Source organism: Arachidicoccus ginsenosidivorans, from assembly GCF_007971385.1.
Taxonomy (GTDB): Bacteria; Bacteroidota; Bacteroidia; order Chitinophagales; family Chitinophagaceae; genus Arachidicoccus; species Arachidicoccus ginsenosidivorans.
In genome coordinates this window covers 288,357-346,027 of the sequence record NZ_CP042434.1, presented here as the reverse complement: position 1 = coordinate 346,027, position 57,671 = coordinate 288,357, and the positions used below count along the sequence as shown (strand labels likewise).

The window sequence follows — 57,671 nt, the reverse complement described above, 5'->3', positions numbered from 1 at the left end:
TCACCTATGGGGCTGCCGTTCAGGATAGAGATCATTTTGCGCCACCTGCTGCAGCGGCCAGTGCTTTGCAATTAATGGCCTTAGTGAAAAATATTGAGTTTTATAATGCAGGCAAGAGTGGGGCAACTACACTGGATTTTTTGCCTGGCACTGATTATTTTCATAATGTAACCGAGGCTGCTGACAAGTTTTATCAGCAGCAAAAAGAGTTAACTTCCAGCGAACAATTGACCAATGAATTGATATTTTCCATTATGTTAGGCACCAATGATAGTGCCATAGAAGGCACCCATGGTGCGCCAGTTCCACCAACAAAATATCAACATAACCTTGAAGTGCTTATTGATTCATTACTGGTTCGCTATCCCGGTGCCAAAATTGTGATTCAGCAGGCGCCCTGGTACAGTGATAATACTTACAATGGCGCCAAGTATTTAAAACAAGGTCGCCAGCGATTGCTTAGTTATAATCCCGCTATACATGACCTTGTCAGTCATTATAAATCAACCAACGCCAACCAGGTTTTTTTAGGGGATCAAACAGCCTTTGATTATTTTAAAAAACATCATAATAAGAGTATGGCGCCGGAAAAAGGACACCAAGGCGTATTCTATCTGCATCCTAATAATGCTGGCTCAGCTGTTTTGGGCAATAAATGGGCAAAAGCTATTTATAAGGCTGCTTTTAAAAATGCATTTTGATCTCTATAGTAGATCTCTGTGCGCTACAATTTTATACTCTTTAATAATAGCTTAAGCATACCCTAAAATGGATTAATTTTAATGGTTACACTGGGGATGGAGAACACTCTATTTCCCCTTTTTAACATTCAAAAAAAAGATATGTTAGCGGAAATTTAACGGAAATCCGTCATTCACAATAAGATAGACATAATATTTTACATACTGTTATTAAAATGCCAAAAAAAAATTGTCTATTCGACTAAGGAGCGTTATTTTTAACAAAACAAACAAACCGAATGATGATGCAAACAATGAGTAATTTTTCGGATTTAACAGCAGATAATCTTTTATTAAAGCAAGCCCAACAAGACCCAAAAGTCTTTGAGCAAATTTACCGAAAGTACTTTCCCCTGCTGTATAATATAGCTTATAAAAAGTTGGGTGTCAAGCCTTTATCTGAAGATCTTGTTCAGGAGATTTTTGTTGCACTTTACCAGAAACTAGATACGCTGGAGATCAGCTGCTCATTGAGTGCTTATCTGAATAAAGCCATTCGTTTTAAAATTATGAATGAATACAGGTCAAAAGCTGTTCGCATCCATTACAGCAAAACCGTTTTTTCCTTTGCTTTGTGCAAAACCGATTTTTCCACGTTGGAAGTCAAGGAATTATCGCACAAATTGGAAAAGGTATACGAACGATTGCCCAAAAAATGTCGCCAAGTATTTTTACTAAGCCGTAAAGAGGGGTTGAGTCAAAAGGCCATCTCCCAAAAACTAGATATCTCTCTAAGTACCGTAGAAAAGCATATTGGCAAAGCACTTAAAATCTTCAAAGATGAGCTCCAGGAATACCACTTTTTGATCCAGGGTCTGGCATAGATCCGACTCCTAAAACTGGTAGTTGCCTCATTAGAGGCCAGCCTTCCTGATCTTGCCCGCTGATTATCGTCAAAGTATCATTACGTAACAAGGCCTGCAATGTTTCCTGATTAAATCATTCAACTTTGCAGGCCTTGTTAGGTTATATTTTAGGTTTACTGTTATTATTCAGCCATCATTTCTCTAACTGTCTGTATAATCTGTTCCACATTTGGTTTACTAAAATAATCGCCATCACTGGCATAGGCCGGTTTGTGATTTTTGCCAGATAGTGTCCGTGGAGCCACATCTAATAGCTTATAGCCTTTTTGCACTTCCATAACGTGTTGGAACATATAAGCTGAAGCCCCTCCCGGAACATCCTCATCCACAAAAAGTATCCGGCTGGTTTTAGCCAGGGATTGGCTGATCAGGTGCTCGGTGTCAAAAGGAAGGAGCGTCTGAATATCCATTATCTCACAGTCTATCCCAAGCTTTTCAAGTCTCTCAGCTGCTTCCTGAATAATCCGAAGGACGGATCCATAAGAGACAATGGTGATATCGGTGCCCACGCGTAGCGTTTGTGGAATACCAAGCGGCACGGTAAAGCTATCCAGGTTAGCTGGCAACTTTTCTTTTAACCGGTAGCCGTTCAGACATTCAACCATCAGTGCCGGTGTATTGGTCTGTAATAAAGTATTATACATACCGGCAGCTTGAGTCATATTGCGTGGAACGCAAACATAAAAACCGCGCAAGGCATTTATAATCATACCCATGGGGGAGCCACTATGGAATATCCCTTCCAGGCGGTGTCCACGGGTACGTACAATGATGGGACAACTTTGCTTGCCTGCTGTTCGGTAATGCAAAGAAGCCACATCATCACTTAATGGTTCCAAGCCATATAACAGGTAATCCAGGTACTGGATCTCGGCGATAGGGCGGAGCCCTCTTAGCGCAAGCCCGATCCCTTCACCCATAATGGCCAGTTCTCTGATACCCGTATCAAATATTCTTTCTGCGCCATATTTATTCTGTAATCCGGAAAAGCCCTGGTTGACATCACCTATTTTCCCAAGGTCTTCCCCGAAGGCCATGACAGCAGGGTTATGGGCAAAGAGCTGATCAAAATATTTATTTAATACTTCAAATCCATTGATAACCGGTGCGTTAGCCGGTATTTCGGCTGGGATTACCGGTACATTTTTATGCGATTTTGGTCCCCTGTCATATTGAAATTTATCATAAAGGTGATGCCAATTGGTCGTGGTGGTTTTCTGGTAATCTACCAAAGCTTTTATTTGTGGAGCGCTGATATTATAATTAACAGCCTCCAAAGCTTCCGCCACAGCGCCTAGGATATCTTTACGCAATGGATCTTTTTGGCTCATTAATGCGGTTGCCAGATCGTTAAGGGTATCCTTAATTTTGGGTTTGGCTGCTGGGGGAGTTTGGGCCGCAGCCCTTATCAAATTGCCTGCTATTTGGGCTTCTGCTATCAGTGGTCGTACATAATCTTCCCAAGCTTGATCGCGGGCAAGTTTCACTTTCTTTTTAGCATCCTGTTGAATCTGGGCTAGTTCAGGTTCCGTTGCAAGTCCACTGGATAGCATCCATTCCTTCATCTTTTTTAAGCAATCCCAGTTTCTTTCCCATTGTAGTCTATCTGTTGATTTATACCTTTCATGACTGCCTGAGGTGGAATGACCTTGTGGTTGGGTGATCTCCTGGATATGAAAGAGGGCCGGTGTATGGGTTGTTCTGATTTTTTCGATGGCTGGCTCCAGTACTTCGCAAAGTGCAACATAATCCCAGCCTTTAATCTGATAGATATCGATGCCATTTGTGTCCGCTTCTTTTCTTAGTCCTTCCATTGCTCTGGAAATGGAACCTTTGGTGGTTTGTTTGGCGGTAGGAACCGAGATTCCGTAACCGTCATCCCATACAAAGGCAGCTAAGGGAACCTGCAAGACGCCGGCTGCATTCATAATCTCCCAAAAATGACCTTCGGAAGTAGCGGCGTCACCAATAGTGGCAAAGCAGACTTCGTTGCCATTATCGGACAGATTTTTAAATTGGGGCGCCTGTAAGCTGGGATTGTTCCTAAAAGCTTTGGAGGCAAAAGCCAGCCCCAATGCTCTTGGCATCTGACCTGCGGTAGGTGCCATATCAGCCGCCGTATTTTTCATGTTAACTAATGGCAGCCAATTGCCATCTTTATCCACATTGGGCGTGGTATAGTGACTGACCATATTGCGGCCGCCACTTAAAGGTTCATTATTAATATCTGCGTCTGCATACATCTGGGCAAAAAACTGTTGGATCGTTCCCATTTTAGTAGCAAAGGCCAGTGTCTGGTCTCTGTAATATCCGGAACGAAAATCGCCTGGCTTGAAAAATCGGGCCACGGCTACCTGTACAACCTCCTTACCGTCTCCAAAAACACCAAATTTTGCTTTGCCTGTTAATACTTCTCTGCGACCCAAAAGACTGGCTTCTCTGCTTTCTATCGCGATGCGGTAGTCGTTGAGCACCGAGTCTTTAAAATCTTCAAAGGACAGCATTTCGTTATTTTCCATATTCATCGTTAGATTTTCCATGCGCTAAAAATAATGTTTTTTTGAAAACTGGCCTTGGCAGCCTTGTCGCTTTGCTGTTAAAAACTCAAAATCTGCCCCTAATTATAAATGTCAGACCAGCCTCCCCTGTAATAATAAAAGAGCTGCAAAAATTGCCAACCCAAAACTGAGCAAGGTGCCAATTAATACATATTCTGTTAATTTTCGGTCCCGGGCAGCCCTCAGGTCGCCAAACCGAAAGATAGATTTGGCCGCCAGTAAGAAGCCTACGGCTTCAAAATGGCCGCATATGATAAATGTAAATACAAAAAGTCTTTCCAGCATCCCTATATAAGTGCCTGCATTTTTTAAAGAATCCGTTTCCAATTGTGTGTTGTAGGAAGGGGTCCATACGGTAATCAGGTTGCGGATTAAGATGGCCGAAGGACTGGTTAAAAAGACTGCGGCCGTTATAAGTAGGATGTGTTGCGGACTCCACCAGCTACTTAGTCCTGATAAAATTATTTTAAGGAGTATTTTGGGATTTCCATTGTAATAGCTAACCGTCTGCCATAACAGGGCAATGAGCAAAATAGACAGTAAATGGAGAAGTTGATCATACCAAAACCAACGTCTTTTACTTTTTGCGGCAGTTGCAACCTTTGCAGGTAACTGAAAGGTTCTTTCTTTTTCACTTTTCAGTTGATCAATGGCTCCATGCAAAATGGTTAAAACCAACGCAAAAGGCCAGAAGCTAAAATTTGCAATTAATAGCCAGGCCAGGACACCATGCAGAACTATATGCCACCAGAACGCGTTTGATTTGTAACCTGACCTTGATTTTTGTCTGACCCAACGACTGGGCTGTAAGACAAAATCACCCAACAGATGTGCCAATAGCAACAATACCAGTGTCATGATAATCGACATGGAATTTGCTGTGTCAGCAGAGGTGGAGACTGCCAGATTTAGCTGCTGCATAGCATCTTAATTTTTTCCTTGAATAATTCCAGGGTTTGCTGTAATAAGTCAAAACCGGATCTTTTAATTCTTTGGCTGACTGCAGATTGCGCTACATTTAGCCGCGTTGCCATTTCTGTCTGGGATAAGGTCGGATTGGATAATGCCAGATCTACGATTTCTGCGGAACCAGCCGACCAATTGTCGGCGCTCAATAGTACCCATTGCAAGAGTAAATTCCATTCCCGGTCCCAGGCCTCATTGTCTGTGGCGACTGCCAGGTGAATCCTTTTATTTTTAATATCATCCAACTTACGACCAGAAAGGATAAAGGCCGGACCGTTTGATTCCGTTAGAGCGGTTGTTTCCTTATTGGATTGTTCCTTACTTCCTTCCATAGCGCCAATCCCTATGGCAATACGCACCTCCGTTTCCGCAAGTGCTTTTAATTTTGCTTTAATCCTAAAGGCAGCCGTCAATGCATCCTCAGCTGTAATTAATCTCAGCTGAAATTCGTCGCCCCTATATACTTCCCAATCGACGCTTTCTTGTCCCCAATTAATCAACGCAGATTTTAAAGCGGGCAACCATTTTGATTTGTCCAGGTGAGTAGAACCCACAATATCCCCTGTTAAAACGGCTATCATTGAACAAATATAAGGTAAAATGCTTATAGTAAAAAATATAAGCCAAATAGCTTATAATATAAAATATTAGCTATTTGGCTTATAATAGATGTAATCAAATTATTTTGCGATCTCAAATGGAGGTTTTAGCCTGCCAGGCCTTTTTCTTCCAGCCATTTGCCACGGCCATAACCTTTATCAACATGTCTTTCGCTATGATAGGAGGAACGAACCAGCGGCCCACTTTCCACATAATCAAATCCCAGCTCATAGCCGATCTCTCTGTATTCCGCGAATTCATCCGGATGGACAAAGCGGGCAACCGGCAAATGTTTACTGGTCGGTTGCAGATACTGACCAATGGTGACAACATCAACTGCCACACCTGCCAGATCTTTTAAGGTTTCTACAATTTCTTCTTTGGTTTCACCGAGCCCTAGCATAATGCCTGACTTTGTACGGGCGCCGCCCTCTTTAAGAATGCGTAATGTTTCCAGGCTACGGCGATATTTAGCCTGGATGCGCACCTGCCTAGTCAGCCTTTCTACAGTCTCAATATTATGCGATATGACCTCAGGTGCGGCATCGATGACGCGTTGAATATTTTCCCGGTCAGCTTTAAAATCAGGAATTAAGGTTTCCAGTGTGGTAGTTGGATTTAAGGACTTTACCGCTTTAATGGTATTGTGCCAGATAATAGATCCGCCATCTTTTAATTCATCTCTGTCCACGCTGGTGATTACCGCATGCTTAACTTTCATTAAGCTGATGGCCTCCGCAACCCGTTGAGGTTCGTCCCAGTCAACGGCTTCTGGCCGGCCAGTGGCAACGGCACAGAAGCCGCAGCTACGGGTACAGATATTGCCTAGAATCATAAATGTAGCCGTTCCGGCTCCCCAGCATTCGCCCATATTGGGGCAATTGCCACTCTCGCAAATGGTATGTAACTTATGTTGATCTACCAGGCCGCGTACATGCTTGTACTCTTTTCCGATAGGCAGTTTTACGCGTAACCAGTCTGGTTTTTTTACTCTTGGTTTGTCGCTAATAACGGGTAATTCCTGCATTATGTTTACTTATATGATTATCGTGGATTAGTTTCCTTATCCTGATTGCAACGCCCAGCGAATACAAATGGATAACGCAAAAGTACATAATTCTAAGGGAAGAAGAAATTTGCATCCACCTTGTTAAAAATAGGCACTATCAACTCTAGGATAGGTAATAATTGTTTATAATTGTTTGATAATTAGTGATTAAGTTTTAGATCAGGCAAACATATACCCATAAGGCTTCCTTTCTGATCAGAAAGGAAGCCTTATGGGTATATCAAAGGATAGTAGTAAGGGATTCAAAGGCTGTTATAAAATGGTTCCATAAGATTTTAACATTTGATTTTAGGAGTGACTACTAATTAGTTTAAGGGAGCCTGCCAGATATTTCGGTTGTAATATATCAATTAGGGCCAGGTTTTTCAGCTTGGTGTGGGAAGGGTAGAATTTTTATGATAGGTTGGTGGCTGATATAGCGATAGGATGGCTCTATTGATTGCATGCAAAAAGTAATTACATTTGTTTGGCAACGGGCATTTTACTTACAGGTAATGCCACTGGAAGCCATTTAAGTATGGAACCGTTAAGGACTTAATAAAAAAATTAAATAGTTAAATAATTACTTATTTTATGACAACAGAAATTATATATCAGGGTGAGTTAAGATGTAAAGCCACTCACGAAAGAAGCAAAACAGTGATTGCTACGGATGCGCCTGTGGATAACAAAGGAAAAGGCGCTGCCTTTTCCCCTTCAGACTTGCTGGCAGTAGCGTTAGGTACTTGCATTATTACGACTATTGGCATCAAAACAGATGATTGGGCCAGTGAGAGCTCCTTTGAAGGTACGCGCATTGAAGTAACCAAGACGATGAGTCAGGACCCACGCAGAGTCGGACAACTGGATGTGGACATCTATCCCCCGGCCGGAATTCAACTAGATGATAAACAGCGCCAGATTGCTGAAAATATTGCCCATACCTGCCCGGTGGCAAAAAGTCTGCATTCGGATTTAAAGCAAAATATCACCTTTCATTGGTAATTATACCGTGTATTTAACCGGTGATTTCCGCAGGTAAAGTGTTAAGGTCATAACTATCCGGCTTAAACGGTGGCAACTGCCAGGTAAAATCAGTAATTTTGCCCCTTAATTATGAAGGCTAGAACGCTCAAGAAGGATAAAGTAAATATTATTACGCTGGGATGCAGTAAAAACCTGGTGGATAGTGAAGTGCTCAGTGGTCAGTTAAAGGCCAATGATATTGATGTGGCGCATGAAAATGAGGCCCTGGACCATAATGTCGTGGTTGTTAATACCTGTGGTTTTATTGATAAGGCCAAGGAAGAAAGCATTCAAACGATTTTGGAACAGGTGCAGCTAAAAAAACAAGGCGCGCTGGACAAGGTCTATGTGACCGGCTGTCTGAGCGAAAGATACCGTCAGGATCTGGAAAGCGAGATTCCGGAAGTGGACGCCTGGTTTGGAACCATGGAACTCCCGCTTATCCTGAAAAAGTTCGAGGCAGATTATAAGGCTGAACTCTTAGGGGAACGCTTTTTAAGTACACCACAGCATTATGCCTACCTGAAAATCAGTGAAGGCTGCAATAGAACCTGTGCTTTTTGTGCGATTCCGTTAATGCGGGGTAGTCATATCTCCAGACCAATAGAAGATCTGGTTCACGAAGCCGAAAGTCTCGTGAAAAAAGGGGTTAAAGAGATTATGGTGATTGCGCAGGAACTGACCTATTACGGACTGGATATCTATAAACGCAGAGCCCTGGCTGAATTACTGGATAAATTAGCGGATGTAAAAGGCCTGGAGTGGATCCGGTTACATTATGCCTATCCCAATAAATTTCCAATGGAGGTATTGGAGGTGATGAAGCGTCGCCCGAATATCTGTAATTACCTGGATATGCCTTTACAGCATGCTTCCGATCATATGCTCTCTGCCATGAAAAGGCAAAGCACCAGAAAAGAGATGCAGGAATTAATTGATAAGATCAGATTGACCAATCCAGGAATCTGTCTAAGAACAACCCTTATCGCCGGATTCCCTGGAGAGACCTTAGAGGATGTGGAAGAACTGAAGGAATTTTTAATAAAAAACCGATTCGACCGTGTTGGCATCTTTCAATATAGTCATGAAGAAAATACCAGTGCTTACCAATTGGAAGACAATATCCCCGCAGCAGAGAAACAAAGAAGGGCAGAGGAAATAATGGAGGTTCAACAGGAAATTTCCCTGGAAAAGAATATGGAGAAAATTGGTCAGACGCTAAGGGTTCTGATAGATAAAAAAGAAGCCGGCAGGTATCTGGGGCGCACCGAATTTGACAGTGTGGAAGTAGATAATGAGGTTGTCGTGCAGACCGACAGCGTGCTGAATCCTGGTGATTTTGTTATGGTGAAAATCACGAAAGCCTATGATTATGACCTGGAAGGGATCTGCGTAGAATAGCCTTAGCGGTTAGTGAGCTAATTTTCTTCCAGGGGAACAGTCGTTTATGTCGCGGCGCCTCAGCGCTTGTAAAGCTAAAGTCTTAAACATGGCAGTAGATAAAACAACAGCAAATATAAAAGAAGTGAACCTTGAGGACTGTAAGGATTGTACAAAGGGGCCTTTTATGGATTATGCCGATACGAATTATTTTTCCAAAATAGTTTTGGATTACCTGAATGGAGCCCCTGCGCTCCGTTCTTTTTATGCGCATTATCCGGATAAATCCGGTCTTGCCTCGGCTTTGCGTCTAAAAGAAGGCTTCCCTGTTCAAAACAGAAAGACGCTGGTGGAAAATCTAAGGCGTCATTATGGAGATGGACCGCATCCTGATAACAACGTGGACCGCCCGGTTTTGCAATCCTATCCAAAAGTGCAGGCAAATATAGAAGCGCTACTGTCTGAAAACACCTTTAGTATAACCACGGCTCATCAACCCAATATTTTTGGCGGTCCGCTTTATCTGATTTATAAAATCCTGCATGTAATCCAATTAGCAGAAGAACTAAACGTACAGTATAAGGAGCAGGGAAAATACTTTGTGCCTTTTTATTATATGGGAAGTGAGGATGCCGATCTGGAAGAAATTGGTCAGATGCAGGTAAATGGTAAGCGGTATATCTGGCAGACCGATCAAACAGGCCCGGTTGGTCGTATGAAGGTTGACAAGCCTTTACTCGGCTTGATAGATGAACTTTCAGGGCAGATTGGAGTAGAGGTGTATGGGCCTGAATTTATACAATTACTTAAGGATGCCTACCAACCTGGCCGGCTTATCCAGGAGGCGACTTTCGCTTTTATTCATCAGTTGTTTGGCCGCTACGGCCTGCTGATACTGATGCCAGATGACAGAAAGTTGAAAGAGCGCTTTGAACCCGTAGTCTTAAAGGAATTAGCCACAGGCTTTTCTCATAAAGCCGTTGAAAAAACATCAGCGGCCATAAAAAAAGCTGGATATAAGGTGCAGACCCATGGTCGCCCTATTAATTTGTTTTACCAGCAAGGGAACCATAGAGAAAGAATTATTAAAGAAAATGAACTATTTTATATAGAGGGGCAGGAAAGTCCCAAAACTTGGACTGAAATAGAACAGGAGGTCAAAGAAAAGGCAGATTTATTCAGTGGCAATGTGGTGTTAAGAGGGCCATTCCAGGAAACTATTTTGCCAGATATCGCTTTTGTAGGCGGTGGAGGAGAATTGGCTTACTGGCTGGAAATGAAAGGCGTATATGAGGCAATTGACCTGCCTTATCCTGTACTTTTATTGCGAAATTCCTTTATGCTGATTGGCCAAAAAGAAAAAGCGCTTATGGATAAACTGGGATTACAACCTATAACGCTTTTCAAGCCGTTACATGTTATCCAGGATACTTTGCTTCAAAAAATGGGGGCTGCCATTGATTTGGATAATGAATTGATGGCTTTGGAAGCCATTTACGAAAAAATGGGGCAAAAGGCTACAATCGTTGATACAACCTTATCCGTCCATACAAAGGCTATTGGAACGATCGCTAAAAACAAGGCTTCTCGCTTACTTACAAAAATGAAAACCGCGCAGCGCAAAAAATTAGCTATTGAAACCAGGCAGATTAAAAAATTAAAGGAAAAATTATTTCCAGCAGATAGCCTGCAGGAAAGAACGGAAAATATTGCAGGATTTTATGCACAATATGGTTCAGCGATACTGGATTTGATAAAAACAGCCAGTCAGACGACTAGGCAGCAATTTGGGATAGTATATTTACCGGAACCTGCCCAATGGGACCGGCAGGATATGGTAATTTAGCGGATTAAATTGGCCTGATTCCTGGCTTTGGCAGGATGATTTTGGAACAGCTAATAAGAAAGTATATTTTTTGTATATTTAAATTGGATAAGGTGCTAAAATATTCAATAATTGATTAAATTTTAAATTATGGAAAAAGATTGTCCAGTATTATTGACTTTGATCGTCCGGTTATTGCTGTTTATTTTCTGTATTTTGATTTTCGTCAGATTGTTAAATTGATCTTTACCCCTTTACAGTTATCTTTTGCCACAAAAAGTATATATGACTTTGTAAAAGATTTTATTATTTTGCCTTAGATCAGCTTTTCTTCCTTGAAATCGGCTAGTATAAGTTCCTTCAAGGCAAATAAAAGCTGTTGTAATGAAGCAATTGTTTCAGGGTCAATAAGTTGTCCGCTGCTGTCGAATTTTCCTGCTATGCCACGGATACGTATGGAGGTTTGGTCGGTAAATTTCCCTCCTAAGGTTTTAACAATCAATTCAAGACTTTCCTTAGCCTTATCCCCGGAAGCGGCAGCTATTATTAATGCCATGGGCTTATCTGAGAGCACCGTTGTTGCTACCAGCCATTCAAGTGCATTTTTAAGGATGCCCGGCAAGCTAAATACATATTCGGGGCTGCAGATAATGACCGCATCTGCATCAGCCACTTTTTCGCGCAACTGTTGGACGACAGTCGGTACGCGACTTCCTGGCACACCGGCATCTGACCTTTTTTCAAATCTGGGATGCTGATCCAAATCACGATTCGGATCATTTATGTACTGGGGTGTCGATAGTGCGTCCAGCGTGTCAGTTCCAGCACTTGATTTATCCAGGTCGGGATCAAAAAACGGAAGCCCTGAAATAGGAAATGTATTCCAATGTATCAAGGCTTCTGAGCTAAGTTTTGCCTGCTGGTCCTTCGTCTTATCTGTACTTGGAGTACGCTGTTTTTGGCTTTCACCAAAGCCAGGTTGCATCGCCAGTCCTTTTAGGAACTTAACCAGTTTATAATTAGAGGAATGATCTTTTGTACTGCCGATCAGTGCCAGTATTTGTAGGTGCCGCATAAATCACATTTAAATTGGCCAAATGACTAGTGTAAGGATTGCCTAAGTTAGGTAATGTGGCCATAAAAAGTGAAGATACGTTTACTCGCTGGCATATTCAAATGTAACAATGATCTCTACCATAAAATTCACAGATCGGGAAATCGGGCAACGCACTGCAGCCAGGTCCTGGCATAATTGAGCACTTTGCTGATCTGCCTTACTTTGAAGTTTGACTGTTGGATTTAAAACGACTCTTCTAAACCTGCCGGGTACCACGTTTAATAGTTCATTGTCTGTTTCCTTTTGTACTTCTTCCTGCATCACCCCAATAGGGCTGTCCTGATAGGATAAAACGGTGATGCCTTTTTCTGCACATAACTGCAAAAACCAAAGCATTTGACTGGAACTAAGTGCTGCTAGCAACATTTCTTCTGGATTGTATTTGGCCTTATCGCCTCTATGGGTTGGATCTGCGCTACCCTGAATGATAGATTTATCTTCCGCACTCAGTTCGAAGGCCCTTTCATAGCTTAAGTAAGAGGCCGTACCTTTCCCTGTATTTCCTGTCCATTGAAGGTTTAAGTGATAATTGCGCGTGTTTTCTGCCATAATTAATAATATTTTTAAAATGAATAGTTGAATTCATTTACCTGTCTTTTTAATAGGAAAACAGACTTTACTAGTTGGTTTTACTATAAATAAAAATGAAATAAATGAAATTGTATATGACGCGGCGTAAAAATACAATTTTTGTTTTATTCAGTCCTAATTCTTTGGGGTATTTGCAGACAGATCAGGATATCTTACTCCAGGCTGTTTTGCCCATGGTTTGCATCAGAAAGGTACGTAACATCATGTTTTGCGGCAGTTCCAGTTTTTCATCAGCTTCAACAAGCTGGGTGGCCAACTTTTTGGCTACCAGCAGAATTTCCTGGTCTGCCACCAAATCAGCGAGTTTTAGGTTGAGGGCGCCACTCTGGCGGGTCCCTTCAATATCGCCAGGTCCACGTAATTCCAGGTCTTTTTCTGCAATTTTAAATCCATCGTTGGTGGCACACATAATGGCCAGTCTTTGTTTGCCATCTTCGCTGAGTTTATTGCTGGTCAGTAAAATACAATAGCTTTTTTCACTGCCACGTCCCACACGTCCGCGCAATTGATGGAGCTGAGATAAACCAAATTTCTCCGCACTTTCTATAACCATAACAGAAGCGTTCGGAACATTCACACCTACCTCAATAACCGTTGTACTGACCATTATCTGCGTGTCACCGTTAACGAAACGTTGCATGTTCATCTCTTTTTGCTCTGGCGGCATACGACCATGGACCATACTGATTTTATAGAGATGTTCCGGGAAATAACTCTTCACCTGTTCATAGCCTTGCATCAGATCCTCATAGCTTAGTTTCTCACTTTCTTCAATAAGTGGATAAATGACATAGGCCTGTCTGCCTTTATCAATTTCTGAACGCATAAACCGCATGACTTTCATACGGTAGATATCGGTTCTGTGGAGCGTCGTTATCGGCTGCCTGCCTGGAGGCAGCTCATCCATGACACTATAATCCAAATCTCCATAGGCGGTCATCGCCAGTGTCCTTGGGATAGGGGTGGCCGTCATCACCAGGATATGAGGGGGGATGACCGATTTTTGCCAGAGTTTGGCTCTTTGGGCAACACCAAAGCGGTGTTGCTCGTCCACTATAGCCAATCCCAGGTTCTTAAAGACGACTTTATCTTCTATAATGGCATGGGTGCCAATAACTATCTGAATTGTGCCTTCAGCTAATCCAGAAAAGATTTGTCGTCGCTCTTTCGTTTTGGTACTGCCGGTTAGTAAACGCAAGGTGATCGGGAGGTCTTTTAAAAGCGCAGAAAGACCCGTATAATGCTGCGTCGCCAGAATTTCTGTGGGTGCCATAAGGCAACTCTGATAACCATTATCAGCTGCCAGCAACATACTTAGTAAGGCAACAATGGTTTTGCCACTGCCTACATCACCTTGCAGTAGTCGGTTCATTTGATGTCCACGGGCCGTATCCTGTCGGATTTCCTTTAAAACACGTTTTTGCGCCCCGGTAAGCGTAAATGGCAGATGTTTCTCATAAAAGGTGTTGAAAAAATCACCCACCTTATCAAATAATATGCCTTTGGAATGCCTGCCCCTTCTGATTCGGATCAGGTTTAAACGGACTTGGGCTATAAATAACTCTTCAAATTTGAGCCTTCTAAGCGCCTGTTTAAAAGTGGCTTCGTCTGGTGGATAATGAATATAACAATAGGCCTGGAAGCGTGGCATCAACTGAAGCGATTGGCAAATTGCCTCAGGGATGTTTTCTGGCAGCTCTTTCTCAGATAACATCTGAATGAGCGGCAAGGTTAATTTACCGATCTGACGACCACTTAACCCGCGGGCCTTTAATTTTTCGGTAGAAGGATAAATAGGTTCTAAAAATGCCTTTGCGGCTGGATCCTGGCTTTCGGCTAATTCCATTTCAGGGTGGGACATCTGGGCCTTACCGTTAAAAAAGCTGACTTTTCCATAAATTAGCCAGAGCGCACTTTTTTCCAATAGTTTTGCTACCCAGTTTGCTCCCTGAAACCAGACCAATTCAATAATACCGGTACTATCTCTAAACTCAGCAACGAGTCTTTTGGCCCTGCCCTGTCCCAGCATTTCATGAAACGTGATTTTCCCACTAAGCTGGACATACTCCGTGGCGGGTGTGATCTCCTTTATAGTGTTGATCTTTGTGCGGTCAATATGTCGGATAGGGAAATGATAGAGTAAGTCTTCAAAACGAAAGATATTCAATTCTTTGCGCAACAAATCCCCCTTTAGGGGACCCACCCCTTTTAGGTATTCAATAGGATTTTGCAACATTGATGAACCTCCTTGCATAAGCATTACTTAAGTAAATACTTTATAATTTAAAAGACAATTGCTATAACAAATTGTCCATGTGGTCACAAAATAAATAAATAAAAAGCAAAGGAGCTAGTTTCCTGTCGCAAAATGCCGTGAAGGAGATCAGGGGGATCAGGCTGAACTTGGAATGCAACACAACCAGCTATCTGTATAAGGTTAAAATTAAACAGAGACTTTGTAGTTTAGCTAACAATTGTTATTTTTGGTGCGGTTTGATGCTGCTACTGTTTGTTAACCATGCAGAGGGTTTTCAAAAGTAGGCATCAGGATGCTACCTAAAGTAAATTAAACTAATTAAATAAATTTAAGCGTTGTATGCAAGAAATAGATAGAACCGTATATATAGTAAGTGCTACCAGAACGCCCATGGGGAGTTTTGGCGGTGTTTTAAAAGATATACCTGCCACGACCCTGGGAAGTATCGTTATTAAATCTGCCATCGAAAAAGCGGGCCTTGCTACCCAGGATATTGAAGAGGTTTTTATGGGTCAAGTATTGCAGGCCGGTGCAGGGCAGGCACCTGCCAGACAGGCTGCCTTAAAGGCTGGTCTTGCCGACTCTGTGATTGCCTCCACTATCAATAAAGTCTGCGCCAGTGGCATGAAAGCAGTCATGTTGGCGGCTCAGTCCATTATTTGTGGAGACAGGGATATAGTGATTGCCGGGGGAATGGAAAACATGAGTAGTGTCCCCTTTTATTTGAAAAACCACCGTTGGGGATTTAAATATGGACCGGACGTAGTGGAGGACGGGCTGGCCGGCGATGGACTGACAGATGCCTACAGCGGCCAGGCGATGGGCATGGCTGCTGAAAGCTGTGCAGATCAGTGTCAGATTACCAGAGATATGCAAGATGAATTTGCCATTCAGAGTTACAAGCGCAGTCAGGCTGCCTGGGAAAGCGGGCTTTTTGCACCAGAAATTACCCCTGTAATCATCCCAAATAAAAAGGGAGATCCTTTAATTATTGATAAGGATGAGGAACCATTCAAAGTGATTTTTGATAAGATTTCAAAGCTAAGGCCTGCCTTTAAAAAGGATGGAACTGTTACTGCAGCCAATGCCTCCACCATGAATGACGGAGCGGCCGCGCTGGTGTTAATGTCCAAAACTGCTGCAGAAAAGAAAGGAATAAGGCCGATTGCGATTATCCGCAGCTATGCAGACAGCGCCCAAGCCCCAGAAATGTTTACAACCAGCCCGGCACTAGCAGTACCGATTGCTGTTAAGAAAGCGGGCCTTGCACTAAAAGATATTAGCTATTTTGAATTAAATGAAGCTTTTTCAGTGGTGGGCATTGTCAATACGCAAAAACTAGGGATAAGCCCTGAACAGGTAAACGTGCATGGGGGAGCCGTTGCATTAGGCCATCCACTAGGCTGTAGTGGTGCCCGTATATTAGTCACACTACTTGGTGTGCTAAAGGCAAATAACGCCAAATTCGGTGCTGCCGGCATCTGCAATGGTGGTGGCGGGGCCAGCGCCATGGTATTAGAAGTTGTGTAGTATAAAACACTGATTTAAAATATATTGCCGTGTTTTTAATATCGAAAACAGCCTAAACATTTTTTGGGCAGGCTCATTTGCATTTTTGTAAGCCTGCCCAAAATTAAGGCTATAGTCCCTTTGCAATATTTGGATCAGCATTTTGATCCTTGAACCAGCTAAATTGCTACTTGTTAAGTCCACTGATCTAACTGAGTTGTTTGTGTATCTCTCCTAAAGCAAATAAAGATAGCCTCAATCTTAACAACTTTTTAGTGATTGAGTAAGTTCTTTTGTAATTCATTGATAATCTGCTTGGAATGCTGTTTTTGGCCCGGATTTACAAAAGGGCAATCATAAAAAAAACGCTCTTTGTGTTTGATAATTTTACCTGCACAATGTTCAAGCCGATTTTGTGTACAAATAAGCCCATCGTGTGGGAGGGTAAATTTGTTGTAATAATGTCAATTGCGCTGTCTTACTGTCCATTTAGCCCTATATTTACGGGCAATATAATATTCTAATAGTCGACTTTTTTATATGGATAGTGTAAAAAGCATAGAAAATACCCGCAAAAATGCCTTCAGGTGCCAGATTGGTTTATTTGGGTCGAAGCGCAGATCCTTTATTGTAGGGCTTTATACGATTTTTAGTATAAGCCTGATCTTTTTTGGGACTTCAACTGTTATTGGACAGGACAATGCCAGCGTTGGAAAAGATTCCCTGATTAGCAATAATGGAACTGTTTTTACAGGGCATTATAATAAACCGGTTTTTGGGCATAGCAGTTTTACTTATAAAGGGAAAAAGCATCCATTGGATGCCAATCAATATCAGGCCTATAAACATGACGGAACCTGGTTTAAGAGCGTGCAATTAACCAGTGTAGCAGATCCTGTCTGGATGGAGTGGCTTGAAAGAGGACCTATTAACCTCTATCAATATGTCAGTTACGGTGCTGCCACCAGGGTTTCTCCCAGAAATCTACCTCAAAGTTATGTGGTATGGCTGGCTCAGAAAAAAAATGGCCCTTTGCTTAATGTGAATGGCGTATTATCTACTCAGGAAAAAGCAAAAGAAAATGTCCACCGTTTGTTAGTAGGGCAGCCGGATCTGGCAGGGGAATTAAATGATGCGCCTTTTAATACACGGATGATCCGGGGATTGATTGCGGCATTTAATCGAAGAACAAATAAGAGTGAACAGTAACCCAGATAGGCAACAGCGTCGCTATGGAAATAGGTAAGGAGTTTGTGTTTTGACACAAACTGACAAAGGAGCTTTTCCTTATTTTTTTTATTGTTTAATGCATTGGTTATTTTTGGGCAATTGAGCGTCAAAGACTAGCGTTATAAAAAGAAAACTTAAACGAACAACCGGATAATACGTGGCAAAGAATGGAGATATTTGAAGTACATACCAAGGCGGATAAACGTGATTTTTTGCGAATCTCACCTTTATTAGGTCAGAAATTCCCCAATTACGTGCAGCCCCTGGATAAAGATATTGAAGATGTGTTTAATCCCGCAAAAAATAAATGCTATGGATTTGGGAAAGCTACGCGTTGGATTTTAAAAAACAATGGCAAGGTCATAGGTCGGATTGCGGCCTTTATCAATGATCAATATAAGAACTTTGGGACGGACTTTCCAACAGGCGGCATTGGCTTTTTTGAATGCATAGATGATCAAGAGGCCGCCAATATGTTGTTTGACCAGGCCGCCGGGTGGCTCAAGACCCGTGGCATGGATGCTATGGATGGACCCATAAACTTTGGGGATCGAGAAAGGTGGTGGGGGCTGATGATTGAGGGATTTAACGAAGAACCTATATATGGAATGGCTTTTAATCCACCTTATTACCAGAAACTCTTTGAGCGCTATGGTTTTAAAAATTTTTATGATCAGTATTTTTTTGCCATGAAAATTACTGATCCAGTACCAGATAAATACATTGAAAGGCATGCCCGTTTTAAAAACAAAAAGGATTATACTGCCCGTCATATAGATTTAGACAATATAGAGAAACATGCAGCGGATTTTGCGACCGTGTATAATGCTGCCTGGTCGCAGCATAATGAAAGTAAAACGATTACCAAGGAGGATATGATCCGCAACTTCAATGAGATGAAACCAATCATCGATGAGGATATCATCTGGTTCGCCTATTACAAAGAAGAACCGATTGCCATGTGGATCAACATCCCGGATCTGAATGAATATTTTAAACACTTTAAGGGTAAATTTGGCCTTTTGCAAAAGCTGCGTTTTATGCTGATGAAACGTAATGGTGTATGTCAACGTTTTACCGGTATTGCTTTTGGGGTTGTACCAAAATACCAGGCATTAGGGATTGATGCTTTTATGATCACAGAAGGGTCAGCCCATATTCAGAAGAAGCGTTCATATGAAAAGTATGAGATGGGGTGGACCGGAGACTGGAATCCCAGGATGTTGAATATATATAAAGCGCTTGGCGGAAGGCTTTCCAGAAATCTAGTGACTTACCGTTATATTTTTGATGATCGTCATCCTTTTGAAAGGCATCCGACTATTGATTATTCGACCATAGAAATGAATAAAACGCATAATGATGGACAGCCTTTAGTGGAGGAGGCGGAAAAATCAGATGAGAAGTTAAATGGAGAGCCGCAATAAACCAATAAAGCAAAAAGGGAAAACATGAAAAAGATAAAAGCAGGACATTTTAAATGATTATGTACTGCTTAGTACCTTCACATTAATAATAAATAATTTATGCTTGAGCCGAGAATATTACAGGAAAAAAAGACCATCGCTTTAGTAGCGCACGATCATAAAAAAGATGATCTGATTGCCTGGATAGGGCAAAATAAAGAAAAACTGATTCCCCATCAACTTGTAGCCACTGGTACCACCGGTAAATTAATTGAAGCGCATTTAGGGGTGGAAGTACAAAAAGTACTGAGCGGTCCTTTGGGCGGGGATCAACAAATTGGTTCTATGATCGCTAATGGGCAAATTGATCTGGTTATTTTCTTTTGGGATCCCATGGAAGCTCAGCCACATGACAGTGACGTTAAAGCGTTACTTAGATTGGGCGTGGTATGGAATATTCCGATGGCCTGCTGCCCGGCTACCGCAGATTTTGTGATCTCTTCTGCCTATATGGACAGTAAGTACGCCTGCCAACAAACTGATTATACGGCTTATTTGAAAAGAAGAATTGAACCTTAAGAAGCAAGTTTATTGGAGAAGTTGGTTCTTAAGCCTGCAAACGGCTATTTTAATGATTTTTAATTGACGCATGACGAAAATTGGTCTATTATCCGATACACATAGTTATTTACCTGAAGCCGTTTTTGACCATTTTAAAGCGGTGGATGAGATTTGGCATGGAGGAGATGTAGGTGACATCTCGGTGCTGGACAGATTGGCTGCTTTTAAACCGCTTCGAGGTGTTTATGGCAACATCGACGGAGCGGCCGTAAGGAGTCGCTTTCCATTGGATAACCTGTTTTTTTGTGAGGAGGTAAAGGTGCTGATGCGTCATATCGGTGGATATCCCGGCCGTTATGCGCCCGGCGTCCGGGATCTGATTAAAAAGGAAAAACCGAGACTGTTTATCAGTGGTCACTCCCATATTTTAAAAATCATGTACGACGAAAAATTAGCCTGTCTGCATATGAATCCGGGAGCTTGTGGCAAACAAGGCTGGCATCAGGTGCAGACTTTGGTAAAATTTGCGATTGAAGGGAGTAATATAACTGATTGCCAGGTGATTGAGTTGGGTAAGAAATCGTCCTCTGCAGAAGGGCCCCAATAAATTTTTTAGGCGTATGTATTTGATAAATTTGATATATAAGTAAGCATGATTGTCAGAAAAGCGTCAAGTTTTCCTGATCAAATCGTTAAAGCGGCCATTAGCAAGGCATTATAGTTTACTTTTGAAACTGGCAGTTATTTTTATAGTTATTGCCAGCTGGAAACTATATTCATCACTCAAACGATTTAATTATTTTATATCATGATAGATAATGCAATAGTGGCTAAATCAAATACGTCTATAAGGCCTTTTGAAAAAGAGGCACCTAAGGATAATGAAAAAGAGCTGCATGCGCTCTGCAAACCCAGATTAAGAGCCATCCACGATACCATGGATCTACTCAGCGGAAAATGGAAAGTAGCTATTATCGGATATTTGCATACAATGGGCAAGTGTCGCTTTATGCAACTCCAACGCAATATTGAAGGCATAGGTGCTAAAATGCTTTCAAAAGAATTAAAAGACCTGGAAATCAATGAGCTGGTCACTAGAACGGTTCTGCACACACGCCCGGTAACCGTAGAATATGAACTTACAGATTATGGAAAGACCCTGCAAAATATCATAAATGAACTTTGTAGTTGGGGTTTTAAACACCGGGAGCGCATTTTGAAAAGACAAACCGAGTGTACCTGTGGTGAAAACCCGGAATATGGCTGTGAAGCCCATCACCATAGTGAGTTGCCTGGAGAAACCAAAAAGGCCGTCTAGTAACTCGTTTAGGTTTTAAGAAAAATCGAGTCAGTCCTTACCCCAGATACCATAGATGTAAATTTTCTATTTGGATTTGGCAGCGACTGGCTCGATTTATTTTAAGGGTATAAAATGTTGAACTTTACAGGTAGTTAATTGTTTTATATAAACAATACAGTCTATTGAACGATTGGCCGTTTTGCCTGACTCGCCATTAATAAGGCGGATGCAATGAACGGCCCAACCGGCACAAGCGTTTTGCAGCTTTTTTAAGCGTCTCGTCTTGCTTGGCAAAACAAAACCGGATAAGCTTATGATCTCCAAACTGTTCACAAAGGGCACTGAGCGGTATCCCAGTGACGCCAGCTTCTCTATTGAGCCAGATGGCAAATTCCTTTTCAGGCATCAAGCTAAACCCCTCATAACTGTAAAGCTGAAAATAACTGCCTTGAACTGCTAATGGTTTAAGTGGTGAATCTTTTAATGACTGCATCAGCAAGTCCCTTTTCATTTGTAAGAACCCTGCTAATCTTTGATAGGTGTCAGGATCGCTCATGTACTCGGCAATGGCCATCTGCGCTGGTGAAAAAGTGCTGAAAGCATTATTTTGATGGACTTTTCTGATTTCTTCTGTCAGGTGTTTATCAGCTATAATGTAACCAATTTTCCAGCCGGTACAATTAAACATTTTTCCAAAAGAATGTACGGATACGGTTCGCTCCCTGAGTTGTGGATAGGCAAGTGGAGATAAATGCTTTTGTCCGTCGTAAATAACATGTTCATAAACCTCATCACAGACAAGGATAATATTTGTACCAACCAAAAGATCATGGAGCTTGAGCAGGGCTGCCTCCGTTATTGTGACTCCTGTTGGATTATGCGGCGTATTAAGGATGATCATTTTGGTAGCGGGCGTAATTTTATCTTTCAAAAGATCAATATCCAGTTTAAAATCGGGATAACTAAGCGGCACAGCTATGGGCACACCACCCACGGCTATTACCGAGGGGCGATAGCTGTCATAGGCCGGATCAAAATAGAGCACTTCATCATTTTCTTTAATAAAAGTGGCAATTGCCGTAAACAAAGCATTGGTGGCACCCGGTGTAATGGTGATTTCTGACTGCGCATCAAAACTTTGACCATGTTCTTTTAAGGTTTTTGCAGCAAGTTTTTCTCTTAGCACCAGATAACCGCTGGACGGTGCATATTGATTATAGCCATCTTCCATGGCCTTGGTAACGCCCTGTATAGGTAAAGGATCCATTGGGTAATCCGGGAAACCCTGGCCTAAGTTTATGGCGCTGTGCTGGATAGCAAGCTGTGACATTTCTGTAAATATACTGGTAGGCGTATCTGGAAATTTGGAGTTAATAGTAATCATATTCTTATTTTTAATTATAACTATGCGGGAAGAAGTTCCCGGCTATTGCAGTCAAAAATATGAATGTTTGAATGACAGCCGGGGTGTGTTTGCAAATTACAGAAAGGTCGCCAGAGAATCTAAAAAATCCTTTGGCGACCTAATTGTTTATTCAATGAATGTGTTTTACTGATGACACATTCTTAAAATCTGATTAATATTTATCAAACCACAATTTAGTAAACAAATCATCAGTGCCCTGTGCGGCAACTGCGGCCTTGTAGGCTTTTCGATTCAGGGTTTGCTCAGTAGAGGGGTAGATAAACCTTACCGGGATATCCTTACCGTATTTACCCGAAACGGCTGCCGTTAATACAGGATAATCGAGTCTTCTCCATTCTGCAAAAGCCTCTAGTCCCTGGCCGAATAGTGCGATCCATTTTTGGACGCCAATGGATTTTTTATAATTCTGCGCATCGTATTTTACGCCTGGTTGATTAAGATAGGCTGTAATCTGAGTCGCATCCGTTATGCCATATTGATTCAGCGATGCGGTAATTGCCTGTTTGTACAGGGACGGGGCATCTTCTGAACTCAGGCCTCTGGCAGCTGCCTCCGAGCGAAGAAACAAGACCTCACTATAGGACTCAATCACAGCTGGCGCATTGTCTGCCAGAAAATAACTACCAGGCTTTGAGGTGTTGGCCAGCCCAAGGCTATTGGCATCAGAAGTTGTAAGCCCATTGGGTACACCTACGTATTTGGTGATCTCTGGATTTTCCGGCAAACTTGCGTAAACTGGTAACCTTGGGTCATTTAGTGCATACAACTTATCTACAATCGTTTTGGAGATACGGTAATCATTTCTTGTAGAGAAGTTTGCTGCAACTGGATTCCAGTTGGGAGAGGCGCCATAAATAAACGCTGCTGTCTGATCGTTGGAGCTGATCAACTCCTTACCGGTAAGGACCTCCTGCACAGTCGTTTTGGCAAGTGCAGGATCTGCATCAGCGATTCTAAGAGCGATGCGTAATTTAAGACTATTGGCAAATCTTCTCCAATTACTGATATCGTTATTGTAGATCAAATCCCCTTCAATGGGCGTGCCGGCTGGATCCAGGTCTGTAAGTGCAGTATCCAGTTCTTTTAAAAGACCTGCATAGACATCTTTTTGTGGATCATAAATAGCCACAGAGGATTGTTCAATCTGCCCGGCCTGGCTATAGGGTACATTGCCAAATGCATCAGTTAGCAACTGGAAATTCCACGCACGCAGCACATGGCCGACACCGACATAATTATTGTTGTCCTGTTTTTCCCCAAGTTCCATCATCACTTTTATATCTGTTAATGTGCTGGAATAAATAGTTGTCCAGAGTGTGGAAAAACTGTTGCCATTAAAAATGTATCGATCTGGATCTGTGTATTGAATCATGGCCCACTGTTGGGTGATTAATTCACTGGAGGCAAAATTGCTGCTTTGGCCCCAGTAAACATCTGCGCCATTTTTTTCAGCAGCGCCCAATAAATAATCGGGTTGCGGATTTTCTACTTCATTTGGGTTTTTATTGATGCGGACCAGTTCTTTTTTGCACGAAGTGACTGCAAACAATAGCATACTGCTCACTAGTAATAAACCCGGATTTAATAAGTAATGTTGATATTTAGAATAGTTCATGGTCATTGTTTTAAAATTGAACAGTTAGGTTAATACCGTAGCTTCTGGATGTAGGAAGCGTTAAATCTTCCAGCCCCTGGCCATTGCCTGTTGAAAATGCGGTCTCAGGATCAATATTTGGTGCTTTCTTATAAATAAAGAATAGGTTGCGACCAACAAGCGCGATGCTGGCTGCCTGGATTCCGATTTTAGATAACCAGGCCTCTGGTAAGTTATAACGGAGGTTCAGTTCCCTGAATTTTACATAGCTGGCATCATAAACATACTGTTCATCCACGGAAGAGATGGTTTTGTAATAAAGCGACGCTGGAATAATCTGCTGGTTCGCTTTGCCATCACTGGTATTGCCGGGAGCGATAATGCCGTCATCGTACAGCTTTTCTCCATTAGGAGCGCTGCCACTGGCAGCCACCGGTAATTGTTTTTTGTCGTCACCCGGGAAGTAATAACTCAGACCACCAAATTCAGCACCTCTTCCGGGTAGTGTAGAGGCAAGCACTCCTGTATATTGTCCGGTAGAGTTAGTTCCTGAATAAATGGAGCCACCCATGCTGGCATCAATTAAAAAGGTCAACCCCCAGTTTTTGTATTTTAATGTATTGGTAAAGCCGCCATTCCAATCTGGGGTAAAATGCCCCAGGTTATGAAGTGTTGGGTCTGTTTGAGGTAGTCCGCTTGCACTGATAATAATATTGCCTTCAGCGTCTCTTTGGTAGGCGGTACCGATAATCGTTCCATATGTTTTGCCTACTGCTGCGACTACTTGTACGGTACCATCTGAACCAAGGGTATAGTTTTCAAGTTCGCCTGCTTCGTCCAAATATTTGACTTTACTTCTGTTCATGGCAAAATTGATCCCCAGGTTCCAGTCTAAGTCTTGATTTTTGATAGGCGTAACACCCAGTGCGATTTCTAGTCCTTTGTTATTGATTTTGCCCGCATTGAGTAATTGCTGGGTATATCCTGTAGTAGGCGTGATATCTACTTTTAAGATCTGGTTGAAACTATTGGTATTATATAAGCTGATGTCAAGTGTTGCCCTGCTGTGAAAAAATCCCAGGTCCAGACCAAATTCTGTAGAAGTTGTGGATTCACTTTTAAAATTGGCGTTCATCTGAATACCAGAGGTGGTAAGCAGTGGATTTGAACCAAACAATGAGAAAGCATAGGTGTTATACAATTGATAAGGATCCGTATCGGCTCCGACCTCGGCCCAACCCCCTCTTACTTTACCATAACTTAATACATCACTTTTCACTTTAAACAAATCGGTGAAAACCAAGGTTCCATTGACGGAAGGATAAAAGTAAGACAGATTGTCAGCTGGCAGGGTAGAAGACCAGTCGTTTCTGGCTGTGAAATTGACAAAGGCATAATTACGGAATCCCAGCTGGGCAGATCCATAAAGGCTATAAACTTTTAAGCGACTGTAGTAGTTGCTGGAAATCAGTGGGTCTCTTGAATTATCCAGGGTATAAATTCCTCCAACAGCCAGTCGGGGTGCCTTCTGGTCATTTTCTTCATAAGTTTTATTACGGATATTACCACCTGCTAGTATATTCAGGGAAAAATCACTATTGATATTTTTGTCAAAATTTAAGGTGGCCTCCGTATTGTTCTCATTGAGGGTATAACCGACTTCTTCATAAGAGCCAAAAGGAGTGCCGCTGGTGCCGTAAGCAATTTTAAGCTTCCTGCGATCATTATAATAATCAGTTCCGCTATGCAAATGCGCTGTCAGACCATGAGTGATCTCATACGTCAGTCCGATATCGCCAATCAGGCGATCCCGTCTTTGTTCAACCGTATTTTCGTAGGCACCAAAATAGGGATTAGGGTAATATGCATTATTCCAGTTGTCTGGACTGCCGGTAGAAAAATAGCTGTCTTTGAGCGATTGCATATCTACCTGCCTGCCAAACCAAGTGAACTGCAGCATGGTACTAGTGGCTCTTTTGCCACCGACTCCAGGTAGGTTAGGGGCGGCAGTGATCAGATAATTAGCTACTGCTGAAACGCTTAGTTTGTCGGTTATTTTAAAGTTTGTGTTTAAAGAGATATTTCTTTTATTGAGTTTTGAATTTGGAATAACGCCTGTTTGGTGACCATCATTAAATCCAATCCGATAACTGTATTTATCACCGGCATCAGCAATGGAGACACTATTATTGGTGGCAAATCCTGTCTGGAAAAAGTCTTTGACATTATCTGGATGCGCCACAAAGGGGACTGCCTTGCCATCTGAGCCGAACTGTGGTATTGGCTGACCTTCCATTCTTGGGCCCCAGCTTTCATCGACATTGTCGTTGAGTCCGCCACCATTACCATCAACATAGCTAAATTCTCCATTGCCGCCCTGTCCGAAGGTGTTCTGGTATTTAGGGAGTACTAACAGGCTGCTAAAGGTATTATTAGAGTTGAGCGTAATGCCCAGCCCTTTTTTCTGCTTACCGGATTTGGTTTTAATAATGATCACCCCGTGTGCCGCACGGCTTCCGTAAAGTGCCGCAGCGTTAGGCCCTTTTAAAACACTGACGGAAGCAATATCTTCTGCATTTAAATCTGCTATGGCATTGGAATAATCTCTGGATCCACCTGCCCCTAACTGGGAATTATCTACTGCGACCCCGTCGACCACAAATAAAGGCTGGTTGTTTCCTGATATAGAGGTTTCTCCTCTGATGACGATTCTGGAAGACCCCATATCTCCTTGAGAATTGGTAACACGAACGCCTGCTATCTTACCAGAAAGGTCATTGACAAGATTGGGCGTCTGGGTGGTATTGAGTTGCTCAGATTTAACTTCCTGGACAGAATAGCCCAACGATTTTTCTCTTTAGAGATGCCAAGCGCTGTGACCACAACTTCTCCTAGTTCTCCAGATACCTGTTGCAGCTGGACATTTAATGGTGCGGAGAGGCTTGTGAGCACGACTTGAGTGGCTTCGTAGCCTATATAAGTAAAGCTAAGCGTGTCACCTATTTTAGCTGCAAGGGTAAAATTACCCAGGTTGGAGGTGAGGGTAGCTTTGCCGCCTAAAACCCGCACACTTACCCCTGATAAGGGAGTGCCGGAATTTGACTGGACCGTTCCATTTACCGGACTCGTCTGTGCATGCAATAAATGTTGCGGCAAAGAGAACCCGAGTAAAAGTAACAACGATAATACGTAACGATACTTCATTTTGTTTAAGATTTGTTTGAGATTGATTGATATTTGAATCGGATTTGTTTATGTTTTGATTAATTTTGAATTGGATATAGCTTTTAGAATCCTGACTTTTGCAATTTTCAGGTTATTGCACCTGCTTTGACTGTATGCTTATTCTGTCTATCATTATAATAAGCTGTAAACGTAATTTAGACAATATTGTATAGGGTGAATTATTTGCTGTAGCAGGGTGTGCCAGACAAAAGGGTACGCTTTTACAGTAGGTCAGACCTAGATAGTGACAATAATCAGCTGATCGATTTGAAGAAGCATTAATTGCTTCATGCTCTTTTTGTCATTGCTTTTTGTCCTTAGTAATAAGTAATATATACAGCTATTGTAATAATCTGGATATCATCCCTTAGCTACAACAATAATTTGTCGTGATTCTTATGCGTGCGAGTACTTGTTTTTTCTTGTAGTCTTTCATTTTCTATACTTGTAACATTGTTCAACCGGGAGCAAAGATAGGCTGCATTTTTTAGTCTACAAAAGTTATAGACTAAATTTTAAAAAATTAATTCCAACTGACTTACCTTTATGCGGTAATAACAAGAACCTGTGCTTAGTATTTAAAACGCATTATCGATGTAGGTATAATAAGTAGATAGCTGAGCATTAATAAATTAACCATGAAAAGAATTATCGGTATAGGGGCCATGATGCTTATGGCACTGGGCGTTAAGGCGCAAATCAGTAACTCCATGTGGCGGGCAGTCATTCATCGCCCGGATGGAGAAGGCATTGTATTTAATCTTCAAACAACGGTAGAAAATGATTCCCTGGTGTTTTATGTTGTTAATGGAGGAGAAAAGATGCGGGTTCCGGCAGTAACTGTCCAAGGAGATTCCTTACTTATTGATATGCCGGTATTTGAGTCTGGATTTCGATTTAAAATAATCAATCCTGATAGTTTGAGTGGAGTATGGCAAAGAGCCTCGGTAAGTCAGCAAATCGTGTTGCCCCTGACAGCATCTGCAAAGCATGCCGTTCGATTCCTGGCCACAAATGGCCCCAGCAGGCTGAACGTTGAGGGAAAATGGCAGGTAAGTTTTACTAGTCCAAGCGGAAAGCAGTCTCCAGCAATTGCAACACTGCATCAAAAGGGGATATTGTGACTGGTTCTGTATTAACCCCTTATGGGGATGATAGGTATTTGGAAGGCATTGTGACGGGAGATTCGCTTTATTTTTCCGGCTTCGATGGGATTCATAGCCTGCTGTTTAAAGCGCTGGTTAATGGAGATAAACTGACAGGTGTTCAGTTTAGTGGAGCTGCCAGTAAACAATCTTTTAAAGCATATAAAACAGCTAATCCTAGTTTGCCTAATGAGGCGGCAATGTACCTGAAGCCTGGCGAAAGTGGTCATTTGAATTTTAGTTTTAAGGATTTGGATGGCAAGCAGGTGTCCATTAATGATCCTCGGTTTAAAAATAAAGTTGTGATTATTGATCTGATGGGTTCCTGGTGCCCGAATTGTATGGATGAGACCGCTTTTTTAAGCAAATATTACAATGCGAATAAGGATAAGGGAGTAGAGGTAATTAGCCTGGCCTATGAACTAACAACTGATTTTGAACGCTCCAGAAAGAGTTTATTAAAGTTTCAGAAGGCCTATAATATCACTTATCCTGTTTTAATAACCGGTGTTACGGTTACAGATAAGCAAAGGACAGAAAAGACCTTACCGCAGTTTACACCCATTAAAATGTTTCCTACGACGATAATCCTTGACAAAACAGGCAAGGTGCGTAAAATTGATACAGGATTCCAGGGGCCTGGAACAGGGTCCTATTACACCAATTATGTTAAGGAATTTAATGATTTGATGGATAAATTGTTAGCTGAATAATATTATTGTTGTTGAATACAGATATTTAAGCCGATAATGGTTTATGCATTGGCAAGTATTTTATTTTTAGATAAAATGCTTGCCAATGCTGCTTATGGCGATTGATGGGTTATTTATGGTTGATATAACGGTAGACGGTTGGATTGATACAATTGGGCATTTTTTCTGCATTGAGTGCCGCAATCAGGTTCTTTGCGGCAATTTTGGACAGGAGTGTTTGCGTTTCAGTTGTATCTAGTGCTATGCGAGGCGTAATGCACACATGAGGATGATGGACCAAAGGATCACTACCGCTGATGGGACTAGGATCAGTGACATCCAACCCGGCACCCCAAATCCAACCTTCATAGACTGCCCTGGTGAGTGCCTTCTGATCGTGAATTTTGCCGTTGGCCGTATTAATGAAAATAGCTGATCGTTTCATCGCATAAAAAGCCTTTGCATTGAAAAAACCGCTTGAATCTGAATTTAGTGTAGCGTGTACTGAGAGCACATCACTTTTTTCCAGAAGTACTTCAATGGGTACATACTGGACATCAAGTGTGGTTTCAAGCTGTTGGTTTGGAGCTCTGTTGTGGTAAATGACATTCATGCCAAAAGTTCGCCTGCAAAGGCGTGCCACTTGCTGGCCAACCTGTCCAAGTCCAAAGATACCTAGTGTTTTATTGGTCAAGGATTTTCCCATTAAATTAGGTGTTCTGTTTTGGACCATTGATTAAAAATGATCCGATTGTGCTGGGCAATAATTTGTCTGGAGGATGCGATCATCAACATAAGGGTGGTCTCGGCAACAGCTTGATTAATCCCGCTAGGTGTATAGCCTACCGGAATGTTATTTTTAGTCGCCCATTTAGGCTGAATGTGGTCAAAACTGGGTTGTAATAATATTACTGCTTTTAAATGACTGCAGGCCTCAAAAAAAGCTTTATTGAGCGGCGTTATTGTTGCACTAATCAATGCATCATAATCTTTACAACATATAATAAGTTGTTCAGTGGTAAGCATGGATTTAGATAAATGTTGATCCACTTGATGGCCTTCTTTTTCCAGCATTTTGAGGCCCAATGTGGCCAAAGGGCCTGTGCAAAGTATTTTCATATGGTCGATGATTGTTTTTTATTACATAATTTATTTTGGGGTCAATTTCAATTGAACTTGCCTTTGGGAAACTTTAGTTAGAGGCTACATCTGAGTGCTAATTTCTGAATTTGCCTTTTAAATTAAAGGCCATTACTGAGCGGACCATATTATCTGATTCCTACTTAGCAAACTGTAACTGATCAATATATTTATCTTTTGATGCTCGGATCGCTCAATACTTTTTGTTTCCAATGTTTAAAAAGTCTAAATGCATTTGATGCAGGTTTTTAATTTTTCATAATAGCGTTTCTTTTCCTAATCTTTTGTACCCTATAAAGATAAGGAATAGTGTGATTTATGCATTGGATATCCCTCAAAAAAAAGTGACCGGCAATTTTTAATAATTGCCGGTCACAAATGCGGTTAATCTGCCTGCTTTTTTATGCTTATTTTTCCCTGAATTGAGTGGGAATTGATGAGACTGCATCATTTTATGGCATTATATAGGTTTACAATGCCGCCTGTTACACACAGGTCACTTAATTTAGTCTCTTCCCGGTAGCCGGGTTAATTACTGGGAAGTTTATTTTGGTGACAGAGGCCATAATTAGTTGTTTAACCTGTGGAGCGGTAAGCTTTGGAAAATAAGAACGGATTACTGCTGCCACCCCTGTTACTACCGGTGAAGCCATGCTGGTGCCGCTTAATGAGCCGTAATTGTCTTTTCCAGGTAGTGTAGAATAAATCTGTACGCCTGGTGCAAAAACATCCACATCCGTCTTACTGAAATTGGAAAATTCTGCGACCAGATCATCTTGCATAGCACCACTGGCACCTACGGTAATGACATTATCAAAGCTTTCGCTATTATTAGGACCATAAAATTGGGTAGGAAAATTAGGCGCGCCTGTAATATCTTCACCATCATTACCAGCAGCGTGGACAAGTAGTACGTCGTGCTTTTGCGCATAACGAATAGCTCCTTCAACCCAGTTCCGATTGGGAGAGATGGGTTTCCCGAAGCTCATATTGATGACTTTTGCGCCGTGATCTACTGCATAACGGATAGCCAGGGCGACATCTTTATCATGCTCATCCCCACTGCCTGGAACTGTTCTTACTTCTATAAGTGCAACATTATCAGCAATGCCATCCATTCCTACGCCGTTGTCTCTGCTTGCACCAATAATACCCGAAACATGGGTGCCATGCATGACATCTCCTGCTGATATATTGCTATTGCCGTAATATTTGTCATTAAAGTCATCATAATTGTCCTTTACAATTTGCTGACGATAGGCTGGGGGGCAGTCTCAGGTAATTGATTGGCCGTTTTTAGGCTGTCCATTAAGCTACTTAATTTGCCAGGCAGCGTAATATTAGTTGTACCTGGTGCGACTTTTTCCAATAAGATCGTGTAAATCTGTTTTTCTGCACTGGTTTTACGATCAATCGGTTCGTAGGCCTTTACATCTTCAAGACTAAATGTATCCTTTAATAATACTTTACTGAAATCGCTGATCTGAGGCAAAAGACTAGAGATTCTTTCTATTGCACTGGCCTCTTTTGCCGCCTCTGTAGTGGTTAACTCGATGTTTTTTGCCTGAAGCCAGGTACGGAAATTATTCCGGTCTTTTTGCGGCACCTGTGTGCTGTCAGTAATATTTTCAAACTGATGCTTATACTGAAAATAAAACCTGGTAGACTCTCTGGTATCCTCGGTAACATTGGAAGTGTCACTTTTGCCACCCAGGAAATTCCATCCATAATAATCATCTATATAACCATCCTTGTCATTATCTTTTTGATCATGTGGTATTTCTTTTGGATTATGCCATAATACAGCTTTCAGGTCCTCCTGTAAGGTGTCGGCACCTGAATCAACAACCCCTACTATAACTTTTTGGGATGTTTTGCCTTTGAGAAGTTCCTCATAGCATTTATTGACAGACACGCCATAGACACTATCTTTTATTGGATCTAGCATGTGCCAGCTTAAGGGGACTTTAAATGTCTCGCTTTGGGCATTTATGCCAGTTACACAAATCAGGGCTATTATTGCAAGGCTGGTTAATTTTTTTATCATCATGTCTTGTTTTTCCTAGATTATTTGTGTGCAATATACCTATTCGTCGCTTTTTAAATCCCAAAAAACTACGAATTTTATTTTTTTGACTTTTAAACGCTTGGGGTAGCTATAATTCGATGTATTTCAAGGGACAAACAGTAGAATTTGTACTTTTGCATAAATTGAACAGATGAATCATTTTATAGAGGGAAATCAGGATACAATTGTGGCTTTAGCAACACCGCAGGGAGCTGGGGCGCTGGGCATAATAAGGGTGAGTGGCCCGAGAACCTTTGTTATTGTTAATGAACTCTTTACAGGGAAGGATTTGTTGAAGCAAAAATCGCATACATTACATTTTGGGGTGATCAAATATCAACAAGAAATTATTGATGAGGTGGTAATTTCATTATTTAGGAATCCAAGGTCATATACCGGAGAGGATGTTATTGAAATATCCTGCCACGGTTCTGCTTATATTCAACAGCGTTTATTGCAGGTACTTATCGCTTCTGGAGCCAGAATGGCCAGACCTGGGGAGTTTACGGAAAGGGCCTTTTTTAATGGAAAAATGGATTTGACTCAGGCTGAGGCTGTGGCGGATTTGATTGCCTCGAATAGTAAAGCGGCGCAACAGACTGCCCTTAAACAATTAAGAGGAGGCTTTTCTGAAGACTTACAGCGATTAAGGGAGGAGCTGATTAATTTTGCCGCTTTAATTGAGTTAGAATTGGATTTTTCTGAGGAAGATGTGGAATTTGCAGATAGAAACCAGTTTTTGGTACTAATTGAAAAGATTAGATTAGCTACAAAAAAGTTAATTGATTCATTTCAACTTGGGAATGTAATAAAAAATGGTGTCCGCGTTGCTATCATAGGTAGGCCTAATGCGGGTAAATCAACGCTTTTGAATGCGCTTTTAAATGAAGAAAGAGCGATTGTCAGTGATATTGCAGGAACCACCAGGGATACCATAGAAGAAACACTGAATATTAATGGAATTCTTTTTAGATTGATTGACACGGCTGGTATTCGTGAGCATTCAATTGATGATATTGAAAATATGGGGATAAAAAGAAGTAAGTCGAACGCTGAAAAATCTCATATTATTTTACATATTGTTGATAGTTCTGAACCGAATGATGCTGAATTGGACTGGTTAGTCCCATTTAAAGATAAAACAGTAAAAGTCTTTAATAAGATGGATACAGTAGAGGCAGATTTGGTGGAAGCCATAACCAGTAAACATGATGTGCTAATATCGGCGAAGCGGAAAACAGGTATTGATCAGTTAAAACAGCTAATGTATCACAAAGCAGTAGGTACAGAATTACAAACTGAAAATACCATTGTAACCAATGCCAGACATCATGCAATATTGCTTAAGGTTGCCGAAAGCCTTGAAGATATTATAGTAGGATTGGAAAGGCAAATAACAGGTGATTTACTTGCTATTGATATTCGCAGATGTCTTCATTATCTAGGGGAAATATCTGGTCGAGTTGAACATGATCGAGATATACTTGGGACTATATTTGGAAAGTTTTGTATTGGCAAATAAAAAGAAATGCATAATATATAAAGGCAACGGTAAGGGAATTGCTTTTGTGCCTGTATTATATCACTGATTTATTATTGAGTAATAACCATTCAAAAATGACCGGAAATTTTAAAGATTGATTTTATTTTTTATAGTTTTGCATGGTTGCATGCAGCTTGTAGATTTTTAATGCTAGATTTTTATAAAAAGAGTTTAATGGCTTAGATGGTGAACCAGTTTAGGTTTAATAGATAATGAAAAAAAGGAAGCCGAAAGGCTTCCTAATCTCTTTATTTAGTTACATTTCTATAAAAAGAAAGAGGCTTGACTAAATCTGTATAGTGCAAATATAGGTTATCTTTTGTTAATCTGCAAATAAACTCTATTAATGAAAATAGATTTAAGAAATAAATATTTATCTCGACCTAGGTGTGCATAAAAAAAACGTTGATTTACGGGTTCAACGTTTAAGACCTTTGTAGGTTCCCTACCGATGGTAAAGATCGTTACAAAGCTAAACAAATATTATTATATAAAAATGAACTTCTTTAATTTTTAGATAAATTGCTGAATGTGCTCAGTTTTCTTCAAATTTATTGGAGATGTATGTAATTTAGTATTTGGTGCTAATTAAATATTGTATTTAAGAGTGTATATTATTATTGGAATTATTTTTACACCTAATTTACATCTTAACCTTTATATAACATTGAATGTCAATCAATACGAACATACTGTTGTATTGGTAAATAGTTCTTTTTTAAATTGTTTTCCAATTTTTTAATTAGATGATTTAAGAAAGTTATTATAAGGGGGGCTAAAGTATTTATATATTGTGCATAAGAAAAGAATGAAAATGGATAATAAAAAGGAAATATTAGAATCAGAAGAGGAAGAAATACTAATTGAAGCAGGCAAGTCTGCCGCTGCTAGAGCTATTCGTATTTCTAAAGCTTTAAATTTACCTATTCACTATATAAAAGACGGCAAATTAATTGAGGCACTTCCTGATGGAAGCACTAGAATTATTAAGGTTATTCCTCGAGTAGTTAGTAAAGACTAAATTTTGGGACTGGAAATGACAGAAACAAAAAGATTAAGAATCTTTGCAGGCCCTAATGGCTCCGGAAAGTCTACTTTATTTGCTGATATTTCCAGTAGGTACAGTGATGGATATTTTGTGAATTCAGACAATATTGAAGGAGAATTATCAAAAACGAAATTTATAAATTTAGAAGATTTTGGCCTGAGTTTAACCCAGAAGGATCTGGATTTATTCCTAGTTGGCACTATGGTTTGGAAAAAGGTTATATAATTTGAGCTATTTTTTAAGAATTATTTGATCGACTATACTGAAAGCTAGTTTGTTTGCCATGGCAATATAAAAAAATGACCCACTTGCCGTTCTTATGGTATGAAGAATGGGTACTGTTATCACAATGGTACGGAATTTATCTTCATTATACAATAAATATGAGGGTTTTCTTTATGACTGTAATTAATTGTTTAGTCTAGTTTCCTAAGTAAAGTGGTTATAGTATTTATATTGCTATAAAATTGCCTGTATGATATGCATTTGGAATACTTGTAAGTCTGTTTTTATAAGTGATTGTTCATCAGTGAGTAAATTGTATGAATGTAATCTGTTACGCATTTGTTACGGCTGATTTTTGCGGGATTCCTGCCTGAAAATTACTTTCGTTCTGACAAATTGTATTGACTGTTTATGGGTAGGACAATCCCTTATTATGAAATTTCATTTTACCTGACAGCCGATGAAAATTTGTTCTTTCCATTCAATCACCACTGTTATGAATCAGAATTTTACGAGCTGCTGTTACCGCTTTTTTGCGCGGATTGTATTTTTTAGTTGCCTGCTTTTTAGTTTTTTGTTGGGGAGCCAAGCAATTTGTCTGGGCCAAACAGCTACTCTAAGACCAAATTCAAATGGCGTCATTTATGTAAGGCCAGCGGGTACAGGAAATGGTAGCAGCTGGTCAGCTGCCACCAGTAACTTACAAGGAGCCATAGATGCTGAAGGCGTTAGCCAGGTTTTTGTGGCCGTAGGTACGTATAATGTGCCGACGTCCAACAGCTTTACCCTGAAAAATGGTGTGGCGGTTTTTGGTGGATTTGACCCGGATAAGGGCGTATTTGATTTAACGGGGGAGCGTATATTACCCAACAGAGGTTCGGCAGAAGGATCCATCTTAAAGGGGAACTATAAAGGCAGCGTGGTGAAAAATGTCTTTACCAAGGCAAACCAGATGATCAGCTCAGCTGTTCTGGATGGTTTTACCCTGACGGCAGGTAAGGCTGCTGAAGGGGGAGGGGTGAATAATATCTGGGCCACGCCTTTACTACGGAACCTGGTGATTAAAGGCAATACGGCTACGGGAACAGGTGGTGGTATATTTACGGATTCTGCTCTTATTGCATTAGGTGTTTCTGAGCCTAATTTTCAAAATATTATTGTTAAAAATAATATCTCCATGTATGGTGGTGGTATTTGTTTTAATGCAAGTAGCAATGGGCTGGTCAATGTATTGATAACAGGCAATACGGCCACAACTGAAGGGGCTGCTATATACAATAATCGGGGTTCAAATATGCTTATTAACTGTACCATTGCACAGAATGTGGGTACAACTACTGTCAGGGGCGACGATGGTGTTGCTTTAATCAATTCAGTTTTATTTGGTCGTTCAACAAATTTGAGTTCGCCTTTATATTCTTTGATAGAAGGACTAAACAGTAATGAGTCAGGTAATAAGAGCTCTGAAGGGCTGAGCATATCCCAGGTATTTAAAAACCCTTCCACGGGAGATTTTAGTTTAGCTAGCGGTTCGGTCGCCATAGATGCGGGTATGCGTACTATATTTGAAGGATTGACTTTTCTAAATGAAAACTCGGCTGATCTGGCAGGTAAATACCGGGAGGCAGGTGCCAGTATTGATATGGGGGCTTATGAGAGCGGCTCTGCGACTGTAAATGTGGGCGCTGTAGGGATTGTTCCTGATGCGAGCGGTATTATATATGTCAGGGAACGTGGAACTGGAAAAGGCAGTAGCTGGTCAGATGCGGTCGGTAATATTCAGAGTGCTATTAATGGCAATGGGGTAAAAAAAGTATATGTAGCCACCGGTAATTATAAGGTTCCAGTCACTGGTGGCCTAATGTTAAAAATAATGTAGCTGTTTATGGTGGTTTTGATCCGGATAATGGTATCAGTACACTGGATAGTACCCGCTTCATGCAGTGTCAGGGAGCTATTAAAGGATCTGTTTTGCAAGGGAATGGATCAGGAAGTGTTATAAAAAACAACTTTTCGGCCACCAGTATGCTGAATTATACGGCCATATTGGATGGCTTTACCATTACCGGTGGTGAGGCAGAAAATGGTGGGGGATATATAACAGTTACGCTTCTCCCACGCTTAAAAATTTATTGATTACAGGTAATACAGCAACCGAGAACGGCGGGGGTATTTATTATGGTAATAGTAATAATGCCAATCCTAGTCAGTTGGCGCTTATTGTGAATGTAAAAATATCTGCTAACACTGCCGTTCATGGGGCTGGCGTATATATCAGTAATAGTAATCAACGATTTGCTAACACAGAGATTACAGGCAATACAGCTAGTGGAGCAGGAAGTGCTTTTTACTGTCCGGATGGTGTGGTATATCTGGTCAATGCCACGATTGCGGGTAATAAAAGTACGGCTAGTGGAGCGGACAGCGTGGCAGTTGTATGTGCAAGTAATATTATGTCGTTGAATTCTATTGTCTTCGGAGGTATTAGCGGAGAGATGACAGCTCAAAATAGTCTGATCGGGGGAGTAGATGATATCGCAAACGGTAATCTGGACGGAACTAATCTGGCTGAGGGTCAAGTGTTTAATAACCCGGCAAATGCTGATTATCGTTTGCTTGCGGGCGCTGTGGCTATTAGCGCCGCCAGTGCCGCTAATTACACTTTATTTACCAGTCTTTCCACGGCTACTTCTAGTGATCTTGTAGGTAATCAAAGGGTTGCAGGCACGGCGATGGATCTGGGCGCCCAGGAGAGCAATGCCTCGGAGCTCGTACAGGCGGGCAGTACCCTGGCTGCGGATGAGCGTGGAATTATTTATGTGAAGGCAGGCTCTACGGGTAATGGCAGAAGCTGGGATAATGCGACAGGGGACCTGCAGGGAGCGATTGATGCTGCCGGGGTATCACAGGTTTATGTGGCCACCGGAACCTACCGGGTACCTAATTCCGGGAGTTTTGGGTTAAAATCTAATGTAGCGGTTTATGGTGGTTTTGATCCGGATCATGGAATTGTTAATTTAGACAGTTTAAGGATACTGCCCAATAAGGATACGGCTCAAGGCGCTGTTTTGCTTGGCGACGGGGCACATAGTGTCGTGCGTAATATTGGTCAGCCGGGGGATATGATGGATATCTCTGCCAGGCTGGACGGTTTTACGATTACGGGTGGCGAGGCAGAAAACGGGGGCGGTATATATAATCAGTATGCTTCTCCGCTGCTCAATAATCTGGTCATTAAAAACAATAGGGCTACCGCAAATGGAGGCGGGCTATATTATGATTACGGCTTAAGCAGCAATGCTAGTCAGTTGGCAACCATTATTAGTTGCCAAATTATCAATAACCAGGCTGCCAATGGCGGCGGTGTTTATCTCAGTACCTCCAGCCAAAGGCTGGCCAGCGTGTTGGTGGCTGGTAACAGTGCCACTGATGATGGCGCGGCGCTTTATAATGTGGGTGGGAATACTTTCGTGGCTAACACAACTATCATAAATAATGCCGCAGTCCATGCTATTGTGGGAGATGATAAGGTGATGATGGTTAACTCCATTGTGTTTGGAGGCATCACGGGGGTTGCAATAAAGACGGCCTGTCTTATAGAAGGACAGGCAGCTGTAAATCCTGGTGATCTGGATGGTACTTCCATTACTGCAGCCCAGTTATTTAAGGACCCTTCTCATCAGGATTATACCTTGCTCGCCGGAACTGCCTGCGAAGATGCGGGGCAGATGAATTTATATACGCAGTTTACGGGTATGAATGAAACCTCTAAAGATCTGGCGACAAATCTACGGGTGGCTGGAGTAACGATTGATGTAGGTGCCTATGAGTATGGATCTAATGATGGTAATACAGAAAATGGATTGAGCCCGGATGGTAACGGAATTATTTATGTGAAAGCCGGGGCTACCGGTACAGGGATTAGTTGGAACAGTGCTGCCGGAGACCTGCAGGCTGCCATTAACGCAAAGGGTGTCTTACGTGTCTATGTGGCCATCGGGGTCTATGATGTTCCCCTGACAAATAGTTTCAATATGAAAGAAAATGTGGCGATATATGGCGGTTTTGATCCGGATAATGGGGTTGTAGGCCTGGATGACAACCGCATTTTGGCCTGTCAGGGCAAAGGTCTTGGCGATGGGTCTGTATTGCAGGGTAATGGTAAAGCAAGCGTGATTAAAAACAGCTTTGGTTTAACTAACATGCTGACAAATACTGCAGTTCTGGATGGCTTTACCATTACAGGCGGAAAGGCAGAAAACGGCGGAGGCATCTATAATAATTTTGCGGCACCAACCTTACATAATCTACTGATTAAAAATAACATCGCTATGGCAAACGGGGGTGGTATTTATTATTATTATAGTTTGAATGCAAGTGCCATTACGGGAGGTGTCACGTTGGTTGACCGGGTAAAGCTTGAAGGTAATACAGCGGTGAACGGCGCAGGGGTTTATGGTAATACTTCCATCATTACCATGGCTAATGTACTGATAACGGGTAATACGGCTACAGGAGATGGCGGCGCTATTTATTCAGAGACCGGAAGTGGCTTTCGCTGCTCTAATCTGACGGTTGCTGATAATACCAGTCAAGGCGGTTATGCGGTTGTCGGCAGTGGTAATGCACTGGTGAACGCCATTGTTTTTGGGCATGTTAATGGTTCGGCTTCACTGGTTTCTATTATCGACGGGAATCTAAGTAGTCTGGGGGCTATGACTACGTCCGGTAATTTAATGGAAATGCTGCAGGCTTCCATTATTGATAATACTGGCTCCAGTATGGTATATAGCGAGTCAGAGGTGTTTAAAAATCCTGCTGCTGGCGATTATACCCTGAATTGGAACTCGCCAGCTATCAATGCAGGTAAGATGGATCTAGCCACCACATTTGGGGGGATCAGCGCTGATGGCTATGATCTGGCAGGCAATGACAGGGTCATCGTGAAGGTTTTGGATCTGGGGGCGCTGGAAGCGCCAAAGATGAACCTGGCTGATAATATTTTGTATGTGAATCAAAACGTGCGTGGTGGCCAAGGGGATGGAACCAGTTGGGGAAATGCCATTGCTGACCTTTCCGATGCCTTAAAATATGTACAGAGATTTGGGGATTATACGGCTGAGGCCCCGCTGAAGATCTTTGTGGCCAAGGGAACGTATAAACCGAAATATGTAACGGGCGTAGCCTCTTCCATGACGGTGAGTAACCGGGATAAGAGCTTTAATTTGCTGCCCAATGTACAGCTCTATGGAGGATTTGATCCGGCAAATAATATTAAGGCACTGTCTGATACCAGGCTGACAGGTGATTATGGCACTATTTTAAGTGGTGATATTGGTGTTGCTGGCCAGGATAGCGATAATGTTTTCCATGTGGTGCTTGCTATAGGTGCGGTAGATAGTGCAATGCTGGATGGATTTACCATTACCGGGGGCAATGCCAATGGAACGGATTACCTGATCAGCAATTATAGTATTTCCGGTGATATGACCGACTTATATTTTTCCATGCAGGGACTGGGCGGGGGTATTATAGCTATAAATCCAGTCCAGGTTTAAATAATGTGGTGATTAAAAATAATAATGGTGGAGGCATGCTGAACTGGTATAGTAATAGTAGGCTTAATAACGTCTCTATTATTAATAATCAGGCAGGTGTAAATGTTGGCCGGGATACTTCCTTGATTGCGCTGGCAGGTGGAGGGATCTTTAATATAGTGTGTAGCCTGAAAATTACGGGTGGTACAATCTCTAATAACAGCTCCATTGTCGGTGCCGGCATCTGTAACTCGCAGGACAGCTCTACTTATACCAATGTAAAGATTATGGGTAATACAGCCAGTCTGGCTGGTGGTGGTATGATGAATATGAGCTCTATGACAAGGATTCAGGGAGGTGAAATTTCTGGAAATACAGTGATCAGTGGTCCGGGTGGAGGAATCGTAAGTGAAAGTGGCTCTGTAGAAATAAATGGCGTAACCATTAAAAATAATCAGGCGACAACCTATGGAGGCGGGGTTTATGCGGATAATTCTGCACTTTATTTGTCCGGGAGCACACTGTCTGGTAATAAAGCGGGTACCAGCGGTGGTGGACTCTATCTGGGCAATAGCGTGCCGGTACTCTCAAACCTTATCATTACGGGCAATGTGGCCGGCCGGGGTGGGGCTATATGTGACACTTCCGTGTCAGATATGTATCTAAGCAGGGTGAAAATCTCGGGCAATACAGGCGGAGCCAGCGGCGGTATCCTGGGGCTAAGTGAAACCAATATTATCGGCGAAGATGTAGAAATTACCGGTAATACAGCTACAGCGGACGTTTTGATCAATGGCAACGGTATTTCTCAGATGGGGTCAGGATCGGTGATTAAGTTGGTGAATGCGACTATTGCAGGCAATACCGGTGGTACAGATAATATGTCCATTGAGACGGAGGGGAATGTCGCGCTGTATAATAGTATCGCCTATGGTGGTATTACTGCTTTTGCGGGTACGGATTATCAGTACAGTTTAATAGAAGGTAGCACGGCTACCGCTAATGGTAATTTAAATGCGACCGGGGTGACGCTGGGAAATATCTTTAAAAACCCGGCTGGTGGTGATTATACCTTGAAAGGCAACGCACCGGCTATTAATCATGGAAACAATAGCCTGTATGGTACTTTGACAGATAGTACATTAGATCTCAGTGGTAAACACAGGGTCTATCATTTTAATAAATCGGGTATAATAGATATGGGCGCGTATGAGTATCAGGGTATTGTCGTGCATCCTGATGCGAGCGGTGTTGTATATGTCGGCACGGCAGCGTTGGGTAAACAAGATGGCAGCAGCTGGGACGATGCAACCAATGATCTGCAAAGTGCCATAAACGGGGTCGATGTATCCAGGGTCTATGTGCGTATAGGTACTTACACGGTTGGAGATGACTCTTATATTATGAAAGAAGGGGTGGGTATTTATGGCGGATTTGATCCGGACCATCATATCAAAACCTTAGATGATAAGCGAATAGCGCCGGTAATGAATCTACTAGATACAGCTGGTTCTATTTTAAGCGGAAACCATACGCGTCCGGTGATCTGGAATGTGGACAACGCAGTGGGTTCAACTGCTGTATTGGATGGTTTTGTCATTACCGGCGCGGCCGGTACTAAAAATCAGGGGGCAATTTATAATAGCGGTACCAGCCCCAGACTCAAAAACTTACTGATTACGGGCAATAGTACCAATGGGGTGTATGGTATTAACGCTAATCCCACACTTATTAATGTCTGTATCAGTAATAACAGCTTAGCAGGGCTGTTCCAGACACAGACCAGCGTCACAAATCTGATCAATACGACAATAGTGGCTAATGACGATGCCGCCATTAGTATTGTAGGCGGTACAGTGGAGGCGAATAATAGTATTGTTGGAGGCAGAATTGATGGTACTAGTTATCTGACCCGTAATTATTCCGTAACACTAACGGATCAGGATCAGCTGAAAACCTTGTTTAATAATTATGACAGTCAGGATTATACGCTGCCATATAACTCAACAGCGGTAGATGCAGGCAATAATAGTTTATATAGCGGTGTTTCCACCACCACCAGAGACCTGGGTAGTCATGCCAGACTCTATAACGGCACTATTGATCAGGGCGCTTATGAGTTTTCTGTTTATCCGGATAGCTCGGGTATCGTTTATCTGAAAACGTCGGCTACAGGCAATCATACGGGCAGCAGCTGGGCCAACGCGTCGTCCGATGTGCAGGGCGGGATTAATGCGCTGGATGTACGTAAGGTCTTTGTGGCCAGCGGTACTTATACGGTAGGAGACAATTCCTTTATCATGAAATCCGGTGTGGCTATTTACGGTGGCTTTGAACCGAATAATCGTGTGACCACGCTTGCAGATAAACGCACTTCGCCCAGTTTAACGGCAGGCAGTATCTTAAATGGGAATAATACGCGGCCTGTCATCTGGAATGTCTCTAACGGACTGAATGCAACCGCTGTACTGGACGGCTTTACGATTACAAATGCTGCCGGTACCCAGCAGGGAGCTGTCTATAATAGCTATAGTTCGCCCACACTTAGCAATCTGATGATTGCGGCTAATAATACCACGGGTATATATAATAGTAATAGCGCGCCGGTCGTCACCGGTGTGCTGATCAGCCAAAATACGCTGGGTATCTATCAAAATGGCGGCGCTGCTGTACTTAATAATACGACCATTGCGGGTAATGGCAACAGTAGTTTAGATGCGGGTAAGGCTATTGCTTTAATAAGCGGTAGTCTGACGGCTAATAACAGTCTGATTTGTGGCAGCGTATTAAATAATAGTGGAACGGATGTGCTGAACAGTGTTACGAATAATTATTCTTTAATGACTGCTGATAATGAATTGATAACTGGTCTTTTTAATGATTATGGAAATAATGATTATAGCCTAAAAGCCAGTAGCGCGGCCACCGGCGCTGGCAGTAATACCCTGTATCCGGCGCTTCGTCAGGCGGCGACTGATACCAGTGATCTGAGCCGGGATCTGGCGGGGCATTTAAGGCTTTATGGAGCCGTTATCGATCAGGGCGCCTATGAATTTAATTTGTATCCAGGTAGGAGTGGTATCATTTACGTTAAACCGCAGGGTACGGGCAATAAAGACGGAAGCAGCTGGCAGAGCGCTACAGATGATCTGCAGGGAGCTATTGACGCGGCAGGTGTCCGTCAGGTCTTTGTTGCGACAGGACGCTATACGGTAGGAGCGAACAGCTATATCATGAAAGAAGGCGTGGGGATTTACGGGGGATTTGATCCGGATCATAATATAAAGACGTTGGAAGACGCCAGAATCGCTCCTGGACTGTCATCAGGATCCATACTGGACGGCAATAATACCCGGCCTGTCATCTGGAACTACAATAACGGGCTGAGTAATTCGGCTGTCCTGGACGGCTTTACACTGACGGGTGCGGCAGGTACCAATGAGGGAAGTCTCTTTAATTACAACAGCAACCCTTTACTTAAAAATCTGCTGATTGCAGCCAACGGCACCTCAGCCGGTATCTATAACCGCAGTGCGGCGCCGGTTATATTAAATGTGGCTATTACGGGCAATAATGGTTCCGGGCTGTATCAGAATGCCGGCTCTGCAATGGTTACTACTACACTCATCAATACCACAATTGCAGGTAATACCGGGAACGCCGTAGAAATTGCTGGCGGATCCCTACTGGCACAGAACAGTCTGATTGCAGGTGGGGTAACGGGGGCTGCCGGTATCACGGCCGATCATTCACTGGTCAGTACAGATAACTCGATTTATCCAGGCTGGTTTGCGGACTTTAGCAATGGGGACTATCGATTGTCATATAACAGCCCAGGGGTAAACGCCGGAAATAATACCCTATATTTAAATCAGGATGCTGATCTGGCGACGACCAGTAAGGACCTCTTAAACAATAGCCGGTTATTTGGGACCGATATTGATATGGGAGCTTATGAACTAGGATTAAGTGCAGACCCAGCAGGTATTATCTATATCAGTAGTACAGGTGCTGGTCTGGCCAATGGCTCCAGCTGGGATAACCCAGCTGCCATGGCTAGCCTGCAGGCTGCCATAGATGCGCCTGGCGTGCGTCAGGTCTTTTTAGCCGTAGGCACCTATCATTTAACCAGTAGCCTCAAAATGAAAAATGGCGTATCTGTTTATGGCGGTTTTGATCCGGCAAATGGCATCAAAACTTTAAGCGATAGCCGAATAATGCCTGCTGGTTTAATGGCGGCTACTTCCAATGGTAGCAGCAGCAATATTAGCAGCGGCTCTTCAAGCGCTGATAGACGTAATACGGGTGCAGGTGTGCAAATAAATGCAGGCAGTGGTACTGTTATCAGTAGCGCCGCACTACACAATCCGGCGATCACTGCTGTTGCCATGGCTTCGGCAAAGATGACGCATACCTTAGCTGATGCCGGTTCCGGTTCAACGGCGACACTTGCCTCTGGCACTACGCTGACCGGAACGATCTTGGATGGAGGCGGTCTGGTTCGGGTGATTGATAATAATTTTACGGCCACTACGGCGCTGGATAATTCGGCGGTGCTGGATGGTGTTACTGTTCGCAGGGGCTATGCCAGCGGCGGTAATGGCGGCGGTATCCGCAATGTCTATGCGTCTCCAACCATTTTAAATACGCTGTTTACGGAAAATAAAGCAGGAGTACTTAATTATGGAGGGGCTATGTATAATAATTACAGCGCCCCTGTGGTAACCAATAGCCGGTTTACCAGTGATACGGCAGGTTATGGCGGAGCGGTAGCCACCGACCAGGGGAGCCCGGTATTTACCCGTTCGTCTTTTGAGGGTAATTATGGGATGGTATACGGTGGAGCTGTCTATAACGGGGGGGCCAATACACAGTTTGAGACCAGCTTGTTTACCCGTAATGAGGCGCCGAGGGCCGGTGTGATGTATGGTGCCTCCGGCACCCTGAATTTACTGGGCGTTGCGCTAACGGGTAACACGACTGAACTGACCAGTTCGGGGGCCATCGTTTTGCTTTCTTCTGGCAACAGCTTTACGAATCTGACACTGGCGGGTAACAGCGAAAATGGGGCTTTAGGTGTTGTCACCAGCGGGGGCGGGGCCTACACATTACAAAACGCTATCCTCTGGGATGCGATTACAGGTAGTAACTATACAGCTAGCTATAGCCTGATCAAAGGAGAAAGCAGTACCGCTGATAATAATATAGACGGATCAACGCTCACGGACGATGTTGTGTTTTATAGTCCCGCAACAGGCAATTATACGCTGCAGACCAATGGCCCTGCTGTCAATGTGGGTAATAATAGCCTTTATACCGGCCTTATGGCCACAACACTGGATCTGTCTGGGCATCCGAGACTGAGTGGACTCAGCATTGATCTTGGAGCTTATGAGTATACAGACGGGGCAAATCCGGTTACGCTGACCCGTTTTACAGGGGCTGTTAAAAACAGGGTGGCCACCCTTACATGGTCTACCGCCCTGGAAGTCAGTTTTGATCATTTTGAGTTGGAGAAGGCAGTTGATATCAATACTGCAACCAGTTGGCAAAAGCTGACCAGTATTGCCGCCAGCGGCAAGGCCGCTGGGAGCAATTATAGATATGCAGCGGGGCAAACAGAATCTACAGCCTTTTATAGATTGGCTATGGTGGATCAGGATGGCAGTAAGGCCTATAGTCGTATTGTCACACTTAGCCAGGAAGGCAATAGTACAGTCGAAAATGATGAAAAAGCCATTATCTATCCGAACCCGGCGAAGGATTTTATATATATTAAATTAAGCGGCAGTGTAACCGTTATGTCTGTTTATAATACCGCAGGACTTAAATTATTGAGCCGGTCCCTTTCTGCCGGGGTGAATAGGATTGATATCAGTCAGTTAAAGGCGGGGGTGTATTATGTGCTGGTAGGGGGACAAAAAATGAAGTTGATTAAATTCTAATGATACAACCGCCAGGGCCGGGATTTTCTTTAACTGTAGGGGAATTATATGTCAGACGGGAGTTATGTTATTATTTGATATGGCTCCCATCTGAGTATTGTGCAATACTGGCAATAGGTTGTTTTTAGTCTTTTGTCTTCCATTTAACGGTTCACTACAATGAAACATTTTATGGAAAGATTAAAGGGTAAAGGGCAAGTCTAACTTTATACGAAATTTTTTTCTTTTTGGCGCATAGAATAAGTTCTGTTGATTACCAACTATGCAGGATTTGCTGGAATATGTTTTCTCCGATGGGTAGTGAAAGGCTCAGACCCAGGCTGTGGGCTTTATAGAAACTCTGGTGCGAGTAATCCAAAATTGACTTTTGACGCACCTTTACTTATAAAAAATTATCCTATTTTTGGGGCCGCCATACAGGCAGCTGAACGAAGCGAATCTGTGGGTATCCTCTTACATCTGTTTACACAAAGTATTAAACGCACCTAATATTATATTGAGAACCTTACCCATCCTTATTTTATTCCTGTTTCATCGCGCGGGAGAAATAGTATGATTGGATTATTAATTTATAGGCATTAGCGATGTCTGTTTCAAAATATTTTGTGGTATATTTTACACCAATTTGAGTTGTAATTTGCCTTTGTATTATAAAAACAGTTAGTGATTTATTATCGATTTTCTAGATAATTAATTTCAGTAATTAAGTGGAATTAAGTTATAGATCAGCTATTTTGATTAATTGTATGCTTAATTACAAAAAAAGTTCTATACCCGATCCAGATTTTAGGTTTTAATGCTTATCATTCTGCGATTTTTTATGGAAATAAATTTAACCAGTTCTCATTTTAGCTGATTCTGTCCATAAGTATTCTGGTATATTATTGTCTAATTGCCAGGTTATAGACATGGGTTTGCTGCCATAAAATGATTCAAAATGTGCAGGACCAAGGAAAACATATCCTTGCGTGTTGCCATCACTGTCCTTTTTACTTTCCCTGATAAATAGCAGGATCTTCTTATTCTCTTTTTTTTGATTGATGTAGGAAAGGCCTTTGCTGCTTTCAGGGGAGGTCTGGTTTTGAGACTGCCAGTGAAATTTAACCTCATTGATTGCATAATCATCATACATGGTCGTAGGTGAGAATTCTTCATCAGTTTTTTTGAGATTAATAAATAAAGCTTCAGTGTTATAGCTTTTGTTTAATGCAACCCCCTCTCTGTTTGAACTTTTTGTCTGGGCAGTACTTAATTGCATACTCACTAAAATTTGTTCTCTGGTATAGCGGGCATGAATTTTTAAAGGCATTGAAAATCCCAAATCTACACATGGATATTCCTCAAAAGTAATTTGATCTATTTTTATTTTAACATATTCCTTTATTTCGGGAAGTAAATTTTTATTTTCATTAATTGCCATAATTCCTTTGGTCAAATTATTTATTGGTGGTTGAGAATAGAAATCATAATATAATATTAATCCCAGGCTTTTGTTTTCAGCCGTTTTTTCTAGTTGGTCCAAATCACAATCAACAGCCAATAATGCCTGAATAAATCTAAAATAATGAAGGGCGTCTGTAACGAGCCATTTAGAACAAAGTATTGTCTTTACACGTCGTAAATTTGTTTGCTCCAATATCTCGCCAAATGCCATGGCTTTTAATTCAGAAAATAGATAGTTTTGATAAACTTGCTTTAAACTCAGATTATAAACCTTTAGAAAATTTTCTAAGGTCAATGGTAAATCTGTAATACTGCTGTAATTTTGAATTTTTCTAATAAGTGCTCTTTTGGATAGCTGGGTTGCCTTGCGGATATTTTCCAGGATATATTCTTTTGCCTTCCTTTCAAGTATAATGGCGCATCCTAATGGCAAATGTGGGAAATCCATTTCAATCTCCTTTAAGATTGGTGTTTGTGTTTTCCCAATTAAACCTCGAAATTTATTTTCAAAATCGTATTCGTCTCTGGCTTGGCCTACAAAATCTAAAACCGTTAAAATGTTTTTACCTTCATTTAATCTTAAGCCCCGTCCTAATTGCTGCAAAAATATCGTAAGACTCTCAGTTGGCCTTAAAAAGAGCAAGGTGTCTATTTGTGGAATATCTATCCCTTCGTTAAATATATCTACGACGAATAGGTAGTTTATTTTTCTTGTTTTAAATTCGTGAATGATCTCCTTGCGGTGATGACTGTTTTCGCTGACCAGATATGCCGATTTTAGGCCTGCACGTTCAAATTTTTGTTGCATGTACTTTGCATGTTCTATGCTTATACAAAAGCCAAGAGCGCTTACGTTATCAATATCTTTGCAATAGGTTCTTATATTCTGTAAAATGGAAACGACTCTTAAGTCATTACCTGTGTAAAGATTTGTAAGTTCCTGCGTATCATAATGCCCACTTTTCCAACTAACATGGCTATAGTCTAATTGATCAGTTATGCCAAAATACTGAAACGGGCATAATAAACCTTTATTGAGCGCATCAGGTAATCTTATTTCAGCGGCGATCCGATGATTAAAATCTGGTAAAATACTAACTCCATCCATTCTTTCTGGTGTCGCTGTAAGCCCTAATAGGATTTTTGGGGTGAAATACTTCATCACCCTTTGGTAAGTTGATGCTTTGCTATGATGAACTTCATCCACAATGATGTAATCATAATAATCATTGGAGGCATATTGAGCAAGGTCACTACTTGTAAGCGACTGTATCGTTGCGAATACATTTGTTTTATTGAATGGATTTTCTCCGTTACCTAAAAGCGTTCCAAAATTCTGGTCCTTTAATACATTTCTAAATGTATGAAGTGCTTCGGTAATTATTTCGATTCTATGTGCGACAAATAGAAGCCGCGCACCTGGATTGGTTATTAAATAACTTTTAAAATCAAATGCTGCCACCATGGTTTTGCCTGTACCAGTAGCTGCAACGACAAGATTTTTGAATGAATGGTGTACTGATCTTTCTACATGTAATTTTTCCAGGATTTCTTTTTGGTAATGATAAGGGTGTAAATCGAAAAAATAAGCAATTTGCTCTAATTGCTTAATGGTATTATTTTGCTTAAGGGCCTGATTCAGTTTTTCAATTTTCCTTCATTAAACGCTTCAAATTCGTCATTATTCCAGTAGGATTCAAAGGTCTTTTGGAACTTGTCGATAATGTGAGGAATCTCTGCGGTCGTAATTTTTACATTCCATTCCAGCCCATCTGTAAGTGCTGATCTGGAGAAGTTAGAAGATCCAATATAACCCGTATGGAATCCCGTTTTTCTGTAAAACAAATAGGCCTTGGCATGTAATCTTTCGTTTGCATTGTTATAGGACACTTTAACCGTTGTGTTTTTTAATTTGATCAGCTCCTCTAAGGCTCTGGCGTCCGTAGCGCCCATATAAGTAGTGGTTATTACTCTTAAATGCCCACCTTTTTGTGTGAATTCCTGTAGGGCATCTCTGAGGATTACAATTGCCTTCCATTTGATAAACGACACCAACAAGTCGATTTTATCAGAAGAACGAATTTCTTTTTTTAGTTCTCCATCCAAGGATAGACCAACGTTTCCCCCTGTGAACAATTCGCTTTGCGTAAGACGGGAAAGTGGCGTGATTTCTTTTAAATAAGTTGATATGTCTGTATAGTCGGTGTTTAGTTTGTCGACTACACCTTGTAATATTTTACCTTCTGTGGCAATCAGATCTTCCTGAACATGGTAGGATTCAATTTGTTGCATCAGATAGGTTAAAAGCTTATTGGCCACCTCAATTTGCTTTTGAACTTGTAGATTTTTATCTTTTTCTGCAATCAAATTGAATGCTGTTTGAATGGCCTTGGCCAAGTGTTGGCTTAAATAATGAACAGCTTCTCCAGCGTCCAGGTATTTGCCATCGGCTACATAATACCTTTGAGGATCGAGTTGAGCGATTTTTTCCTTTAACTGCAGCGTGATTAATGATTCATAAATTCCTGTATTCATCTATTTTTTAATTCTTGTACGATGGGTAAATCGGCGGGTGCGAAATCCAATTCGGTTAGTAACGATATTGGTTGCCAGACATAATTAATGTGTTCAGTCAATTTAATCTGACCTGATTTTATGGTGCAGAGGAAAGGAAACAATGTGATTTTACCAAAGTTGTATTGGTGCGTAACCGGTGTTAATGGGTCATTTACTTCTATTTTAATTCCTAATTCTTCATTGATTTCCCTGGTTAGACAGTCTTCTTTGGTTTCTCCTGGTTCTAATTTACCACCTGGAAACTCCCATTTAAGAGGCAAACGCATGTTCTCTGATCTTTGACAGACCAAAAAGCAACTTGTCTCATTTAAGATTTTTTCTATAACTGCGCAGGTAACTTCTATCATGGTCTGGTAAAGATAAATAATCCAATTGAACCAACCAGCTGTTCATTTAAACAAAATGGTCATTTCTTTAATAATTTTGTCAGATAAGCTTTATTTTCTATCTTGACTTTCATAAAATAAATACCTGTGTTTAATTGACTTAGATTTATATCTCCACCTGTGGAGGATAAACTGCCTTTGGTAACCGTTTTACCTATTTGGTTGTAAATTGTATAGGGTACTTCCGTTTTGTTATCTATTATCGATATATGAAAAATATTTGCACTTGGGTTAGGGTAGACAGACATGCGTTTTGAAGTGCGCGTTGGATTTATTTGTGTTTTGCCAGTACCTTGTGTGATTCCATGCTGATTAATGACTACAATGCGGTAGTTAATGCTACCTGTGGAGGAAGTTGATGGGTTGTTATCTGTATAAAGATATTCATGATTAGATATGCTTCCCTGCACTATCCCCAATGGAATATACTTATCACCGGATGATGCTTTTTCTATTATATATTGTGTGCTGTCATCTGAGCTTGGCGAGGTCCAACGAATAATATTTTTGGAAGATTGAGGCATGATTGTAATATTAGTAAGCCAGGAAGCTGGATTTAATTTTCTTTTTGGGTGTATAAATACGCGAAAAGCACCGGCTGGAAGCGAAAAAGTGGTATCCATATGCTGGAGTATAAATGCCTTATTTTTATTGACAAAGCCTATTTTGTTTTCAGCGTTCAAAATAAATGGCAACCAATAACCGGTATCGGGTAAACTGATGGAAACAGAAGTATTTGAAACGCCAAAATTGATGATCACGGCTATATCAATACTGTCGTTTTTAAGAAGGAGTGTTTTTAAGTTTGTGTCCGTTTGTTTTAAAACTGAATTAGGGTCTATAGTGCCTTTATTAAATACCATTGGATAGGTTTGCCGGAGTAAAAACATTTGTTGATAAACCTGACTTAAATTGACACGTGCCGGTTTTTGCAAATATGACCAACCGGTCGGTTTAGGACCTGTCTTACAATCATCGTTACCCGATCCATCCATGCAGTAATTGATGGAATAGTCATAGCCTAATTCGCCGAACTGCCAGAGCATTTTAGGTCCTGGTAAGGCGGCCCATAATACGGTAGCCATGGCATTTCTATTAAGGGCTGTTATTGTATCGTTGATTTGATATGCCCCGCTATTGTTGCCATATTGTAAGTTTTTGTACATAAGTCTTTGCTCGTCATGGCTTTCCATATATACAATCATGTTGTTGTTCTTCCAGCCTCTGTTGGAATATATAAAGGAGGAGAGGTCGCTTCCATCTGGATAGCCCATTGTCACTTGATTAAAATTGCTATTGCCATTTTCCCAAAGCAACATGCCTTCATCACTATAATGTTTTTCTTCCTGGTTATTCCCAAGGAACTCTAATATAGTATAACTACCTGGGCTTATTTTTTGTTGTGTGGCATAATATTTATCCCAGATGGCAACCCTTGAATCATCATAATCGCTCCAGGCATTAACGTCACAGCCTTCTCCATTTTCATCGCAAGTCTGTTTTTGGGTATACCCCTTGGCCAGATCAAATCTAAATCCATCTATTTTATATTGGGTCAACCAATAAGTCATAACTCTTTTTGTAAAAAGGTTGGTAGCTTCACTTTCGTGGTTTAAATCGAAACCCACATTATAGGCGTGTTTAGCAACAGGGTTAAACCAAGGATTATTGTTTGCTGGTCGGTTTTTTCTTGTATCAAAATACATTTGAACCATTGGTGACTGGCCAAAGCTATGGTTTAACACCATGTCCATGATTACCGCAATTCCTTTGGCGTGGCAGCTGTCAATAAATACTTTGAGGCTGGTCGCTGGGCCATAAAACTTGTCAGGCGCAAAATAAAAATCCGGGTTATAACCCCAACTGGAATTTCCTTCAAATTCATTAAATGGCATGAGTTCTATAGCATTAATCCCCAAATTTTGCAAATATTGCAGGCTGTCCGTAAGAGATTGCCAGTTATGTGCTTTTGTAAAATCCCGAACCAGTAATTCATAAATTCTAAGATCGCTGGCCTTTGGCCTGGAAAAATTCATGGTTTTCCACTTATAGGCAGGTTGGCCGGTTTGCAGTACACTAACTAGTTCTCCTGTTGCTTTGACTGGGAAAGTCGGTAGGTCTGGATAAGTTGCCTTGTCGATATAAGGGTCGTTGGTTTTATCCAAAATAAGATGCGCATTATAATCCGCTACAATCAGACTGTCGTCTATTATATATTGGTAGGCGTATTGTTTAGCGTTTTCTAAATGCTGTATTGTGCACCAAAAGTACTGACCGTCAGGTGTAATGTGCATTTGATAAGCTTCTTGCCCTTTTGTCCAGTTGTTGAAATCGCCTATTACATATATATTTTTCTTTTGAGGAGCATAAAGTACCAAGGTCGTCTTTGTGGGGTCGGTCGAGTCATAATTAATTCCTTGACTAACGCCTGGAGGTAAATCTAAGGTATCAGTTAGCCCTATTGTTGAAAATTTGAGTTGTTGGCTGGTGTTTTGGTCTCCCAAAGATGCTTTTAAAGTGATATGTTGAGCACCCAAATCAGTTATCGGGATTTTTTGTTCGATTATGGAGTCAAATATTGTTTTGACAGTATTGCCGTTTAGTGAAAGTGTCATATTGGCCTTTCGGCTTGCATAGCCCACCACATTAATACTGTCACCCGGATGCAAATTAGTAATCGAATATGTTGGAATGTAGGTGGGGTCCCAAACAGGATAATCTATTCTTACTTGTAATGCATCTTGATAAACTAAAAGGTACATATCAGTACCATCACGATTGGCTGCTTTAAGCGTTCCGTCTGTATTTCTGAATAAGCTGCATATTTTAATAATATGTTCACTGGTGTCTGTAATACCAAAGAATGAACGCAAACCGCCCTTGATGGAAAAAGACCAATTGCCATCATTGAGTTTATCACAAAGATAGGCTGGATCTGGCACCCCCCATGTGGAATGAACATATTTCCAATCACTGGCGCCAGCACTTTTATTTGTTATTACGCCAAGGTGGATATATACTGCGCCGGTATATCCTGCCAATCCTTGATTACCCATATTGGGATTTAGGATTATTTGAATCGGTAAAGATGTTGATTCTTGAATAAATCTAGGAGTCGTTTGTAATAGCTGGGCACTGGCGGAAGTGCAAGCAAGTATGAGTAACACAAAAACAATCCTTTTCATAATCTAATGTTGTGGGTTATGGTAGTTTTATTTTACGAGAACGTTCCCGAAAGTAATTATCATAACAATGTTAAGGGAATTTAAATTACTGCCAAAATTTTTTTTAAAGTAAAAGATGGATGGACTGGCTGGAAATTATAAAGGGTGCCCCTGTCCCTATAATACCCCAAGTTGTGGCAATTGAATATCAAAGTCCTGTGCAGATTATAATAAAAAATGGCCGGAGAGTAAAAACTCTTTTTTAAAGTTTTATACTTTCCTGGCCATTAAAGGTTTAAGGGTTATTATACAAATAACGGGTAGTATCAACAGCGTTATCTGCTACAATCTGCTGTCCATGTTCCATCATCATTGGATACCAGCATTTTTAAGGTACTGGCTGTAATGGTAATACCTGTAACGCCTGAACCAATACTTACATACGTGTTGTCATCCTTTTTCTCAAATTTTACATTATTAATGTCTGGAATCCCACTGCCAAATTTGAAGCTATAGGAGGAGCCTACTTTGACCACCGTAAGTTTACCGTCATCATCTGTAATGGTTTGGCCATCACCTTGATAACTGATGTCCCCATTATATGTACCGATAAAAAAGTCATTATCGGCGGGATCATCATCCTTACTACAAGAAATGGTAAACACCGAAATAGCCAGTAGAGCCATACACATCAGCCCCAGAATTTTGAATTTGTTTTTCATAAAGGTTGTTTTTATTTATAGGGGTATAATTTCAATGACTATGCCAAACAAAAGAATAGTTGTTAAATCAAATTAGGGGCAGGAAATAAAATATTCTAAGTTTTCTGCACAATTATTTTTATGGAGGTTTATACCTTGATTGTACCATTTTAAAAAAGCTGCAGAGGTGTATTGACAATGGAAAATAATCACGACATCACTATTGAAAATAGTAAATAAAATATGGATAGTATTATCCTTATTGATAATATGTGGCTTGTCTATGACAAGTGAATGAATAAAAACAAACAAAATATTTTGATGATAATGAATAGGATAGCAGTAGAGCAAACGGTTGCATGATTTTCAACTGAAGTCAATTTGATTCTTTTTACTTAATTTTACGTTAACACTTTTGGTTTATCCTAATGAAGCAACAAACAGTTCCTGAAATTGAATTATGGTACGCCGCCAGTAATGGTGACGCAATGGCTTTTGGGCGCCTGTTTGAACTCTACTTTCCTAAATTATTCATTTTTGCCCTAAAATATACCAAAGATCGTTGTCAGGCTGAGGATGCTATCCAACAGGTTTTTTTAAAATGCTGGGAAAAAAAAGAGACATTAAAACACATCAATAATATTGCATCCTATTTACATCGGAGCGTAAAAAATGAGCTCATTGATTTAATCAGGAGGCAAGTACTTTATAAAAAATACCAACAACAGCTTTGTGAAGTTCAACAAGGTGTGGAGCCCAGCGTACTGCAAAATACAGAATTGAGCTTACGTGTAGGCAGAGAAGCCATTTTATCAGCAGCGATTAATCATCTATCTCCCCAACAACGTAGGGTTTACACCCTTAGTAAAGAAAGAGGTTGGTCATACGCTAAAATTGCCCAGGAAATGGAAGTATCCATGCCTACGGTAAAGTGGCATGCGGCAGCGGCATTTCAAGCGCTAAGCCGTTTTTTGAAAAACCATGAAAGTGAACTTTTTTTATTTATTTTCTTTTTTTCCCTCTTTTTTTAAAAAAAAGTCATAATTGCACCTATCCTTTTTTAACAACCATTCGTCTATTTAAATGACATCTGTCGTTAATAACGAAATATTTTTAAAATTGATGGGGGCCGAAGAAATTCATTTATTAATTGAATTAGTTATTCGCTATAACCAAGGGGCACCTTTAAGTGCAGCAGAATTGGAATTGCTGGAACTTGGCCTGCAGGAACCTTTGTGTCTGGAAGCCCTTGATAAGCAAATGGATTTGGAGTTATCTGCCTTAGAAAAGGAGGATATTGACATTGAAAGCCTTTCAGATGCCTTTAAGGAGGAAGCCTTACAACGCTTTTTACAGAAATTGAACGCCTTACATAAATCTCGTGGTCTGGTAAGACCAGCTAACAATTCGCAGACGTCGTTGACAAGCAGTGAGTTGAATGATCCTAACGAGCAAAATAATTTGGACCAACAGGCAGGTGAGATGGGATCGCAAGATTCAAATACAGGAAAAAAGAAGGACCACAAATTATCGGTTCATTTCTCCTTTGCCTTTTGGCAAAAGCATGGTCTCAGTGCAGCAGTTATTGCCCTATTAATTGGCTTGGGTAGTTTTGTAATCATTCAGCTCAAAAAAACAAGATGCCTTCCAATACGGCTGATACTCTGCCCACTTACCATAGAATCACACCGATTGTTCCCGGTTCCTCTGGTGCTATCCTTACACTAAGTAGTGGGGCAAAAGTCGCTTTAGGTAATGGGCATAAGAATCATTTGCATATAGGAGGGCTTTCAATTTTACAAAATAAAGATGCTGCTAAATTTACAAATGTGAGTACTGCCGGCGCCCAGGTACTTTATAATACGTTAAACACACCTAGGGGCCGACAATTTCAGATAGAATTGCCTGACGGAACCAAAGTTTGGCTCAATGCTTCTAGTAGCCTACGCTTTCCCACCGTCTTTGATAAAGACAACCGGACTGTAGAATTAAGCGGAGAAGCTTATTTTGAGGTAAAGCATAATGAGCAACATCCCTTTCAGGTAAAGGTCAAAGATCAATTGATAGAAGATATAGGAACGAAATTTAATGTTAAGGCTTATAGTGATGAATCGGTAACCAAAACTGCGCTGGTGGAAGGTTCCGTAAATATTTCGAGTGGAATAAAAATGATAAAGCTGGTTCCGGGACAATTAGCTAAAACAAGTCATGGAGAAATGTCCGTCTATAAGGCGGATTTAAATCAGATATTGGCCTGGAAATCTGGATTTTTTGCCTTTCACAACGCGAATGTCAAAGAAATTATGCGACAGCTTTCAAGGTGGTACGATGTTGATATCGCCTTTAGTGGCTCCTTTTTAAATAAACAGGGTGAAACTGATTTAGAAAGGTTTACTGGGCGTATAGATCGGAACCTTGACTTGCAAGAATTACTAGATGGCCTGCAGTTTACAAAAATGCATTTTAAAATTGATAAAAATAAAAGAACAATAATAATCGAAAACTAAACAAGCTATGAAAAAAACATAAAAATGAAAAAGACAAAAAAGCCGGAGGTGCTGCGAACACAATCCGGCCATAAAGTCTAAAATTAACCATTCTGTGTGTGAAAACCGAATTTTTAACTTCAAACTCTTACAAAAGTATGGAAAAAAATACTGTCCACCATCTGATAGTACAACGGAAGGTGGTTCATTCCCGTCAAATTTTACTCGTCATGCGACTGACTATTATTATGTTATTGTTTGCGCTGACTCAGGTGCAGGCCAAAGGTTATGCACAGGAAGTGACCCTGCATGCATCCTCTATTAGTTTAAAACAAACTTTCTTAAA

Annotated in this window: 44 protein-coding genes (2 of these 44 cut by a window edge); 24 read left to right on the top strand and 20 right to left on the bottom strand. The window is 41.3% G+C overall.

Translation table 11 applies throughout. The annotated features are described in order from the left end of the window. Positions 1-701, top strand: the 3' portion of a protein-coding gene (locus tag FSB73_RS01275; RefSeq protein ID WP_146779804.1) for an SGNH/GDSL hydrolase family protein. It extends 118 nt beyond the left edge of the window; 701 of the gene's 819 nt are visible here — the last part of the coding sequence; the start codon falls outside the window, past its left edge; it ends in the stop codon at positions 699-701. Between the two features lie 278 nt (positions 702-979). After that, positions 980-1,564, top strand: a complete 585-nt coding sequence (locus FSB73_RS01270; protein ID WP_146779803.1) for an RNA polymerase sigma factor — start codon at positions 980-982, stop codon at positions 1,562-1,564. Positions 1,565-1,728: 164 nt separating this feature from the next. On the opposite strand, the gene FSB73_RS01265 is transcribed toward FSB73_RS01270, so the two are convergent. The 4 genes from FSB73_RS01265 to lipA all read right to left on the bottom strand — a co-directional run bounded on the left by FSB73_RS01265 (position 1,729) and on the right by lipA (position 6,757). After that, complete coding sequence (locus tag FSB73_RS01265) at positions 1,729-4,146, bottom strand: alpha-ketoacid dehydrogenase subunit alpha/beta (protein ID WP_146779802.1); 2,418 nt, start codon at positions 4,144-4,146, stop codon at positions 1,729-1,731. A 90-nt stretch (positions 4,147-4,236) separates the two neighbouring features. Then, positions 4,237-5,085: a DUF3307 domain-containing protein gene (locus FSB73_RS01260; RefSeq protein WP_225974349.1), complete on the bottom strand. Its 849-nt coding sequence runs from the start codon at positions 5,083-5,085 to the stop codon at positions 4,237-4,239. Beyond that, on the bottom strand, positions 5,073-5,711 hold the full coding sequence (locus FSB73_RS01255) for a SatD family protein (RefSeq protein ID WP_146779801.1): 639 nt from the start codon (positions 5,709-5,711) through the stop codon (positions 5,073-5,075). The genes FSB73_RS01260 and FSB73_RS01255 overlap by 13 nt, the downstream gene beginning before the upstream one ends. Before the next feature lie 125 nt (positions 5,712-5,836). Further along, the gene (gene lipA / locus FSB73_RS01250) at positions 5,837-6,757 is read right to left on the bottom strand and encodes a lipoyl synthase (RefSeq protein ID WP_146779800.1); all 921 of its coding nucleotides are present in this window, start codon (positions 6,755-6,757) and stop codon (positions 5,837-5,839) included. Positions 6,758-7,372: 615 nt separating this feature from the next. On the opposite strand from lipA, the gene FSB73_RS01245 reads away from it, so the two are divergent. The 3 genes from FSB73_RS01245 to bshC all read left to right on the top strand — a co-directional run bounded on the left by FSB73_RS01245 (position 7,373) and on the right by bshC (position 11,030). Beyond that, positions 7,373-7,783 carry an OsmC family protein gene (locus FSB73_RS01245; protein ID WP_146779799.1) on the top strand — a complete coding sequence of 137 codons (411 nt, stop codon included), beginning with the start codon at positions 7,373-7,375 and terminating at the stop codon, positions 7,781-7,783. A gap of 111 nt (positions 7,784-7,894) precedes the next feature. Next, a complete protein-coding gene (rimO, locus tag FSB73_RS01240) occupies positions 7,895-9,205 on the top strand; it encodes a 30S ribosomal protein S12 methylthiotransferase RimO (protein WP_146779798.1) in 1,311 nt (436 codons plus the stop codon). 88 nt (positions 9,206-9,293) lie between these two features. Beyond that, positions 9,294-11,030, top strand: a complete 1,737-nt coding sequence (bshC, locus tag FSB73_RS01235; RefSeq protein WP_158639367.1) for a bacillithiol biosynthesis cysteine-adding enzyme BshC — start codon at positions 9,294-9,296, stop codon at positions 11,028-11,030. Positions 11,031-11,325: 295 nt separating this feature from the next. Here the strand turns inward: bshC and FSB73_RS01230 are convergent, their stop codons facing one another. The 3 genes from FSB73_RS01230 to recG all read right to left on the bottom strand — a co-directional run bounded on the left by FSB73_RS01230 (position 11,326) and on the right by recG (position 14,971). Next, complete coding sequence (locus FSB73_RS01230) at positions 11,326-12,084, bottom strand: NADPH-dependent FMN reductase (RefSeq protein WP_146779796.1); 759 nt, start codon at positions 12,082-12,084, stop codon at positions 11,326-11,328. 81 nt (positions 12,085-12,165) lie between these two features. Further along, entirely contained in the window at positions 12,166-12,675 is a 510-nt protein-coding gene (locus tag FSB73_RS01225) for an OsmC family protein (protein WP_146779795.1), read from the bottom strand. A 184-nt stretch (positions 12,676-12,859) separates the two neighbouring features. Continuing rightward, positions 12,860-14,971 carry an ATP-dependent DNA helicase RecG gene (gene recG / locus FSB73_RS01220; protein WP_146779794.1) on the bottom strand — a complete coding sequence of 704 codons (2,112 nt, stop codon included), beginning with the start codon at positions 14,969-14,971 and terminating at the stop codon, positions 12,860-12,862. Between the two features lie 342 nt (positions 14,972-15,313). Here recG and FSB73_RS01215 point away from each other — a divergent pair, with 342 nt between their 5' ends. The 6 genes from FSB73_RS01215 to FSB73_RS01190 all read left to right on the top strand — a co-directional run bounded on the left by FSB73_RS01215 (position 15,314) and on the right by FSB73_RS01190 (position 20,998). Further along, on the top strand, positions 15,314-16,504 hold the full coding sequence (locus FSB73_RS01215) for an acetyl-CoA C-acyltransferase (RefSeq protein ID WP_146779793.1): 1,191 nt from the start codon (positions 15,314-15,316) through the stop codon (positions 16,502-16,504). Positions 16,505-17,023: 519 nt separating this feature from the next. Further along, the gene (locus tag FSB73_RS01210; RefSeq protein WP_146779792.1) at positions 17,024-17,692 is read left to right on the top strand and encodes a hypothetical protein; all 669 of its coding nucleotides are present in this window, start codon (positions 17,024-17,026) and stop codon (positions 17,690-17,692) included. A gap of 188 nt (positions 17,693-17,880) precedes the next feature. Continuing rightward, positions 17,881-19,140, top strand: a complete 1,260-nt coding sequence (locus FSB73_RS01205; protein WP_192904087.1) for a hypothetical protein — start codon at positions 17,881-17,883, stop codon at positions 19,138-19,140. Positions 19,141-19,239: 99 nt separating this feature from the next. Then, on the top strand, positions 19,240-19,698 hold the full coding sequence (locus FSB73_RS01200; RefSeq protein WP_146779791.1) for a methylglyoxal synthase: 459 nt from the start codon (positions 19,240-19,242) through the stop codon (positions 19,696-19,698). A 70-nt stretch (positions 19,699-19,768) separates the two neighbouring features. Next, positions 19,769-20,287 (top strand): metallophosphoesterase family protein, encoded by a 519-nt coding sequence (locus FSB73_RS01195; RefSeq protein WP_146779790.1) that lies wholly within the window; start codon positions 19,769-19,771, stop codon positions 20,285-20,287. A gap of 201 nt (positions 20,288-20,488) precedes the next feature. Next, positions 20,489-20,998, top strand: a complete 510-nt coding sequence (locus FSB73_RS01190) for a winged helix-turn-helix transcriptional regulator (RefSeq protein WP_146779789.1) — start codon at positions 20,489-20,491, stop codon at positions 20,996-20,998. A 196-nt stretch (positions 20,999-21,194) separates the two neighbouring features. Here the strand turns inward: FSB73_RS01190 and FSB73_RS01185 are convergent, their stop codons facing one another. The 4 genes from FSB73_RS01185 to FSB73_RS23640 all read right to left on the bottom strand — a co-directional run bounded on the left by FSB73_RS01185 (position 21,195) and on the right by FSB73_RS23640 (position 27,204). Next, positions 21,195-22,364, bottom strand: coding sequence for a methionine aminotransferase (locus FSB73_RS01185; RefSeq protein WP_146779788.1), 1,170 nt, complete (start codon positions 22,362-22,364; stop codon positions 21,195-21,197). A 193-nt stretch (positions 22,365-22,557) separates the two neighbouring features. Continuing rightward, complete coding sequence (locus FSB73_RS01180) at positions 22,558-24,021, bottom strand: SusD/RagB family nutrient-binding outer membrane lipoprotein (RefSeq protein ID WP_192904086.1); 1,464 nt, start codon at positions 24,019-24,021, stop codon at positions 22,558-22,560. Positions 24,022-24,031: 10 nt separating this feature from the next. After that, positions 24,032-26,845 (bottom strand): SusC/RagA family TonB-linked outer membrane protein, encoded by a 2,814-nt coding sequence (locus FSB73_RS01175; protein ID WP_225974348.1) that lies wholly within the window; start codon positions 26,843-26,845, stop codon positions 24,032-24,034. Further along, positions 26,758-27,204: a carboxypeptidase-like regulatory domain-containing protein gene (locus FSB73_RS23640; protein WP_225974347.1), complete on the bottom strand. Its 447-nt coding sequence runs from the start codon at positions 27,202-27,204 to the stop codon at positions 26,758-26,760. Before FSB73_RS23640 ends, FSB73_RS01175 begins: the two co-directional genes overlap by 88 nt. 659 nt (positions 27,205-27,863) lie before the next feature. Between FSB73_RS23640 and FSB73_RS01170 the strand changes: the two genes are divergently transcribed. Next, entirely contained in the window at positions 27,864-28,349 is a 486-nt protein-coding gene (locus tag FSB73_RS01170) for a hypothetical protein (RefSeq protein WP_146779787.1), read from the top strand. Then, positions 28,346-29,083, top strand: a complete 738-nt coding sequence (locus FSB73_RS01165) for a TlpA disulfide reductase family protein (protein WP_146779786.1) — start codon at positions 28,346-28,348, stop codon at positions 29,081-29,083. Before FSB73_RS01170 ends, FSB73_RS01165 begins: the two co-directional genes overlap by 4 nt. Positions 29,084-29,192: 109 nt before the next feature. Here FSB73_RS01165 and FSB73_RS01160 read toward each other — a convergent pair whose 3' ends face one another. The 4 genes from FSB73_RS01160 to FSB73_RS01145 all read right to left on the bottom strand — a co-directional run bounded on the left by FSB73_RS01160 (position 29,193) and on the right by FSB73_RS01145 (position 32,252). Beyond that, positions 29,193-29,768, bottom strand: coding sequence for an NAD(P)-dependent oxidoreductase (locus FSB73_RS01160; RefSeq protein ID WP_158639366.1), 576 nt, complete (start codon positions 29,766-29,768; stop codon positions 29,193-29,195). Then, positions 29,768-30,181: a Rossmann-fold NAD(P)-binding domain-containing protein gene (locus tag FSB73_RS01155; RefSeq protein ID WP_146779784.1), complete on the bottom strand. Its 414-nt coding sequence runs from the start codon at positions 30,179-30,181 to the stop codon at positions 29,768-29,770. The genes FSB73_RS01160 and FSB73_RS01155 overlap by 1 nt, the downstream gene beginning before the upstream one ends. A gap of 521 nt (positions 30,182-30,702) precedes the next feature. After that, positions 30,703-31,449 (bottom strand): S8 family serine peptidase, encoded by a 747-nt coding sequence (locus tag FSB73_RS01150; RefSeq protein ID WP_146779783.1) that lies wholly within the window; start codon positions 31,447-31,449, stop codon positions 30,703-30,705. Continuing rightward, positions 31,443-32,252: a S8/S53 family peptidase gene (locus FSB73_RS01145; RefSeq protein WP_146779782.1), complete on the bottom strand. Its 810-nt coding sequence runs from the start codon at positions 32,250-32,252 to the stop codon at positions 31,443-31,445. Before FSB73_RS01145 ends, FSB73_RS01150 begins: the two co-directional genes overlap by 7 nt. A 169-nt stretch (positions 32,253-32,421) precedes the next feature. On the opposite strand from FSB73_RS01145, the gene mnmE reads away from it, so the two are divergent. The 7 genes from mnmE to FSB73_RS01110 all read left to right on the top strand — a co-directional run bounded on the left by mnmE (position 32,422) and on the right by FSB73_RS01110 (position 46,568). Further along, on the top strand, positions 32,422-33,792 hold the full coding sequence (mnmE, locus tag FSB73_RS01140; RefSeq protein ID WP_146779781.1) for a tRNA uridine-5-carboxymethylaminomethyl(34) synthesis GTPase MnmE: 1,371 nt from the start codon (positions 32,422-32,424) through the stop codon (positions 33,790-33,792). Positions 33,793-34,627: 835 nt separating this feature from the next. After that, entirely contained in the window at positions 34,628-34,834 is a 207-nt protein-coding gene (locus FSB73_RS01135; protein ID WP_146779780.1) for a hypothetical protein, read from the top strand. A 15-nt stretch (positions 34,835-34,849) separates the two neighbouring features. Then, the gene (locus FSB73_RS01130) at positions 34,850-35,086 is read left to right on the top strand and encodes a hypothetical protein (protein WP_146779779.1); all 237 of its coding nucleotides are present in this window, start codon (positions 34,850-34,852) and stop codon (positions 35,084-35,086) included. A 496-nt stretch (positions 35,087-35,582) separates the two neighbouring features. Beyond that, positions 35,583-36,965, top strand: coding sequence for a choice-of-anchor Q domain-containing protein (locus FSB73_RS01125; RefSeq protein WP_146779778.1), 1,383 nt, complete (start codon positions 35,583-35,585; stop codon positions 36,963-36,965). A 59-nt stretch (positions 36,966-37,024) separates the two neighbouring features. After that, a complete protein-coding gene (locus tag FSB73_RS01120; protein WP_146779777.1) occupies positions 37,025-37,222 on the top strand; it encodes a hypothetical protein in 198 nt (65 codons plus the stop codon). After that, positions 37,219-40,644, top strand: coding sequence for a beta strand repeat-containing protein (locus FSB73_RS01115; RefSeq protein ID WP_146779776.1), 3,426 nt, complete (start codon positions 37,219-37,221; stop codon positions 40,642-40,644). Before FSB73_RS01120 ends, FSB73_RS01115 begins: the two co-directional genes overlap by 4 nt. An 8-nt stretch (positions 40,645-40,652) precedes the next feature. Then, positions 40,653-46,568, top strand: coding sequence for a choice-of-anchor Q domain-containing protein (locus FSB73_RS01110; RefSeq protein ID WP_146779775.1), 5,916 nt, complete (start codon positions 40,653-40,655; stop codon positions 46,566-46,568). A gap of 832 nt (positions 46,569-47,400) precedes the next feature. On the opposite strand, the gene FSB73_RS01105 is transcribed toward FSB73_RS01110, so the two are convergent. From FSB73_RS01105 to FSB73_RS01090, 5 genes are all read right to left on the bottom strand, one after another. Then, a complete protein-coding gene (locus tag FSB73_RS01105; protein ID WP_225974734.1) occupies positions 47,401-49,605 on the bottom strand; it encodes a DUF3427 domain-containing protein in 2,205 nt (734 codons plus the stop codon). Between the two features lie 44 nt (positions 49,606-49,649). Next, positions 49,650-50,546: a phospholipase D-like domain-containing protein gene (locus FSB73_RS23635; RefSeq protein ID WP_225974346.1), complete on the bottom strand. Its 897-nt coding sequence runs from the start codon at positions 50,544-50,546 to the stop codon at positions 49,650-49,652. Continuing rightward, on the bottom strand, positions 50,543-50,935 hold the full coding sequence (locus FSB73_RS01100) for a (deoxy)nucleoside triphosphate pyrophosphohydrolase (RefSeq protein ID WP_146779774.1): 393 nt from the start codon (positions 50,933-50,935) through the stop codon (positions 50,543-50,545). The genes FSB73_RS23635 and FSB73_RS01100 overlap by 4 nt, the downstream gene beginning before the upstream one ends. A gap of 59 nt (positions 50,936-50,994) precedes the next feature. Then, complete coding sequence (locus FSB73_RS01095; protein ID WP_146779773.1) at positions 50,995-54,159, bottom strand: alpha-amylase family glycosyl hydrolase; 3,165 nt, start codon at positions 54,157-54,159, stop codon at positions 50,995-50,997. A 314-nt stretch (positions 54,160-54,473) separates the two neighbouring features. Further along, positions 54,474-54,860: a hypothetical protein gene (locus FSB73_RS01090; protein WP_146779772.1), complete on the bottom strand. Its 387-nt coding sequence runs from the start codon at positions 54,858-54,860 to the stop codon at positions 54,474-54,476. Positions 54,861-55,267: 407 nt separating this feature from the next. Between FSB73_RS01090 and FSB73_RS01085 the strand changes: the two genes are divergently transcribed. From FSB73_RS01085 to FSB73_RS23630, 4 genes are all read left to right on the top strand, one after another. Beyond that, a complete protein-coding gene (locus FSB73_RS01085; RefSeq protein WP_146779771.1) occupies positions 55,268-55,870 on the top strand; it encodes an RNA polymerase sigma factor in 603 nt (200 codons plus the stop codon). A gap of 91 nt (positions 55,871-55,961) precedes the next feature. Continuing rightward, the gene (locus FSB73_RS01080; RefSeq protein ID WP_146779770.1) at positions 55,962-56,567 is read left to right on the top strand and encodes a hypothetical protein; all 606 of its coding nucleotides are present in this window, start codon (positions 55,962-55,964) and stop codon (positions 56,565-56,567) included. Then, on the top strand, positions 56,480-57,346 hold the full coding sequence (locus FSB73_RS01075; protein ID WP_146779769.1) for a FecR family protein: 867 nt from the start codon (positions 56,480-56,482) through the stop codon (positions 57,344-57,346). Before FSB73_RS01080 ends, FSB73_RS01075 begins: the two co-directional genes overlap by 88 nt. 98 nt (positions 57,347-57,444) lie before the next feature. Then, positions 57,445-57,671, top strand: the 5' portion of a protein-coding gene (locus FSB73_RS23630) for an STN domain-containing protein (protein WP_225974345.1). The gene runs 373 nt beyond the window's last position; only the first 227 of its 600 coding nucleotides appear in the window; its start codon is at positions 57,445-57,447; its stop codon lies beyond the right edge, outside the window.

Coding starts and splice junctions, on each gene's coding strand:
- FSB73_RS01270 (WP_146779803.1), top strand. CDS start 980: ATGATGATGCAAACAATGAGTAATTTTTCGGATTTAACAGCAGATAAT.
- FSB73_RS01265 (WP_146779802.1), bottom strand. CDS start 4,146: ATGGAAAATCTAACGATGAATATGGAAAATAACGAAATGCTGTCCTTT.
- FSB73_RS01260 (WP_225974349.1), bottom strand. CDS start 5,085: ATGCAGCAGCTAAATCTGGCAGTCTCCACCTCTGCTGACACAGCAAAT.
- FSB73_RS01255 (WP_146779801.1), bottom strand. CDS start 5,711: ATGATAGCCGTTTTAACAGGGGATATTGTGGGTTCTACTCACCTGGAC.
- lipA (WP_146779800.1), bottom strand. CDS start 6,757: ATGCAGGAATTACCCGTTATTAGCGACAAACCAAGAGTAAAAAAACCA.
- FSB73_RS01245 (WP_146779799.1), top strand. CDS start 7,373: ATGACAACAGAAATTATATATCAGGGTGAGTTAAGATGTAAAGCCACT.
- rimO (WP_146779798.1), top strand. CDS start 7,895: ATGAAGGCTAGAACGCTCAAGAAGGATAAAGTAAATATTATTACGCTG.
- bshC (WP_158639367.1), top strand. CDS start 9,294: ATGGCAGTAGATAAAACAACAGCAAATATAAAAGAAGTGAACCTTGAG.
- FSB73_RS01230 (WP_146779796.1), bottom strand. CDS start 12,084: ATGCGGCACCTACAAATACTGGCACTGATCGGCAGTACAAAAGATCAT.
- FSB73_RS01225 (WP_146779795.1), bottom strand. CDS start 12,675: ATGGCAGAAAACACGCGCAATTATCACTTAAACCTTCAATGGACAGGA.
- recG (WP_146779794.1), bottom strand. CDS start 14,971: ATGCAAGGAGGTTCATCAATGTTGCAAAATCCTATTGAATACCTAAAA.
- FSB73_RS01215 (WP_146779793.1), top strand. CDS start 15,314: ATGCAAGAAATAGATAGAACCGTATATATAGTAAGTGCTACCAGAACG.
- FSB73_RS01210 (WP_146779792.1), top strand. CDS start 17,024: ATGGATAGTGTAAAAAGCATAGAAAATACCCGCAAAAATGCCTTCAGG.
- FSB73_RS01205 (WP_192904087.1), top strand. CDS start 17,881: ATGGAGATATTTGAAGTACATACCAAGGCGGATAAACGTGATTTTTTG.
- FSB73_RS01200 (WP_146779791.1), top strand. CDS start 19,240: ATGCTTGAGCCGAGAATATTACAGGAAAAAAAGACCATCGCTTTAGTA.
- FSB73_RS01195 (WP_146779790.1), top strand. CDS start 19,769: ATGACGAAAATTGGTCTATTATCCGATACACATAGTTATTTACCTGAA.
- FSB73_RS01190 (WP_146779789.1), top strand. CDS start 20,489: ATGATAGATAATGCAATAGTGGCTAAATCAAATACGTCTATAAGGCCT.
- FSB73_RS01185 (WP_146779788.1), bottom strand. CDS start 22,364: ATGATTACTATTAACTCCAAATTTCCAGATACGCCTACCAGTATATTT.
- FSB73_RS01180 (WP_192904086.1), bottom strand. CDS start 24,021: ATGAACTATTCTAAATATCAACATTACTTATTAAATCCGGGTTTATTA.
- FSB73_RS23640 (WP_225974347.1), bottom strand. CDS start 27,204: ATGAAGTATCGTTACGTATTATCGTTGTTACTTTTACTCGGGTTCTCT.
- FSB73_RS01170 (WP_146779787.1), top strand. CDS start 27,864: ATGAAAAGAATTATCGGTATAGGGGCCATGATGCTTATGGCACTGGGC.
- FSB73_RS01160 (WP_158639366.1), bottom strand. CDS start 29,768: ATGGGAAAATCCTTGACCAATAAAACACTAGGTATCTTTGGACTTGGA.
- FSB73_RS01155 (WP_146779784.1), bottom strand. CDS start 30,181: ATGAAAATACTTTGCACAGGCCCTTTGGCCACATTGGGCCTCAAAATG.
- FSB73_RS01145 (WP_146779782.1), bottom strand. CDS start 32,252: ATGATGATAAAAAAATTAACCAGCCTTGCAATAATAGCCCTGATTTGT.
- mnmE (WP_146779781.1), top strand. CDS start 32,422: ATGAATCATTTTATAGAGGGAAATCAGGATACAATTGTGGCTTTAGCA.
- FSB73_RS01135 (WP_146779780.1), top strand. CDS start 34,628: ATGGATAATAAAAAGGAAATATTAGAATCAGAAGAGGAAGAAATACTA.
- FSB73_RS01130 (WP_146779779.1), top strand. CDS start 34,850: ATGACAGAAACAAAAAGATTAAGAATCTTTGCAGGCCCTAATGGCTCC.
- FSB73_RS01125 (WP_146779778.1), top strand. CDS start 35,583: ATGAATCAGAATTTTACGAGCTGCTGTTACCGCTTTTTTGCGCGGATT.
- FSB73_RS01120 (WP_146779777.1), top strand. CDS start 37,025: ATGCAGTGTCAGGGAGCTATTAAAGGATCTGTTTTGCAAGGGAATGGA.
- FSB73_RS23635 (WP_225974346.1), bottom strand. CDS start 50,546: ATGAATACAGGAATTTATGAATCATTAATCACGCTGCAGTTAAAGGAA.
- FSB73_RS01100 (WP_146779774.1), bottom strand. CDS start 50,935: ATGATAGAAGTTACCTGCGCAGTTATAGAAAAAATCTTAAATGAGACA.
- FSB73_RS01095 (WP_146779773.1), bottom strand. CDS start 54,159: ATGAAAAGGATTGTTTTTGTGTTACTCATACTTGCTTGCACTTCCGCC.
- FSB73_RS01090 (WP_146779772.1), bottom strand. CDS start 54,860: ATGAAAAACAAATTCAAAATTCTGGGGCTGATGTGTATGGCTCTACTG.
- FSB73_RS01085 (WP_146779771.1), top strand. CDS start 55,268: ATGAAGCAACAAACAGTTCCTGAAATTGAATTATGGTACGCCGCCAGT.
- FSB73_RS01080 (WP_146779770.1), top strand. CDS start 55,962: ATGGGGGCCGAAGAAATTCATTTATTAATTGAATTAGTTATTCGCTAT.
- FSB73_RS01075 (WP_146779769.1), top strand. CDS start 56,480: ATGCCTTCCAATACGGCTGATACTCTGCCCACTTACCATAGAATCACA.